This is a genomic window from Actinomadura keratinilytica, assembly GCF_039539665.1.
GTDB classification, from domain to species: domain Bacteria; phylum Actinomycetota; class Actinomycetes; order Streptosporangiales; family Streptosporangiaceae; genus Spirillospora; species Spirillospora keratinilytica.
Genome location: NZ_BAABDO010000029.1, coordinates 1 through 57671 on the forward strand (window position 1 = coordinate 1; position 57671 = coordinate 57671).

The 57671-nt window shown below is 73.3% G+C and carries 48 protein-coding genes and 1 pseudogene (1 of these 49 running past the window's edge); 22 read left to right on the forward strand and 27 right to left on the reverse strand.

Going from position 1 to position 57671, the window contains the following annotated elements:
• Nucleotides 1–1301 (forward strand): thiol reductant ABC exporter subunit CydC (gene cydC / locus ABD879_RS12510; RefSeq protein WP_345020790.1); only part of this gene is annotated, 1301 nt, incomplete at its 5' end.
• On the opposite strand, the gene ABD879_RS12515 is transcribed toward cydC, so the two are convergent.
• The 3 genes from ABD879_RS12515 to ABD879_RS12525 all read right to left on the reverse strand — a co-directional run bounded on the left by ABD879_RS12515 (nt 1277) and on the right by ABD879_RS12525 (nt 5546).
• A complete protein-coding gene (locus tag ABD879_RS12515; RefSeq protein ID WP_345020791.1) occupies nt 1277–2605 on the reverse strand; it encodes a coiled-coil domain-containing protein in 1329 nt (442 codons plus the stop codon). The genes cydC and ABD879_RS12515 overlap by 25 nt on opposite strands.
• A gap of 101 nt (nt 2606–2706) precedes the next feature.
• Nucleotides 2707–3930 carry a formaldehyde dehydrogenase, glutathione-independent gene (gene fdhA, locus ABD879_RS12520; RefSeq protein WP_345020792.1) on the reverse strand — a complete coding sequence of 408 codons (1224 nt, stop codon included), beginning with the start codon at nt 3928–3930 and terminating at the stop codon, nt 2707–2709.
• Nucleotides 3931–4016: 86 nt separating this feature from the next.
• Nucleotides 4017–5546, reverse strand: a complete 1530-nt coding sequence (locus tag ABD879_RS12525) for an MptA/MptB family glycosyltransferase (RefSeq protein ID WP_345020794.1) — start codon at nt 5544–5546, stop codon at nt 4017–4019.
• Between the two features lie 170 nt (nt 5547–5716).
• Between ABD879_RS12525 and ABD879_RS12530 the strand changes: the two genes are divergently transcribed.
• Nucleotides 5717–5935, forward strand: coding sequence for a hypervirulence associated TUDOR domain-containing protein (locus ABD879_RS12530; RefSeq protein WP_345020796.1), 219 nt, complete (start codon nt 5717–5719; stop codon nt 5933–5935).
• A 3-nt stretch (nt 5936–5938) separates the two neighbouring features.
• Nucleotides 5939–6274: a DUF3140 domain-containing protein gene (locus ABD879_RS12535; protein ID WP_345020798.1), complete on the forward strand. Its 336-nt coding sequence runs from the start codon at nt 5939–5941 to the stop codon at nt 6272–6274.
• 36 nt (nt 6275–6310) lie between these two features.
• Here the strand turns inward: ABD879_RS12535 and ABD879_RS12540 are convergent, their stop codons facing one another.
• From ABD879_RS12540 to ABD879_RS12550, 3 genes are all read right to left on the reverse strand, one after another.
• Entirely contained in the window at nt 6311–7450 is a 1140-nt protein-coding gene (locus tag ABD879_RS12540; RefSeq protein ID WP_345020800.1) for an FAD-dependent monooxygenase, read from the reverse strand.
• A 104-nt stretch (nt 7451–7554) separates the two neighbouring features.
• Nucleotides 7555–7746 (reverse strand): ferredoxin, encoded by a 192-nt coding sequence (locus tag ABD879_RS12545; RefSeq protein WP_345020803.1) that lies wholly within the window; start codon nt 7744–7746, stop codon nt 7555–7557.
• Complete coding sequence (locus tag ABD879_RS12550) at nt 7746–8915, reverse strand: cytochrome P450 (protein ID WP_345020805.1); 1170 nt, start codon at nt 8913–8915, stop codon at nt 7746–7748. The genes ABD879_RS12545 and ABD879_RS12550 overlap by 1 nt, the downstream gene beginning before the upstream one ends.
• A 513-nt stretch (nt 8916–9428) precedes the next feature.
• On the opposite strand from ABD879_RS12550, the gene ABD879_RS12555 reads away from it, so the two are divergent.
• From ABD879_RS12555 to ABD879_RS12565, 3 genes are read left to right on the forward strand one after another with little or no spacing between them, the layout of a single operon-like run.
• Nucleotides 9429–10472 carry a cytochrome P450 gene (locus tag ABD879_RS12555; RefSeq protein ID WP_345020808.1) on the forward strand — a complete coding sequence of 348 codons (1044 nt, stop codon included), beginning with the start codon at nt 9429–9431 and terminating at the stop codon, nt 10470–10472.
• A gap of 60 nt (nt 10473–10532) precedes the next feature.
• On the forward strand, nt 10533–11300 hold the full coding sequence (locus ABD879_RS12560; RefSeq protein WP_345020810.1) for a class I SAM-dependent methyltransferase: 768 nt from the start codon (nt 10533–10535) through the stop codon (nt 11298–11300).
• The gene (locus ABD879_RS12565; protein ID WP_345020812.1) at nt 11297–12262 is read left to right on the forward strand and encodes an aspartyl/asparaginyl beta-hydroxylase domain-containing protein; all 966 of its coding nucleotides are present in this window, start codon (nt 11297–11299) and stop codon (nt 12260–12262) included. Before ABD879_RS12560 ends, ABD879_RS12565 begins: the two co-directional genes overlap by 4 nt.
• A gap of 21 nt (nt 12263–12283) precedes the next feature.
• On the opposite strand, the gene ABD879_RS12570 is transcribed toward ABD879_RS12565, so the two are convergent.
• The 7 genes from ABD879_RS12570 to ABD879_RS12600 are packed head-to-tail and all read right to left on the reverse strand — an operon-like array spanning nt 12284 to nt 19263.
• Nucleotides 12284–13588, reverse strand: coding sequence for an MFS transporter (locus ABD879_RS12570; RefSeq protein ID WP_345020814.1), 1305 nt, complete (start codon nt 13586–13588; stop codon nt 12284–12286).
• A gap of 49 nt (nt 13589–13637) precedes the next feature.
• Nucleotides 13638–14705 carry a hypothetical protein gene (locus ABD879_RS12575; protein ID WP_345020816.1) on the reverse strand — a complete coding sequence of 356 codons (1068 nt, stop codon included), beginning with the start codon at nt 14703–14705 and terminating at the stop codon, nt 13638–13640.
• The gene (locus ABD879_RS12580; RefSeq protein ID WP_345020818.1) at nt 14693–15367 is read right to left on the reverse strand and encodes a 4'-phosphopantetheinyl transferase family protein; all 675 of its coding nucleotides are present in this window, start codon (nt 15365–15367) and stop codon (nt 14693–14695) included. The genes ABD879_RS12575 and ABD879_RS12580 overlap by 13 nt, the downstream gene beginning before the upstream one ends.
• On the reverse strand, nt 15364–16395 hold the full coding sequence (locus tag ABD879_RS12585) for an LLM class flavin-dependent oxidoreductase (protein ID WP_345020820.1): 1032 nt from the start codon (nt 16393–16395) through the stop codon (nt 15364–15366). The genes ABD879_RS12580 and ABD879_RS12585 overlap by 4 nt, the downstream gene beginning before the upstream one ends.
• A gap of 5 nt (nt 16396–16400) precedes the next feature.
• Nucleotides 16401–17588 carry an acyl-CoA dehydrogenase family protein gene (locus ABD879_RS12590; protein WP_345020823.1) on the reverse strand — a complete coding sequence of 396 codons (1188 nt, stop codon included), beginning with the start codon at nt 17586–17588 and terminating at the stop codon, nt 16401–16403.
• Nucleotides 17585–17890: an acyl carrier protein gene (locus ABD879_RS12595; RefSeq protein ID WP_345020825.1), complete on the reverse strand. Its 306-nt coding sequence runs from the start codon at nt 17888–17890 to the stop codon at nt 17585–17587. Before ABD879_RS12595 ends, ABD879_RS12590 begins: the two co-directional genes overlap by 4 nt.
• On the reverse strand, nt 17887–19263 hold the full coding sequence (locus ABD879_RS12600; protein WP_345020828.1) for a type III PLP-dependent enzyme domain-containing protein: 1377 nt from the start codon (nt 19261–19263) through the stop codon (nt 17887–17889). Before ABD879_RS12600 ends, ABD879_RS12595 begins: the two co-directional genes overlap by 4 nt.
• Nucleotides 19264–19315: 52 nt before the next feature.
• Here ABD879_RS12600 and ABD879_RS12605 point away from each other — a divergent pair, with 52 nt between their 5' ends.
• Complete coding sequence (locus ABD879_RS12605) at nt 19316–20269, forward strand: LysR family transcriptional regulator (protein WP_345020830.1); 954 nt, start codon at nt 19316–19318, stop codon at nt 20267–20269.
• Nucleotides 20270–20392: 123 nt separating this feature from the next.
• On the opposite strand, the gene ABD879_RS12610 is transcribed toward ABD879_RS12605, so the two are convergent.
• Nucleotides 20393–20587, reverse strand: a complete 195-nt coding sequence (locus tag ABD879_RS12610) for a hypothetical protein (RefSeq protein WP_345020833.1) — start codon at nt 20585–20587, stop codon at nt 20393–20395.
• Between the two features lie 461 nt (nt 20588–21048).
• On the opposite strand from ABD879_RS12610, the gene ABD879_RS12615 reads away from it, so the two are divergent.
• Entirely contained in the window at nt 21049–21489 is a 441-nt protein-coding gene (locus tag ABD879_RS12615) for a Fur family transcriptional regulator (RefSeq protein ID WP_345020835.1), read from the forward strand.
• A gap of 120 nt (nt 21490–21609) precedes the next feature.
• Here ABD879_RS12615 and katG read toward each other — a convergent pair whose 3' ends face one another.
• The 5 genes from katG to ABD879_RS12640 all read right to left on the reverse strand — a co-directional run bounded on the left by katG (nt 21610) and on the right by ABD879_RS12640 (nt 28409).
• Entirely contained in the window at nt 21610–23844 is a 2235-nt protein-coding gene (gene katG, locus ABD879_RS12620) for a catalase/peroxidase HPI (protein ID WP_345020837.1), read from the reverse strand.
• A gap of 34 nt (nt 23845–23878) precedes the next feature.
• A complete protein-coding gene (locus ABD879_RS12625) occupies nt 23879–24283 on the reverse strand; it encodes a Fur family transcriptional regulator (RefSeq protein WP_345020912.1) in 405 nt (134 codons plus the stop codon).
• A gap of 577 nt (nt 24284–24860) precedes the next feature.
• On the reverse strand, nt 24861–26897 hold the full coding sequence (locus tag ABD879_RS12630) for a hypothetical protein (protein ID WP_345020839.1): 2037 nt from the start codon (nt 26895–26897) through the stop codon (nt 24861–24863).
• Between the two features lie 32 nt (nt 26898–26929).
• Nucleotides 26930–27187 carry a hypothetical protein gene (locus ABD879_RS12635; protein ID WP_345020841.1) on the reverse strand — a complete coding sequence of 86 codons (258 nt, stop codon included), beginning with the start codon at nt 27185–27187 and terminating at the stop codon, nt 26930–26932.
• 4 nt (nt 27188–27191) lie between these two features.
• Nucleotides 27192–28409 (reverse strand): serine/threonine-protein kinase, encoded by a 1218-nt coding sequence (locus ABD879_RS12640; RefSeq protein WP_345020844.1) that lies wholly within the window; start codon nt 28407–28409, stop codon nt 27192–27194.
• Nucleotides 28410–29151: 742 nt separating this feature from the next.
• Between ABD879_RS12640 and ABD879_RS12645 the strand changes: the two genes are divergently transcribed.
• The 3 genes from ABD879_RS12645 (at nt 29152) to ABD879_RS12655 (ending at nt 32583) form a co-directional block, all read left to right on the forward strand.
• Nucleotides 29152–30789: a class I adenylate-forming enzyme family protein gene (locus ABD879_RS12645; RefSeq protein ID WP_345020846.1), complete on the forward strand. Its 1638-nt coding sequence runs from the start codon at nt 29152–29154 to the stop codon at nt 30787–30789.
• 80 nt (nt 30790–30869) lie between these two features.
• Nucleotides 30870–31784, forward strand: a complete 915-nt coding sequence (locus tag ABD879_RS12650) for a sulfotransferase domain-containing protein (RefSeq protein ID WP_345020848.1) — start codon at nt 30870–30872, stop codon at nt 31782–31784.
• A gap of 85 nt (nt 31785–31869) precedes the next feature.
• Entirely contained in the window at nt 31870–32583 is a 714-nt protein-coding gene (locus tag ABD879_RS12655; RefSeq protein WP_345020850.1) for a sulfotransferase family protein, read from the forward strand.
• 22 nt (nt 32584–32605) lie between these two features.
• Here the strand turns inward: ABD879_RS12655 and ABD879_RS12660 are convergent, their stop codons facing one another.
• Entirely contained in the window at nt 32606–33427 is an 822-nt protein-coding gene (locus tag ABD879_RS12660) for a hypothetical protein (protein WP_345020852.1), read from the reverse strand.
• Between the two features lie 642 nt (nt 33428–34069).
• Here ABD879_RS12660 and gdhA point away from each other — a divergent pair.
• Entirely contained in the window at nt 34070–35446 is a 1377-nt protein-coding gene (gene gdhA / locus ABD879_RS12665; protein ID WP_345020854.1) for an NADP-specific glutamate dehydrogenase, read from the forward strand.
• Between the two features lie 434 nt (nt 35447–35880).
• Complete coding sequence (locus ABD879_RS12670) at nt 35881–36462, forward strand: TMEM165/GDT1 family protein (RefSeq protein ID WP_345020856.1); 582 nt, start codon at nt 35881–35883, stop codon at nt 36460–36462.
• A 13-nt stretch (nt 36463–36475) separates the two neighbouring features.
• Here ABD879_RS12670 and ABD879_RS12675 read toward each other — a convergent pair whose 3' ends face one another.
• The 3 genes and pseudogenes from ABD879_RS12675 to ABD879_RS12685 form a co-directional block, all read right to left on the reverse strand.
• Nucleotides 36476–37963: an adenylate/guanylate cyclase domain-containing protein gene (locus tag ABD879_RS12675; RefSeq protein WP_345020858.1), complete on the reverse strand. Its 1488-nt coding sequence runs from the start codon at nt 37961–37963 to the stop codon at nt 36476–36478.
• 374 nt (nt 37964–38337) lie between these two features.
• Nucleotides 38338–39018 (reverse strand): annotated as a pseudogene (locus tag ABD879_RS12680) (glycoside hydrolase family 11 protein); the annotation flags it as partial.
• A gap of 1500 nt (nt 39019–40518) precedes the next feature.
• Complete coding sequence (locus ABD879_RS12685; RefSeq protein WP_345020860.1) at nt 40519–41790, reverse strand: cytochrome P450 family protein; 1272 nt, start codon at nt 41788–41790, stop codon at nt 40519–40521.
• A 336-nt stretch (nt 41791–42126) separates the two neighbouring features.
• On the opposite strand from ABD879_RS12685, the gene ABD879_RS12690 reads away from it, so the two are divergent.
• From ABD879_RS12690 to ABD879_RS12710, 5 genes are all read left to right on the forward strand, one after another.
• Complete coding sequence (locus ABD879_RS12690) at nt 42127–42510, forward strand: DurN family substrate-assisted peptide maturase (protein WP_345020862.1); 384 nt, start codon at nt 42127–42129, stop codon at nt 42508–42510.
• A gap of 36 nt (nt 42511–42546) precedes the next feature.
• A complete protein-coding gene (locus ABD879_RS12695; protein ID WP_345020866.1) occupies nt 42547–42786 on the forward strand; it encodes a cinnamycin family lantibiotic in 240 nt (79 codons plus the stop codon).
• Between the two features lie 84 nt (nt 42787–42870).
• Complete coding sequence (locus ABD879_RS12700) at nt 42871–46089, forward strand: type 2 lanthipeptide synthetase LanM family protein (protein ID WP_345020870.1); 3219 nt, start codon at nt 42871–42873, stop codon at nt 46087–46089.
• A gap of 5 nt (nt 46090–46094) precedes the next feature.
• A complete protein-coding gene (locus ABD879_RS12705; protein WP_345020872.1) occupies nt 46095–47015 on the forward strand; it encodes a Nif11-like leader peptide family natural product precursor in 921 nt (306 codons plus the stop codon).
• Entirely contained in the window at nt 47012–48880 is a 1869-nt protein-coding gene (locus tag ABD879_RS12710; protein ID WP_345020877.1) for an ATP-binding cassette domain-containing protein, read from the forward strand. Before ABD879_RS12705 ends, ABD879_RS12710 begins: the two co-directional genes overlap by 4 nt.
• A 138-nt stretch (nt 48881–49018) precedes the next feature.
• On the opposite strand, the gene ABD879_RS12715 is transcribed toward ABD879_RS12710, so the two are convergent.
• From ABD879_RS12715 to ABD879_RS12725, 3 genes are all read right to left on the reverse strand, one after another.
• Nucleotides 49019–49378 carry a hypothetical protein gene (locus ABD879_RS12715; protein ID WP_345020879.1) on the reverse strand — a complete coding sequence of 120 codons (360 nt, stop codon included), beginning with the start codon at nt 49376–49378 and terminating at the stop codon, nt 49019–49021.
• A 583-nt stretch (nt 49379–49961) separates the two neighbouring features.
• Nucleotides 49962–50348, reverse strand: coding sequence for a DUF6210 family protein (locus ABD879_RS12720; protein WP_345020882.1), 387 nt, complete (start codon nt 50346–50348; stop codon nt 49962–49964).
• A 35-nt stretch (nt 50349–50383) separates the two neighbouring features.
• Nucleotides 50384–50872 (reverse strand): hypothetical protein, encoded by a 489-nt coding sequence (locus tag ABD879_RS12725; RefSeq protein ID WP_345020885.1) that lies wholly within the window; start codon nt 50870–50872, stop codon nt 50384–50386.
• A 776-nt stretch (nt 50873–51648) separates the two neighbouring features.
• On the opposite strand from ABD879_RS12725, the gene ABD879_RS12730 reads away from it, so the two are divergent.
• The 4 genes from ABD879_RS12730 to ABD879_RS12745 all read left to right on the forward strand — a co-directional run bounded on the left by ABD879_RS12730 (nt 51649) and on the right by ABD879_RS12745 (nt 56279).
• The gene (locus ABD879_RS12730; RefSeq protein ID WP_345020887.1) at nt 51649–51840 is read left to right on the forward strand and encodes a hypothetical protein; all 192 of its coding nucleotides are present in this window, start codon (nt 51649–51651) and stop codon (nt 51838–51840) included.
• A gap of 1149 nt (nt 51841–52989) precedes the next feature.
• Nucleotides 52990–54438: an arylsulfotransferase family protein gene (locus tag ABD879_RS12735; protein WP_345020889.1), complete on the forward strand. Its 1449-nt coding sequence runs from the start codon at nt 52990–52992 to the stop codon at nt 54436–54438.
• Nucleotides 54439–54448: 10 nt separating this feature from the next.
• Entirely contained in the window at nt 54449–55489 is a 1041-nt protein-coding gene (locus tag ABD879_RS12740) for a type III polyketide synthase (RefSeq protein WP_345020891.1), read from the forward strand.
• Between the two features lie 124 nt (nt 55490–55613).
• Complete coding sequence (locus tag ABD879_RS12745) at nt 55614–56279, forward strand: sulfotransferase family protein (RefSeq protein ID WP_345020893.1); 666 nt, start codon at nt 55614–55616, stop codon at nt 56277–56279.
• A gap of 1003 nt (nt 56280–57282) precedes the next feature.
• On the opposite strand, the gene ABD879_RS12750 is transcribed toward ABD879_RS12745, so the two are convergent.
• A protein-coding gene (locus tag ABD879_RS12750) for a hypothetical protein (RefSeq protein WP_345020895.1) crosses the window boundary here: on the reverse strand, nt 57283–57671 show its 3' portion. Its footprint extends 97 nt past the window's final position; the window shows 389 of its 486 coding nt (coding positions 98–486); its start codon lies beyond the right edge, outside the window; its stop codon occupies nt 57283–57285.

The window sequence follows — 57671 nt, forward strand, 5'->3', positions numbered from 1 at the left end:
GCGCGTTCCTGCTGGCCCCGCCGGCCGCCGCGCTGGTCGCCGGGCTGCTGTCCGCGGGCGTGCTGGTCCCCCTGTGCTCGGTGCTGGTCGCCCGCCGCGCCGCGCACCGCGCCGCCGCCGCCCGGGGGCGCCTCACCACCAGCGTCGTCGACGCCCTGTCCGGAGCCCCCGACCTGATCGCCTTCGGCGCCCGGGACCGCGCGATCGCCTCCCTCGCCGCCGCCGACCGCGACCTCACCCGGCAGACCCGGCGCAACGCGTTCGCGCTGGCGCTGGGCGCCGGGCTCGGGACCGCCGTCACCGGACTGACCGTGTGGGCGGTGCTGCTGCTGGGCGTGGCGGCCGTCGAGGACGGAGACCTGGGCCGGGTCCCGCTGGCCGTGCTCGCCCTCACCGCGCTGGCCGCGTTCGAGGCCGTGGCGCCGCTGCCCGCGGCGGCGGCGCGGCTGGCCGAGACCGGCTCGTCCGCCCGCCGGATCACCCGCGTGCTGGACGCCCCCGACCCCGTGCGCGAGCCGTCCCGCCCGCTGCCGCCGCCCGAACCCCCGGTGACCGTGCGGCTGCGCGGCGTCCGCGTCCGGTACGGGCCGGACGAGCCCTGGGCGCTGGACGGCGTCGACCTCGACCTGGAGCCCGGCCGCCGCGTCGCCCTGGTCGGCCCCAGCGGCGCGGGCAAGAGCACCGTCGCGGCGCTGCTGCTGCGCTTCGTCGACGCCCAGCACGGGCAGGCCACCCTGAACGGCCGCGACCTGGCCGACTACGCCGCCGACGACGTGCGCCGGGTGATCGGCGGCTGCCCGCAGCACCCGCACGTCTTCGACAGCACCCTCCGGGAGAACCTGCGGCTGGCGCGTCCCGGCGCGAGCGACGACGAGCTCGCCGCGGCCGCCGACGCCGCCCGCCTGCTGCCGTGGATCCGCTCCCTGCCCCAGGGCTGGGACACCCCGGTCGGCGTGCACGGCGCCCGCCTGTCCGGCGGCGAACGGCAGCGTCTGGCGCTGGCCCGCGCGCTGCTGGCCGATCCGGCGCTGCTGGTGCTCGACGAACCGACGGCCCACCTGGACCCGGCGGCCCGCGCGGCCCTGACCGCCGACCTGCTGCGCGTCACCCGCGGCCGGACCACCCTGCTGATCACCCACGATCTGACCGGCCTGGACGCCGTGGACGAGATCGTCGTCCTCGACCGGGGGCGGGTCGTGCAGCGCGGCACGCACCGCGAGCTGGTGCGCACCGACGGCCTCTACCGCCGCCTGTGGGCCCGCGGCGGCGCGGAAGGTCAGTCCGCCCCGCCGTCCTCCTGATCGCCGTCGCGGGCGGCGGGCTCGTCGTCCGGGTGCGGGCGCCGGGTGGCCTGGTGGACGCGCACGGCCAACACCGCCCGCGCGAACCGCGCCGCCGTCTCGCCGTCCAGGACGTCGGGCACGCCGTCCAGCCCGATCAGGCCGCCGGGCAGGGCGAGCACCGCGCCCGCCTCGCCGGGCCCGCCGAACCGGACCCCCTGGCCGTCGCCGATGTCCTCCACCGAGGGCAGGTCCAGCGCCGAGCGCAGGGTGTCCTGCAGGGCGCGCAGGGCGGCGGCGTCCCGGTCGGCGCGCTCGACGGCGGCGTCCGCGCGCTGCTCGGCGCGGTCGTCGTGGGCCTGCGCGTCGTCGAGGCGGGCGATGGCGGCGTCGGCGAGCTGCTCGGCGCCGTCGGGGCCGGCGGCCTGCTCGGCGGCGCGGACGGCGGCGGCGTCCAGCTCGACGGTCAGCCGCTGGATGTCGCTCTGCGCGGCGGCCAGCTCGGCCCGCAGGTCCCGCTCGGTCTTGGCGGCCGCCTCGAGCCGGGCGAAGGCGTCGTCGGCCTCGGCGCGCGCGTCCTCCAGCTCGGCGCGCGTCATGGCCAGCGCGCTCTGCTCGGTGGCCAGCTGCGCCAGCAGGTCCTCGCGTTCGCTCTCGAGCTGGGCGCGGGCCTGCCGCTCGGCGTTCCACGCCGCCTCGGCGCGTTTGCGCAGCCCCTCGGCGTGCGCGGCCTCGTTCGCGGCGGCGGCCCGGGCCTGCTGCGCGGCGCCGGCCTCCTTCCACGCGTTGGCCTCGCTGTTCTGGGCGGCGGTGACGCTCGCCTTGGCGGCCGCCATGCCCTGGCGCAGCTCCTCGATCGCGTCGGCGGCCTCCTGCCGGGCCGCCTCGGCGCGCGCCGCGGCCAGCTCGGCGCGGTCGTCGGCCTCGGCGGCCGCCCGCCGGGCGCTGCCCGCCTCGGCCAGCGCCTCCTCCACGCTGCCGATGACACCGCGCACCTCGTCGTCCAGCCGCTCGCCCAGCACGGCGGCGGTGTCGGCGAGCTGGGTCACCAGCGCCGCCAGCCGGTCGACGTCCTGGGCCAGCGCGCGGACCGGCGCGGCCTCGTCGCCGCGGGCCGCCGCCTCCCCGGTGTAGGCGACGCGGTGGGCGTCGCCGCAGAACAGGGCGTCCGGGCCCGCTTCGGCCGGCACCGGCCGTCCGCAGTACACGCAGTGCCGGCCTGCGCGCTCCTCGGGGATCACGCCCGCCGGGGCCGCCTCCGCCGCCAGGTCGGCCTCGTCGACCAGTGCCGCGGCCGGCGGCCTGATGGGCGCCGTGGGTTCCACGTCGCTGGAAGGATGCCCATCCCGGCCGTCTTGATCTCCGTTCACGGGAAGCATCCTAGTAAGACCCGCGGTGTCCGTGTTGCCCGAAGAGCAGGTCGCCGTCAGGCCGCGGCGGCGAGCAGCCCGTGCGGGTCGAGGACGTACTTGCGCGCGGCGCCCCGGTCGAACTCCCGGTACCCCTCGGGCGCCCGGTCCAGCGGTATCACCGTGGCGTTGACGTTCTCGGCGATCGACACGCGGTCGTGCAGGATCGCCGCCATCAGCCGGCGGTGGTAGCGCATCACCGGGCACTGGCCGGTGGCGAACGACAGCGACTTGGCCCAGCCCAGCCCCAGCCGGACCGACAGCGACCCGACCTTGGCGGCCTCGTCGGACGCCCCCGGATCGCCGGTGACGTACAGGCCGGGGACACCCACGGCGCCGCCCGCGCGGACGATCTCCATCAGCGTGTTCAGCACGGCCGCCGGGTGCTCCGCCTGCGCCTCGGCGCCGTGCCCGCGCGCCTCGAACCCGACCGCGTCGACACCGCAGTCCACCTCCGGCGTCCCCAGGATCTGCTCGATCTGGTCCCGCGGATCGCCCCGCGAGACGTCCACCGTCTCGCAGCCGAAGCGGCGCGCCTGGGCGAGCCGCTCCTCGTTCAGATCGCCGACGATGACCGCGGCGGCGCCCAGCAGCAGGGCGGACGTGGCCGCGGCCAGCCCGACCGGCCCGGCGCCGGCGATGTAGACCGTCGAACCGGTGGTGACGCCGGCGGTGACGCAGCCGTGGTAGCCGGTCGGGAAGATGTCCGCCAGCATCGCCAGGTCCAGGATCTTCTCCATGGCCTGGTCCCGGTCGGGGAACCTCAGCAGGTTCCAGTCGGCGTAGGGGACCAGCACGTACTCGGCCTGGCCGCCGACCCACCCGCCCATGTCGACGTACCCGTACGCCGACCCGGGCTGGTCGGGGTTGACGTTGAGGCAGATCCCCGTCTTGCCCTCCTTGCAGTTGCGGCACCTGCCGCAGGAGATGTTGAAGGGCACCGAGCACAGGTCACCGACCTTGATGAACTCCACGTCCGGCCCGGTCTCGACGACCTCGCCGGTGATCTCGTGGCCGAGCACCAGCCCCGCCGGCGCGGTGGTGCGGCCGCGCACCATGTGCTGGTCGCTGCCGCAGATGTTGGTCGCGACGCACTTGACGATCGCCCCGTGCGGCGTCCTGCGGCCCACGTTGGCCGGGTTGACGCCGGGCCCGTCCTTCAGCTCCAACGTCGGGTACTCGGTGGCGTGCACTTCCACCTGACCCGGCTTGGCGTACACGACGCCCTTGTTGCCTGGCATGGCCGTACCCCGATTCTCTCCGCCGCCGGAGGCTCCCGGCATCCGGCGGCGGAAGCCCGGCGGCTCTCATGCCGTCGCCAGGACCCCTACCCCCTGTGCGCCTGCCAACCGCGCGCCCCCGTCCCGGGCACCCGGTCCGCGGGGGCAGGGGTGCGCGGCCTGACGGTGAACAGGCACAAGACCGCCAGGGCGGCCGAGAAGAGCAGGACGGCGACGCGCGCCGCCTCGTACTGGGAGGGCGGGGTGCCGATGCCCGGCAGGAGCACGGCGCTGAGCACCGCGCCGCGCACCACCAGCGCCTCGTCGAAGCGCGTGAGCGGCAGCAGGACCAGCAGCGGCAGGAAGGCCGCGTCGTACCAGGGGTACTGGACGGGCGACATCACCACGCAGGCGATGGCGAACGCGATCAGCGGCCGCGCGTCCAGCGGCAGGTCCCGCCCGGCGGCCGGCGGGGTGTCGCGGTGCAGCCGCCACCAGAGCACGGCGGCGGTCGCCAGGGTGCTCAGCAGGATCGTCGCGCTGTAGACGGTGGGGCGGTCCCGCAGCAGCCCGGGGATCGGCAGGAACAGGTCGCTGTCGTGGGCCATCCGCTGGGTCAGCGACGCGATCGCCGTGCGTCCGGCGGCGAGGTAGCCGATCGCGACGGTGGCGGCGGCGCCGAGCGCCCCGGCCGCCACCGCCCGGGGCCGCCGCAGGCACGCCAGCGCCAGCCCGAGCACCGGGAACAGGAACGTCACCTTGGCGGCGACCGCGGCTCCGGCCAGGGCGCCCGCGGCCAGCCCGCGGCCGAGCTCGGCCCCGCCGGCGCGCACCCGCCCGGCCAGCAGGAGGACGGCGCCGGTCAGCAGCGCCGCCGCCAGCACGTCGACGTGGCCGCTGGCGACCATCCAGAACAGCGCCAGCGGATTGGCCGTCCACAGCACCGCCGCCCGGACGCGGGCGGCGGGCTCGGGGCCGCTGAGCCGGTCGATCATCACCGCGGTCGCCAGGAACGCCACGAGGTGGCCGATCTTCAGCCAGAAGACGATCCAGCCCATGGACGCGCCGCCGAGATGGGCGGCCAGCGCGTGCGCGGCGGTGGCGACCGGCCCGTACACCGTCGGCTGCTTCGCCCATGCCCGGGGCCGCAGCAGCCCCACGGGGTCGCCGGTGCTGCGCAGCTCGTTCGGCGTCGTCACATACGGGTCGAGCCCGAGGTCGGTGATGCGGCCGTAGATGGCGTAGTTGAGGATGTCGATGGAGCCGGACGGCGGCAGCAGGGCGAACAGGACCGCGGTGAGCGCGCCCGCCAGCAGCAGCACCCGGGGGCGGACGCCGCTCCATCCCCGTCTCAGCGCCCACAGCACCAGCACGACACCGAGCCCGGCGCAGAGGGCGGCGCCGCGGCCCATCAAGGTGACCGTGCTCCGGGACGGCTCGGCCGCCCAGTGCAGGAACGGGCCGTCGGGCCCCCAGTGCGCCACCAGCCCGGACGGCCCCGCCGCCATGCCCGCGGCGAACACCGCCGCGCCGATCCCGAGGAGGCCGAGCCCCAGCAACCCGGTGACCCGGCCGCGGCGACCGCCCGCGGCCGCCGCCGCACCGCGGTCGCCGAACCGTCCAGTCAAGATCAACACCTGCGGAACCTTATGAGAACTTCGGGGCTGTTGTAGGGAGTTCACGAAGATATAAGGCCGCCGTCGGCGACCGCTGGCGGCCGCGGCCGCCTGCCCGCCGCCCGGTGCGTTCGCCGCCGACCTGAGGGTATGGGACCCCGGCAGGCGAAACAGGACCGGGGGAGGGCACCATGGCCGAGGACGACCGGCTGCGCAAGGGCGACCGGGTCTCCTGGCGCAGCCACGGCGGCGAGGCCCATGGCGAGGTCGAGCGCGAGATCACCGAACGGACCGAGGCGGCCGGCCGGACGGTCGCGGCGTCGCCGGACGAGCCGCAGTACGAGGTCCGCAGCGACAAGTCCGGCGGCAGGGCCGTGCACAAGCCCGGCGCGCTGGACAAGGAGGACTGAAGCGTGCCGGGCGAGGACGACGAGCAGATCGCCGAGCGGTTCCGCGACCTGGTCAACCTCACCCCCGCCGAGCTGGAGCGCTGGCTGGAGACCGAGGAGTCCAAGGCGGCCGGGCAGCATTCCGGCGGCGGCGAGTCCACGGGCCACGAGTCGGGCCGCCGGATCGTCGCGCTGCTGCGGACGAACACCCGCCGCCTGTCCGCCGACGACCGCGCGCACATGCGCAAGGTCGTCGGCTACATCCGGCGGCACCTGGCGCAGCGCCCCGACGGCGACGTCCGCGACACCCGCTGGCGGCACTCTCTGATGAACTGGGGACACGACCCGCTCAAGACCTGACCGGACGCTCAAGACCTGACCCGACGGCCGCCGCCGTCACGGCCGCCGGCCGAGGACGGGCGCCATGGCGCGCACGGCCGCCGTGCCGGGCGCCAGCCGCACGCCCAGGTTCCGCGCCGCCGCGGCCGGCGGCCACTTCGCCAGGCTCAGCGCCGCCATCCGCGCGGAGCGGCGCGCCACGCGCTGGGTGCGGGGCCTGCGCCGCCGGTCGTAGTCGGCCAGCGCCGAGCCGACGTCGCCGGCCTGGTCGAGGCAGTCGGCCAGCACGACGGCGTCCTCCAGGGCCTGGCAGGCGCCCTGCCCCAGGTTCGGCGTCATCGCGTGGGCCGCGTCGCCGAGCAGGGCGACCCGGCCCTTGGCGTAGCAGGGCAGCGGCGGCAGCGCGTAGATGTCGTGCCGCAGCACGCCGTCCTCCGGCGCGGCGGCGAGCAGCCGCGGAATCGGGTCGGGCCACTGCGCGAACCGGCGCCGCAGCTCCGCGGCCTCCCCGTCCGGGGCGGCCCCGCCCGGCGGCACCGCCGCGGCGGCGAAGCAGTAGGTCCTGCCGCCGGTCATCGCGGCGAAGCCGAACAGTTCGCCGCGTCCCCACGTCTCCCCGCCGCCGGCGACCGGCTCGGGCAGCGGCGGCACGATCATCCGCCAGGCGGTGAACCCCGCGTACCGGGGCGCCCGCGCCTCCGGCCAGTGCAGGCGGCGCACGGAGCTGCGCAGGCCGTCGGCGCCGACCACCAGGTCGGCCCGCAGCTCGCCGGCGCCGTGCTCGACCACCACCGCGTCGCCGTCGGCGCGTATCCCGGTCACGGTGGTGGACGGCAGCAGCGCCTCCCGCGGCAGCGCGTCGGCCAGGACGTCCACCAGGTCGGCGCGGTGCACCATCAGCACCGGGAACCCGTACCGGCGTTCCAGCTCGGCGTTGTCGACCTGCGACAGCCGGCGCCCCGAGCGGTCGCGCAGGCTCCCGGCGCTCTCGACCGCCCCGATGCCGCGGACCCGGTCCGCCAGGTCGAGCGCCGCGAGGGCCCGCAGCGCGTTCGGCCACAGGCTGATCCCGGCGCCGACCTCGGTGAACTGCGCCGCCCGCTCGCAGACCCGCACCCGCCAGCCGCGGCGGCACAGGGCCACCGCCGCCGCCAGCCCGCCGATCCCGCCCCCGACGACCACCGCGCTGCGCGCCATCGCTCCCCTCACCGGAGCCGGCACCGCCGTGCTCCATAGCGCAGACCCCCACGGACGGTCCCATTCTCACCGGGCCCCCGTGCGGGCCGGCCGCGGGGCCCGCGTCAGCCCTCCGCGGCGACCGTGATGGCGCCGACCGGGCACAGCACGGCGGCCTCCCGCACGGCCCGGTCGCCGGTGCGGTCGGGGTCCACCACGACGACGAGGCCGTCGTCGTCGGAGTCGAAGACGTGCGGGGCGGACAGCACGCACTGGCCGGAGCCGATGCACCGGTCGCGGTCGGCGGAGATCGACATCACCACATCACCGGGAGACGGTAGAGGCCGAAGGTGCGGTTGGCGTACTTGAACGGCAGCTCGTCCGCACCGACGGCCAGACGGATGGAGGGGATGCGCTCGAACAGCGTGCGCAGGCCGATCTCCAGTTCGGCCCGGGCCAGGTGCTGCCCGAGGCACTGGTGGAAGCCGTACCCGAACGCCAGATGGTGCCGGGTGCCGCGGCGCACGTCGAACTCGTCGGGCCGCTCGTAGACGCGTTCGTCGCGGTTGGCGGACGCGCCGAGGACGAAGATCGCCTCGCCCGCGCGGACCACCTCGCCGCCGAGCTCGACGTCCTCGGTGGCGACCCGGTCGAAGGCGGCCCAGTCCACGACCGAGTGGAAGCGCAGCAGCTCCTCCACGGCCCCGGGCCACAGCCCGGGGTCGGCGGTGAGCTCGGCGAGCTGCTCGGGATGGCTCAGCAGCGTGAACACGCCGAGCGGAAGCATGTTGGCGGTGGTCTGGTGGCCCGCCACCAGCAGCAGGAACGCGATGCCGACCACCTCGTCGCGCGACAGCTCGCCGGTCGCCAGCCGGGTGGCGACCAGGCGGCCGACGATGCCGTCGCCGCCGCGGCGCGCCGCGCGGTCGACCAGTGCGCCGAGGTAGGTGATCAGCTCGGTGCGGGCGGCGCCCGCCTCCTGTTCGGCGCCCTCGCCGGACGCCTCGGCGATCCGGCGGGTGCACTGGTGGAAGTAGTCGCGGTCCTCGTACGGCACCCCGAGGATCTGGCAGATCATCTGGGCGGCCAGCGGCAGCCCGAACGCGCTGACCAGGTCGGCCCCGTCGGCGCGGAGCATGTCGTCGATCAGCTCGTCGACCACCTGCCGGATCCGCGGCCGCAGCCGCCGGACGCCCTTGACGCTGAAATCGGGGATCACCATCCGGCGGTAGCGGCCGTGCTCGGGCGGATCCATGTCCAGGAACTGGCCGGCCTGCTCGTCGGCCGAGCCGGCGAAACCGGCCAGCGGATGCCCGGGCGTGGTCGGGTCGGTGCTGAAGCGCGGGTCGGTCAGCAGCCGCCGCGCCTCCGCCTGCCGTGTCACCACCCACACCGGGCGGCCCAGGAAGGACACCCGCGCCAGCGGCCCCGCCGCGCGCAGCCGCCGGTATTCCGGCGGCGGCGAAAAAGGGCAGCGCCGCGGCATCGGAAAAACGGGCAGCGAAGAAGAAGGGTCGTTCAAAGCGCGGCTCCCCGAAGAAGTTGTTCCGGATAAGTGCCGGCGGGCCCCGCGTCACTGTAACTCCGGATCCGGAGGGTGTCCACAGCGGTGCGGTGCCGCGGTGCGGGCGCGCCGGGTCCGAGAAAAGGGGGGCGGCCTTGGCAGGTATCGACAATTGACGCTGGATGGCCGCGGATCTTACTCTTGACAAGATCAAATGATCTTGCCAATTGTGAGAGGAGCCTGGTCATGAAGTACCTGTGGTGATGGAAGCGGCCGGGCCCGGATGGTCTCCGGGCCGTCCGGGCCCGGCATTCACCCGTCATTCCGCCGGCGCCGCTTTTTCGGTGCCGGATCGTCTTCTGGTGGTCGCCGATGCCGAGCAAGCCGCTATTCGATCCACGCTCATCCGATTTTCTGGAAGATCCTTATTCGGCCTACGCGGTGCTCAGGGAACGTGACCCGGTGCATTGGTTCGCGCCATTGCGGGCGTGGATGGTGACCCGGTACGCAGACTGCCGGTTCGTACTGCGCGACAGCGGCCTGTTCGCCGCCGACCCGTCCCGGGTGCGGCCGGACGAGCCCGCCCCGCCCGGCGTGCAGGGCATGGACCCGCCGCGCAGCCAGGCGTTCCGCGGCGCGATCGGCCAGGCCCTGCGCGGTGTCGAGAGCGCCGAGGCCGAGACCGCGCTCACCGACCGGGCCGCCGAGCTGCTCGCCGCGCGCGGCGGCGAGCCGTTCGACGCGATCGAGGACTTCATCCGCCCGCTGGTCCTGCGGGCCGTGCATCTGGCGCTGGGCGTGCCCGAACCCGATCCGGCGACCTTCGCGCCCCACCTGGTCGCGCTGGAGCGGCTCATGGACGCCGGGCTGCGGCCGGAGGCGGTGGCGGACACCGCGCCGTCCCGCGAGTACGTCGGGCGGCTCGTCGCCGACTGGTGCGCCGCGCCCGCCGAGGGGTCGCCGCTGCAGTCCTTCGCGCGGTGGTGCGGCGAGGCGGGCGTGTCCGAGGCCGACTTCCAGAGCACGGTGCGGTTCATGGCCCTGTCGACCTCCGGCTCGGTGGCCGCCGCGGTGGGCAACGCGCTGCTGGCCCTGCTGCGCGGCCCGGACGGGCCGGCCGTGCTGGCGCCGCTCGACCGCGCCGGGCTCGACCGCGCCGCCGACGAACTGCTCAGGTACGACGGCCCGGTGCAGGCCGTCACGCGGATCGCCGCGGCGGACCTGACCCTCGGCGGCCGGCAGGTGGCCAGGGGGCAGGAGGTCATCGCCCTCGTCGCCGCGGCCAACCGGGACCCCGAGGCGTTCGAACGGCCGGACGAGATCGTGCTCGACCGCGCCCCCAACCCGCATCTCGCGCTCGGCCGCGGCGCCCACGTCTGCCTCGGCGCCGCCCTGACGCGGCTGGTGTTCCGGGCGGCGTTCACCGCCCTGCTCGCCGTCCGCCCGAAGCTGATGCTGGCCGGCGAACCCGAGCGCGTCCCGGTGGCGACGCTGCGCTCGCTCCGCCGGCTTCCCGTGGCGGACGGCCCCCGGGCATGACCGCCGCGACACTCCACGCCCCCGCTGACCGCGCCGACCCGACCCCCGATGGGAGCATCGATGTCCGCTGAGCCGTACGCGTTCTCCGCCGGCTACTACGAGCTGCTGCGCACCGCCGCCGGGCCCGACGGGTGGCCGCCGGTGGGCTTCTTCGCCGACCTGGTCCCCGAGGGCGCCAACGTGCTGGAGCTGGGACCCGGCACGGGCCGGATCACCCTGGCCGTGGCGGAGCGGGCGGCGAGCGTCTACTGCCTGGAACGGTCCGCGACGATGCGGGCGGTGCTGCTGTCCAAGCTCGCGCAGCGGCCGGACCTGCTGGACAAGGTGACCGTCCTGGACGGCGCCGCCCCGGACTTCAAGCTGAACCGGCGCTTCGACATGGTCTGCTTCGGCGGCGTGCTGGAGCACATCCCCGTCGACGCCCGGCTGCGCCTGTTCACCACGATCCGCGAGCACCTGGTCGACGGCGGCCTGCTCGCCATGGACATGGTCCTGGACGAGCCCGTGCCCGAGTGGGACGAGCACGTGCGCGGCGAGGTGCGCGCGGGCGACTGCCGGTACGAGCTGTCGACCGCCGTCCGCAAACTCGGCCCCGACCTCGGGCGGCTGCGCTACGTCTACCGCACCTACCTCGGCGACGAGCTGATCGCCACCGAGTCGGTGGAGCGCGACCACAACCTGCACCGCAGGGAACCCGTGCTCAAGGACCTGGAGGCGGCCGGGTTCGAGGCGGTGGGCGGCTCGGTGCTGCACGCGCCGACCTACCGTCCCGAAGAGGACGGCAACCCCGGCACGCTGGTGGCCCGCGCCGTTGCGGGGCGGCCGTGACCGGCACGGCGACGGCGGCGCCGGCCGTGACGGCGCTGGACCTGCGCTTCGACGTGGCACCGCTGGCGGCGGAGGTCCGCCGGCTGCGCGAGCGCGCCTGGCGGGCGCAGCGGCCCTACGGCCAGAACGGGCTGATGCCCACGACGGTCGCGGACTGGACGATCCTGCCCCTGCGCAGTCCCGGCGGCGATCCGGCCCGCACCGACCCGGGCGGCGCCGGGCTGCTGCCGTTCGCCGACACCCCGCACGCGGCGGACTGCCCCGCGCTCGGCGCGGTGATGGCGGCCGTCCCGGCGCCCCTGCGGGCGGTGCGGCTGATGGCGCTGGGACCGGGCGCGCAGTCCCCCGAGCACCGCGACTCCAAGATCGGCCTGCCCTACGGGACGCTCCGCCTGCACGTGCCCATCACCACCAACCCCGGCGCGGTGGTGGTCATCGAGGGGGCGGCGCACCACTGGGAGCCGGGGCGGCTCTGGTACGGCGACTTCAACCGCCCCCACCTGGTGCGCAACACCGGCGACGACGCCAGGATCCACCTCGTCCTGGACACGCTCGTCACGCCGGAGCTGCTGCGCCTGTTCCCGGCCGACGTCCGCGACCGGCTGCCGATCGGCGAGGTGCTGTTCGCCCGTCCGCCCGTGCCGCTGCCGGAGCGGGAGCTGGCCGGGCTGCGCCGCCGCTTCATGCTGCCCGCCGCGTTCCGCGACTGGTCCGAGGACGAGGTCTCCTCCGGACCGGACCTGCCCGCGCAGATCGTGATCGTGGACGGCGAACCGGTGCTGGAGGTCGCCGGCGAGCCGGCCTTCGGGCTCGTCCACCTGGGCGCGGGGGAGTTCCGGCTGCGCGGCTGGAGCGAGGAGCGCACGCTGCACATCGCCTCCGACGGCCGCATCCGCATGTGGGTGCGGGCCGGGCGGCGGCTCACCTGCTGGGAGCGGCCCTCCGACCCCTGCGCGCCCTGAACCCGCGGGCCCCGCCCGCCGCTACCGCCGATCACCCTGCCGGCCCTTCCGCCGGTCACCCCGCCGGTCACCCCGCCGGTCGTCCTGCCGGTCGTCCTGCCGGTCGTCGAGGCGGCGCGCGCGGGCGAGCCCGCCGCGCAGCAGCAGCGCGGTCAGCACGATCGCCGCGCCGCACAGCGCGATGGTCCAGCCGACCGGCAGGAATTCCGCGACGGCGCCGGACAGCACCGGCCCCAGGCCCTGGAACGTCATCATCCCGGTCGAGGCCAGCCCGAACGCGTGCCCCCGCGCGCCGTCGGGCACCGCGTCGACGAACCGCCGCTGGATGCCCAGCTCGTAGGCGTACCCGGCCCCGGCGGCGAACTGCAGCACGACCAGGACCGCCAGCGGGACGGGCAGCGCCGGCCCCAGCAGCGGCAGGCCGAGCAGGACCAGCAGCGGCACGACCATGCGCTCGCGCGCCCGCGGCCCCAACCCCCGCCCGGCGGCCAGGTTGCCCACCAGCATCCCCGCGGGCGAGCACGCCAGCAGCAGCGCCCCCGCGCCCTCGGGGAACCCGCGCACCGCCGCGTACGGCACGAGCAGCCCCTCGGCGCCCGAGGCGAACACCAGGGGCAGCCACTGCGCCAGCAGCAGGGCCCGCACGACCGGGTCGGCGAGCAGGTCGCGGCTGCCGGACCAGCTCTCCCGCAGCACGGACCCGGGCATCCCCTCGGCGCGCGGCGCGGCGGGCAGGTCGGGCAGCCGGGCCCGGGTGAGCGCCGCGGCCAGCACGAAGGCGGCCGTCGCGACGAGCAGCGCGGAGCGGGCGCCGAGCGCGGCGATGACGATCCCCCCGAACGCCAGCCCCAGCACCTGCGCGGCCGAGGCCGCGATCAGGGTCAGGGAGCGGCCCAGCACGTAGGCGTCGCCGCTGAGCACCTCGCTGATCAGCCGGTTGAACGCGCCCGACACCACCGGGGTGACCACGGAGACCGCCGCCACCAGCAGCAGGGACACCGCGACCGGTGTGCCCGGCAGCGCCGGAACCGCCGTCGCCGCCGCACCGGCCGCGTACGCGCCGACGACCAGCGGCCGGGGCCGCAGCCGGTCGGCCAGCGCGCCGAGCAGCAGCCCGCCGGCGACCTGCGGCAGCCAGCCGGCCCCGAACGCCAGCCCGGCCAGCAGCGGTGAGCCGGTCCGCCCGTACACCAGCACCGACAGCCCGACCGTCCGCAGCACGCTGCCCGCGATCCACAGGCAGCGCGCCCCGAACAGCACGCGGAAGCGGGGCTCGGCCAGCACGTCCCGGTACGTCGCGCGCGGCGCGTCCTCCAACGACGTCATGCGTCAACTGTGCGGGACTTCGATCATCAGGACCAGACCCCGCGGGCGGCTAGAGGACGTCGCCGAGGCGGGTGCGGAAGTCGTCTTCCAGGTCGGCGACGGCGTTCAGCGCGGTCAGCGCGTCCGGGCGGGGGCGGCCCCCGGTGGCGACGCGCCGCGCGTTGTAGTGCAGCGCGCGCACCAGCAGGGTCCACGCGGGGACGAGCGTGGCGCCCACCCAGTCGCTCAGCTCCTCCAGCGCGCCGACGCCCCGCCCGGGGAGGCGGGCGTGGCGAAGCGACGCCGCGACCATCTTCCGGTTGCGGGCGGCGACCCAGAAGTCGTTGTTGTGCCGGTAGGTCGCCGGGTCGGCCAGGCCCCTGCCCAGCCACTCCCGCAGCACGTCGAAGGCCGCCCGCCCGCACGCCCAGCCGTGCGCCGCCACCTCGGGGTCGGCGATCCGCGCGGTCGCGCTGCGGGCGAGCATGACGGCGGCGAACCCGGCGGCCTCGGGGACCCGGCGTCCGGTGAGCTCCAGCCACTGCCACGGCCGCCGCGGCGACCACGGCGGCCGGTCCCGGCGGTCGCCGAGCGCCCAGCGTTCACGGCTGGCCTGCTCGGGGCTCGGCGGCGGGGGAGACCACGCGTACGCGCCGATCTCGGCGGCGGGCACGCTGCCGACGAACCCCGGGTGCAGCCCGGCGTCGTCGGTCCACAGGAACCGGTCGTCGACCTCCACCATGCCCGGCGCCCCCGGCCTGACCAGGAACCAGTGCGGCGCGGGCTCGGCGCCGCCGGTCTCGATCCAGGGCAGGTGCGTGGTGCGGCCGGTGACGATCGCCGCGCCCGTCTCGCACGCGTGGCGGACGATCCCCTCCGCCGCCTCCTCGGGCGCGGCGGCGCCCCGGCGCCGCAGGTCCACGCGGTACAGCTCGCCGTCGCCGGTGAGCGGCGTGTGGTAGTGGAGGAACTCCATCAGCGTTCCCGAGCGCCGGACGCCGAGGAACAGCTGCGTCCCGAACACCAGGACGTCGGGCACGCCGATCGCGCGCAGCAGGCCCGCCGTCGCGGTGCTGTAGCACGACAGCAGGTCGCCGCGCACCTCCCCGGTGCCGGCGGGCCGCGTCATCTCGTGCATCGGACCTCCTGGACCGGCATGCCGGAATCGGCGTGGACGATGACGACCGGGCGGACCAGCCAGTCCCGCCCGCGCCCGCCCGCGAAGGCCAGCGCCGCCGCGTAGCCGTCCGGGACGGGCAGCTCCCGCCAGGCCACCCCGTCCAGGTGCCCGCAGGCCGCATCCGCCACCGCGCCGGGCGACCGGAAGCCCGCCAGGCCCCGCCCGGTGGCCTTGCAGCGCGCCTCCCGCACCGCCCACACCCGCGTGAACTCGCGGCACGCCCCGGCGGGCGGCAGCGCGTCGATCCGCCGCCGCTCCCGGGGATGCAGCCAGCGCCGGGCGATGCGCTCCCAGCCGGGCCCGGGCGCCTCCTGGACGTCCAGCCCGAGCCGGCCGCCGACGCCGACCGCGACGCCGACGAGCCCGCCGCTGTGGGAGATGTTGAAGTCCACCTCCCAGCGGCGCCCGTCCGGATGGGCCAGGTACGGGCGGCCGGAAGGTTCGCGCCGCACCAGGCGGGGAGCGCGCAGCCCGAGCCGTTCCACCGCCGCCCGCAGGACCGGCGGCAGCGGCCCGTCCCCGCCGTCGGCGCCGGACGGGCGCAGCAGCACCACCGCCGCCACGTCGGGCAGCGGCACCGCCCGCGGCCGCGGGCGCCCGGGACCGGCCGTCGCCGTCACGTCTCCAGCACCCTCGCGACGTGCTCGTACTCGGCCGGTTCGTACGGCAGGTCGAGCACGACGGTGCGCACGCCCAGCTCCCGGTAGGCGTCCAGCGCCGCCGCCACCGTCTTGTAGGACCCGACGAGCTTCGGGCAGTCGATGCCGATGCGGCCCGCCCCGTACCACAGGCACTCGTCGTGCAGGTCGCCGGCCTCGGCGAGGTCGATGGTGGCGCGGTGCTGGGAGGAGGTGACCTGCCGGGTGAACAGGCGGCGGGTCAGCGCGTCGCGGCGGGTGGCGGCGTAGCGCCGGTGCGCGACGTCCCACGCCCGCTCGTCGGTGTCGCGGGCGACCACGCCGACGATCATGGCGAGCCCGCCCGCCAGGCCCTCCGCCGCCAGCCGCTCGTGCTCGGCGGCGATGTCCGCGCGGGGCTTGGCCATCACCAGGGCCCGGTCCAGCCGCGGCAGCACGGCCGCGATCTCGGGAGAGCGCGACCCGGGCGCCAGCACGCGCGGCGCCAGCGCGGGGTCGGGCGGCGGCTCGGGCGGCGCCGACCGCAGGGCGTAGCACGGGCCGGAGTGCGGCTCGCCGCGCAGCACGGCCCGCAGCGCGTCGATGAAGTCGGCCATCCGCTCGTACTTGCCGCCCGGGGCCGGGTCCAGGCCGAGGGCTTGCAGCTCCGCCGCCTTCGCGCCCGCGACGACGTTCAGGTTGACGCGCCGCCCGTACAGATGGCAGAGCCCCGCGACGGCCCGCGCCGCGGTCGCGGGGTGCGTCAGCGCGGGGTTGACCGCCACGACCGGCTCCAGCGTCGTGCTCGCGGCCAGCACGAGCTGCCCCGCCAGCCACGGGTCCAGCGACTGCCAGAAGTCGTAGATGAGCATGGCCGACGCGCCGAGCCGCTCGGCCGCCGCGCAGTGCTCGGCCACCGTCTCCCGGTACGCCGCGCCGGAGCCGCCGCCCGCCGCGGAGCCGCGCGCCCCCGCGCCGAACACGTCGGCGTGGCCGGGGCAGACCGTGAACGTCTCCATCCTGGCGTCCACCGCCCTCACCACTCGTCCCGGGCGAGCGGGCCCGACGCGGCGAACGAGGAGGCGGCGGTGTCCAGCAGGCCGAGCCTGCCGTTGGCGCGCAGCAGCCGCCGGTTGCCGTACATCAGGCTCGCCGACCGCAGGTCCCGGAAGATCCGTTCGAGCACCAGGCCGTCGCCCTGCCGGTAGCCGAGGCCGAGCCCGGCGACCTCCAGCAGCCCGTCGACCGCCGCGAAGCAGTGTTCGGACGCCACGACCTTCACGTTGTTGACCATGATCTGGAAGGCGGGGCGGTCGCGTCCGGCGCCGGTGCGCGCCTCGTACTCGCGCAGCCCCGCGGCCACCATCGCCTCGGCGACGTCCAGGTCGCGGCGGGCCCGCGCGATGCGGTCGAGCGTGTCGTCGTCGCGGCGGATCGCCGGGCCGCCGCCCGCGGGACGGCGCACGTGGCCGACGACGTGCCGCAGCGCGGCGCGGGCCGCGCCCGTCCACGCCGCCGCCCAGCCCAGATGCCCGAGCGGCGCCATCGTCCGCGCCGCCACCCGGGCGAAGCCGCCGGGCGGCTCGATGACGTGGTCGCGGGGCACCTCGACGTCCACGGTCATCGACACGTTGCAGGTGCCGCGCATCCCCAGCATCCGCAGCGGCGCGATCACCTTGGGGTCGGACAGCTCGCGCGGGCAGTGCACCAGCACCACGTCGTCGGCCGGGCCGTCCTCGGCGCGGCGCATCGTCACCAGGAACGCGCCCGCCTGCGCCCCGCCCGACACCACCGGGGCGTCGCGGTGGAACCGGACGACGCCGTCCCGGTCGTCGATCGCGGCCAGCGCGGTCAGCATGTGGCCGCCCTTGCCCGCCTCGGTGGTGATGGACGCCAGCAGCGTCTGCTCGGCGGCGACGGACCGCAGCACCCGCGACCGCAGCGGCTCGGGCGCGTACTCGTCCAGCACCGCCACCTGCTGGCAGTGCATGACCCACAGCACCGCCACGCCCAGGCACCGCCCGCCCAGCTCCGCCGCGGCGTGCAGGAAGGCGGCGGTGTCCGCGCCCGCGCCGCCGCAGTCGGCGGGCACCGTGTAGCCGAGCAGCCCGTGGTCGCGCAGCACCCCGATGCCGCGGCCGTCGGGATCGCCGGTGGCGTCGATGACCTCGGCCAGATCGGCGAGCCGCGCGGTCGCCCCGGCCAGGTCGGGGCGGGCGGTCACGGCTCGGCCCGCTCGGGCAGGTGCCCGGGCGCCTGCCCGGGCACTCCGGACGCCTGCCGGGAGATCTGCTCGGACACGACCGCCCAGATGCTGTCGGCGGTCGCGAACACCTCGTCGGTGAACGCCGAGTCGGGGAAGACGAACCCGAACGCGTCCTCCAGGTCCATCACCAGGTCGACGGCCCGCATCGAGTTGAGCCCGAGCGACCGCAGGTTCGCGGTCGGGCTGATCTGCGCGGTGTCCTGGACCGCGCCCAGGTGGCCGAGCAGTACGCGCAGGAATTCCTCGCGCCGGTCTGTCATCGCGTTTCCGCCCTTTCACCAGTGGCCCTCTCGCCGGCGGCCTGTTCGCCCGTGACCTGTTCGCCCGCGGCCTGTTCGCCCGCGGCCTGTTCGCCCGTGAAATCGCCGTTCACGCCGTGCGGCGCCGCCGGCAGCGGCCGGTACGCCGTCTCCAGCCGCAGCGCCGCCCGGACCCCGTCGGCGTCGACGGCCACCTCGGCGGGCGCGTCCCGGCCGAGGAAGGCCACCAGCGCCGCCGTCAGCCCGTACGCGCCCACGTTCGGGACGGCCAGCAGCCCGCCGGGGGCGGCGCCGGGGAGCCGGGCACGCTGGTTGAGCAGGTCCAGCGCCGTGCACAGCGGTCCGGCCAGCACCGCCTCGCCGCCGCGGTCCAGGCCGCCTGGGGCCGGCACGGCCGACGGCAGCGGCAGCGGTTCGGCCATGATCGGCGGGACGCGGCGCAGCCCCTGCATGCCGCCCAGCACGTTGACACCGCCGTCGGCGATCACGAAGCGGGTGTCCCTGCTGCGTTTGACGTCCTGCACGCCCAGCACGAGCGTGCCGCATCCACCGGCCAGGTAGCGGCCGGACTCGAACGCCGCGACCGGCCCGCCCGAACCCGCCCCGGGAAGCCGCGCCAGCAGCCCGGCGAGCCGCCCGGCCAGGCCCGGCCACGCCGGACGGGTGCCGGGCCGCGCGTACGGGTGGCCGAAGCCGCCGCCCAAGTCGACGATCTCCACGCGCAGCCGCAGCGCCTCCTGCGCCTGCCGGACCGCGTCCACCGCCAGCTCGAACCAGTCCATGAGCCGGTCGGTGTCGTCGACGTTCGTCCCGACGTAGACGTGGTAGCCGACCAGCTCGACCCCGTCCGCCCCGAACAGCTCGGGCCGGTCGCACACCCACGCGACGTCCGCCCCGAACTGCGACGGCGCGCCGCCCATCGCCAGGCCCGCGCCCCGCGGGTACGCCGACGGGTTCAGCCGGAGGATCGCCTTGGCCCGCGCCCCCGCCCGCCGCGCGCACAGCCCCAGGCGGGCCAGGTCGGTGGGGGAGTCGACGGAGAACAGCCGCACCCCGCGCGCCAGGGCGTGCGCGAGTTCCGCTTCGGTCTTGGCCGGGCCGGTGTACAGGCACGAACGGGCGTCCGCTCCCGCCGCCAGCGCCGTGTCCAGTTCGCCGCGGGAGCAGACCTCGGCCCGCGCCCCGGCGTCGAGCAGCGCGCCCACCAGCGGCGGGAACGGGTTGGCCTTGAGCGAGTAGAACAGGCGGCTGCCCGAGGGGAGCGAACCGGCCAGCTCGGCGTGCGCCGCCCGCGCCACGTCGAGGTCGTAGACGTACAGCGGGGTGCCGTACGCGGCGGCCAGCCTCCGCAGTGTCCGCGCCGGGACGTTCACGCCGGCCTCCCCGCGGTCCGACAGCGAAGGCTTGTCAGGCCAGGTGAGAGACATGGATCTGGATCTAGCCCACGTTCGGGCCTTCGTCACCGCCGCCGATCGCCTGCATTTCGGCCGGGCCGCAAAGGAGCTTTCTCTTTCGCAGCAGGCGCTGTCCGCGCGGATCTCGCGGCTGGAGGGCGGTCTCGGCGTGAAACTGTTCGTCCGCGATCCCCGCGGGGTCCGTCTCACCACCGCCGGACGGCATTTCCTGGACCCGGCGCGGCGGCTGCTGCTCGCCGGCGACCAGGCGGTCGCCTTCGCCCGGTCCAGCGTTGGGGCGCTGCGCATGAGCGTCTGGGGCAGCCTGCTGTTCCCCTCGCCGACCATCCGCGCCCTCGCCGGGGGCGAGGCGGGGCCGCGGCTGGAGGTCGGCGTCTGCCGCGACCTGCCGGACGCGGTCGCCGCCCTGCGCGACCACACGATCGACGTCGCGCTGGGCCGGGTGTCGCGCGGGGCCGACACCTCGTCCCTGGCGCGCCGCCTCATCCGGCTCGACGCCATGGCGGTGATCGTCAACACCGAGCATCCGCTGGCCGGGCACGCCCGGCTGACCCCGCGGGACCTGCGCGGCACCCCGCTGTGGCTCCCGGCCCCCCTCGAATCGCTCGACTTCCTGCGCCAGTTCGTCGAGAGCTTCGGGTTGGAGGGACGGTTCGGGGGCGTCGACCTCGGCCCGTACCACATCCCCTGGCTGCTGCGGGAGGAGCCGCACCAGGCCGCGGTCGTCCCGGCGCACCTGGAGTCGTTCGGCGAACCGCACCTGCGGCTGATCCCGCTCGTCGACCCGACGCCGCTGTACGGGTCGTCCCTGCTGTGGAGCCCGGCGCAGCGCCGTCCCGAGCTCGACGGCCTGCTCCGCAGGGTCGACGCCGCGATCCGCCAGCGCGCCTGGCTCCACTACGACAAGCGGCGGCACTGGCTCCCGCAGACCGAGCAGGCCGACGTCGAGGCCCTCTCCCTCTGAGTCCGCGCTGGGGCGCGGCCACCCCGCCCGCCCTGCCCTCGGTCCGGTCGCAAGCCGCGCCGGTGCTCCCCGGTCGGAGGCGCGGGGGACGCTTTCGGCGGGTTCGTCCCCCGCGCCGTCCGGTCAGCAGATGTCCGGCGAGCCCGGGCTCAGGATCGGAAGGTTCACCGAGATCAGATCGCTGAGCACCTTGTTGCACCTGATGCCGCCGTCCCCGCCGTGCCCCGAGGCGACCGCCGCCGTGGCCGTGCCCACCGGCCCGGCCACGGTCATCGCCGTCATCGCCGCCGTCAGGACGATCCGAGCGCACCGTGTCATGTTCGGTCCTTTCCCTTCGTGTATCTCATCAACTTCGATGAGTAGTCACTTGATAACACAGAGTATTCGATCATGGTCGGGGTGGTCGGCTGCCGATCGGCTTGGGGGATACGCGCCCAAGCGTCAGCTCGGGAAGGTGCCGCAGATGCCGGTGTGCCTATGGGGACCGGTGTGCCGCGCTGAAGGGCGGTGGGGGAGTCGTGCTCGGCCGCGGGGGCAGGTGCGGTGCGCTTGGTGCCGCAGGGATGGAGTTGGCTACCTGTCGGGCTATAAGACTGTCTCGCTCGCGCCACAGGCGAAGACTGCGCCCCGTCACCGAGGGTGAAGGCCGGAGGGGGCTACCCTCCGTGTTCGCGCACATAGGTAGGCGTGTAGCTTACTGCAAGCACACCGTCTCTTGACTAGACTTGCATCATTCGTTGTCTCGAATCGTTCGTGTTCATGAAGGCAGGTTCGGTGCCATGACCGCATCCCAGACCCCGACCACCGCCGAGGAGCTGCGCGGTGCCGGTCTGCGGGTGACGGCCGCCCGCGTCGCGCTGCTGGAGACCGTCCGGGACGGCGACCACCTCGGCGTCGAGGCGATCGCCTCCGGGGTCCGCGAGCGCGTAGGCCACATCTCCCTTCAAGCCGTGTACGAGGCCCTGCACGCGCTCACCGCGGCGGGGCTCGTGCGCCGCATCGAACCGGCCGGCAGCCCCGCCCGCTTCGAGGGCCGGGTGGGCGACAACCACCACCACCTGGTGTGCCGCAAGTGCGGAGCGGTCAAGGACGTCGACTGCGCCGTGGGGCATCCGCCCTGCCTGGACCCGGTGGACGACGCCGGATACCTGGTCGACGAGGCCGACGTCACCTTCTGGGGGCTGTGCCCGCAGTGCCGTTCCGAGGCCGGCGACGGCTGACCCCGCGGGCGCGCCCGCACCCCGTCCTCACATCCCCGACACCGCTCGGCGTTCGCGCGAAAAGGCGAACGTCCAGGCCGGTCCGCGCGGACCGGCCTGGACGTCAGGGGCCGATGACGGCTAGCGGTGCAGGTCGAAGCGGTCCAGGTTCATCACCTTGTCCCACGCCTTGACGAAGTCGCGCACGAACTTCTCCTTGGCGTCGTCGCCGGCGTAGACCTCCGCCACCGCGCGCAGCTCCGAGTTGGAGCCGAAGACCAGGTCGACGCGGCTGCCGGTCCACTTGACCTCGCCGGTGGAGGCGTCCACGCCCTCGAACGTGTCGGAGTCCTCCGACGCCGGCCGCCACGTCGTGCCCAGGTCGAGCAGGTTCACGAAGAAGTCGTTGGTCAGCTTCCCGGGGGTGTCGGTGAAGACGCCGAGCTGCGAGCGCTTGTAGTTCGCGCCCAGCACCCGCAGGCCGCCGACCAGCACGGTCATCTCCGGCGCGCTCAGGTTCAGCAGGTTCGCCTTGTCGATCAGCAGGTACTCGGCCGGCAGCCGGTGGCCCTTGCCGAGGTAGTTGCGGAAGCCGTCCGCGGTCGGCTCCAGCGCGGCGAACGACTCCACGTCCGTCTGCTCCTGCGAGGCGTCCATCCGGCCCGGGGTGAACGGCACCTCGATGTCGAAGCCGGCGTCCTTGGCGGCCTTCTCGACCGCGGCGCACCCGCCCAGCACGACCAGGTCGGCCAGCGAGATCCTCTTGCCGCCGGTCTGGGCCGAGTTGAAGGACTCCTGGACGTCCTCCAGGGTGCCCAGCACCTTGGCCAGCTCGTCGGGCTCGTTGACCTCCCAGCTCCGCTGCGGCTCCAGGCGGATGCGGCCGCCGTTGGCGCCGCCCCGCTTGTCGCTGCCGCGGAACGACGCGGCCGCCGCCCACGCGGTGGTGACCAGCTGGGACACCGACAGGCCCGAGGCGAGGATCCGCTCCTTGAGCGCGGCGATGTCCTGCGCGTCGACCAGCTCGTGGTCCACCTCCGGGATGGGGTCCTGCCACAGCAGCGTCTCGGACGGCACCTCCGGGCCGAGGTAGCGCGTGACGGGGCCCATGTCGCGGTGGGTCAGCTTGAACCACGCCCGGGCGAAGGCGTCGGCGAACTCGTCGGGGTTCTCCTTGAAGCGCCGCGAGATCGGCTCGTAGATCGGGTCGTAGCGCAGCGCGAGGTCGGTCGTCAGCATCGTGGGGGCGTGCTTCTTCGCCGGGTCGTGGGGGTCGGGGACGGTCCCGGCGCCGCCGCCGTCCTTCGGCCGCCACTGGTAGGCCCCGGCGGGGCTCTTGAACAGCTCCCACTCGTACTTGAACAGGGTCTCGAAGAAGGTGTTGTCCCACTTTGTCGGGGTGGGCGTCCAGATGCCCTCGAGCCCGCTGGTGATCGTGTCGTTGCCCTTGCCGGTGCCGTAGCTGTTCTTCCAGCCCAGGCCCTGCTCCTCCAGCGGCGCGGCCTCGGGCTCGGGGCCGACGTGCCGGTCGGCGGGCGCCGCGCCGTGCGTCTTGCCGAAGGTGTGCCCGCCGGCGATCAGGGCGACCGTCTCCTCGTCGTTCATCGCCATGCGGCGGAACGTCTCGCGGATGTCCCGGGCCGCGGCGAGCGGGTCCGGGGTGCCGTTCGGGCCCTCCGGGTTGACGTAGATGAGGCCCATCTGCACCGCGCCCAGGGGCTTCTCCAGCTCGCGGTCACCGGAGTAGCGCTCGTCGCCGAGCCAGGTGGTCTCGGGCCCCCAGTAGACGTCGTCGTCCGGCTCCCAGGCGTCCACGCGGCCGCCGGCGAAGCCGAACGTCTTCAGACCCATCGACTCCAGCGCGACGTTGCCGGCCAGGATCAGCAGGTCGGCCCACGACAGGTTCTTGCCGTACTTCTTCTTCACCGGCCACAGCAGCCGGCGCGCCTTGTCCAGGTTGGCGTTGTCCGGCCAGCTGTTGAGGGGCGCGAAGCGCTGCTGCCCGGACCCGGCGCCGCCGCGGCCGTCGTGGATGCGGTAGGTGCCCGCGCTGTGCCACGCCATCCGGATGATGAACGGGCCGTAGTGGCCGAAGTCCGCCGGCCACCAGTCCTGCGAGGTCGTCAGCACCTCCGCGATGTCCCGCTTGACCGCGGCCAGGTCGAGGCTCTCGAACGCCTCGGCGTAGTCGAAGTCCTCGCCGAGGGGGTTGGTCGCAGGGGGGTTCTTGGCCAGGATCTTCAGGTTGAGCCGGTTGGGCCACCAGTTGCGGTTGCCGCCGCCCTGCGTGGGGTGGGGGAGGCGGTCGTGCGCTACCGGGCACCCGCCTTCGCTCTCGTTCACCTCGGAGAGGGCGGCGTCGTTGTTCTCGGCCATTCGATTCCTTCCAAAAGCTCAGCGGGGGGTGGGTTCAGGGACTCCGGTCGGCGGAGCAGTCGGGGCACAGGCCCCAGTAGATGACCTCGGCCTCGTCGATCGAGAAGCCGCGGTCGTCGGACGCCGTCAGGCACGGCGCCTCGCCGACGGCGCAGTCGACGTCGGCGATCGCCCCGCATGACCGGCACACGAGGTGGTGGTGGTTGTCGCCGGTCCGCGACTCGTACCGCGCCACGGAACCGGACGGCTGGATGCGCCGCACCAGACCCGCCGCCGTCAACGCGTGCAGCGAGTCGTAGACGGCCTGGTGGGACACCTTCGGGAGATCCCTGCGCACGGCGGCGATGATCGTGTCGGTGTCGGCGTGCGGATGCGCGTGCACCGCGCTCAGCACCGCCAACCGCGGGCGGGTCACGCGCAACGCGGCCCCGCGCAGCATCTCCCGGAAGTCGAGGGGTGCGACCACGTCCCAGAGACTGGCTCATTTTCTGGAATCAGTCAAGAACTTGTCTCAACCAAGATCGCGCTCTAGAGTGCCGCACGACAGGATCGTGCTTGCCCGGCGCGACCCCCTCCCCTGTCACCCGGCTGACCTGCCGAAACGGCGGCTCGGCCGCGCCTGCGGGCCGCCGCCCGGATTCCGGGCCCGCGGCCGGGAGTCCGGGCCGGTGTCCGCTGCGGGTGCTCCGGCAGGCGAGGGGCGGCCGCCGGGATCCGGCATCACGGTCACTGGAAGGGGACGGGTTGCCGGACTTCACCGCGCGCGCATGCCGCACGGCGGATGACACCGGGGGTCCGGCGGTGTCAGGCACCGCCGGGCGGTTCAACGCGCGTGCGGTGGAGACGGCCCGGTGACACCGCCCCGCCTCCGCGCAGCGGTGTCACCGTTCGGACGCCGCAGGCCCGGCCCGCGACGCGCCGTCCCGTCAGCAGCCGGAATGACACGAGCCGATCGCGGCCGAACCGCCGCACGCGGCGGCGTGCCGACAAGCCGGCCGGCCCCGCCGCCTTCCAGCTCAACACGCCGCCCTGCGCGGCCGGCACCACCCACGCGACGGCGCCCGACCTCGGCGCGGTGTCAGGGACGGGCGGCCGCCCCGGAGGACCGGGCGTCGCCGAACACGCGGTCGTACAGGGCCCGGGCGTGGGCGGTGGGGGAGGGCGTACCGGGGACGATCCGGAACGTGGGCGCGCCCGCGGCGTCCCGCTCGGTGGTGAGGAACACCCGGTCGGCCTCGGCGTCCGCGTGCATGCGGCGGGCCAGATCGTACAAGTGCGTCACGAACACGACGCCTACCCCCGAGTCGGTCAGCGCCCGGAGGACCCCGGCCGCCGGCTCGGACCCGCGCCGAGCGGTTCAGCAGGCTGGTGGCGCCGCCGCGGAAGGCCTTCCGGTCGTCGGCGACCGCCTCGGCGGCCGGCCGGTGCAGGGACCGGACGGCGGAGGGGTTGCGCAGGCAGTCGCCGAGCACCCGCTGCCGGTGGACGATGTCCGCCGGGTCGGTGAGCGGTGCGAGCGTGACCGCCCGTGCCGCGTGGTACCGGGTCTCGTCGCCCCGTGCCATGGCCGCCCACAGGCCGTCGAGCCGCAGGTCGGCCAGCAACTCCTCGGCGTCCACGGCCGCCCGCGTCCCCGCGCCGCCGTCGGCGGACAGCAGCCCGGGCCTCATCGGCGCACCCGTTCGACGATCCGGTCGTAGGTCAGGCAGTGCCGCTCGGCGAGGACGAGCGCGTGGGCGCGTCCGCCGGCGGGCCGCCGGACCACCTTGTACGTGCGGGTCGAGCCGCCGTCGTCGGCCACGGTCGCGACCATGCTCACCGCCGCGGGGCTCAGCCGGGACAGCTCGTCGACGAAGGTCACCCACAGGCACGGCGCGTCCAGCCGGACGATCGAGGCCAGCAGCGCCTCGCTGAGCCCGCGCGCGTCGCTCGGAGTCGTCGAACTGAAGATCTCGTTGAGGACGATGACGCTTCGCCCTGGTCGGGCCCGGAGACGTCGAAGACGCGTCTGGCGCCGTCAGCCGCAGGTCGTCGGTCACCACCCGGCCGCCCTCGGCCGCCGGCGCGAGATCGTAGACGTCCCGGGCGAGCAGCCGCTTGTCGGTGGCCGACACCGCCGGGTAGCACACCGGCAGCCCCGCCTCGCGCACCGGCTCCAGGTACGCCAGGTAGCCGAGGTAGAAGCGCAGCTCGCGGTCCAGGCGGGTGATCTCCGCGGAGACGAAGTCCCGACGGGACGCGCAGAACGCCGCCAGGTCGCCGAACAGGTCCGGGAACAGCTCGCCGACGAGGTCCAGCACGCCCGCCTCGACGGCGTCCAGGGCCGGCACGGGGGCCTCCTCCACGCGCCGTTCGGGCGGCGGCCCCTGCCGGAACCGCTCGAACACCGCCCGCACCCGTTCGGCGAAGTCGAACCGCCCGTCCGCGTCGTGCGGCGCCATGCTGATCCGGTCCTCGCGTATCAGCAGGTCGTAGCGGACCTCGGCGAGCCGGTCGCGCAGCCGCAGCGCGTCCTCGCGCAGCCCGCGCCAGGACGCGGCGTCCACGTACGCGGCGTCCACGTACGCGGTGACGTCGTCGCGCAGCGCCCGCAGACCGGACGAGGCCGCGTCGGCCGCGCCCAGGTCGTCGGCCAGGGCGTCGACCGCCGCGATGCGGTCGAGCACGATCTCCAAGAACAGGCGGTGCACCTGCGGGGGGTGCTTCCGGCGCGCCAGCGCCTCCAGCCGGGTGCGCGTCTTGGTCATCGACGCGGTGAAACGCTCGGCGACCCGGCGCACCGCCGGATCCTCCAGGTCGCGGAACACCTCCTGCCGGAAGGCGACCAGGTCCGCGTCGCGCAGCGGACGGTGGAAGTACGCGGCGACCTCCGGCAGGCCGGCCGCCTGCGCGACCGCGCTGACGACCTGGTCGAGGTTGAGGTCCCGGAAGTGGTCCGGCTCCGCGGCGCCCGGTTCGCCGGCGCGCTCGGCCGTCCCGGCCAGGATGCTGCGAATGCCCATCGCCTCCCGTTCCCGGCCCTGCACGCCGCGCAGGTCCCCCTTACCCGGCACTGCCGCGATCCGGTTCGGCCGCTTCCCGGCCCTCAACCGCGCCGCAGCAGTTCCGCCAGGATGGCGAAGATCATGACGACGAGGGCGTACGTCAGAAGGGTTATGCCGAATTCCGCCGTCATGCCGAGCGCGAGGTAGGTGGCGCCGAGCGGCAGGCACACCAGCCCGGGCAGCACCGCGCCCACGAGTGCGGGGAAGCGTGTCCGCAGGCGGACCCCGCCGGGCGTGTTCAGGATCGCGATGTAGATCATCACGATCAGGAGCAGGATCGGCAGCAGAAAGACGCCCAAGGCTCTACCCGTTCCTGTTCCTGTGTGTTCTGCGCCGCAAGGACACGAGGGCGATCACGCTGGCCGCCAGGAGGATCCCCTCGACGTTGAGCAGGCTGTCATAGTAGGACGCGTTCACCGCGTAGACAGCGACGATCACGCCGATGAGCACCTGGAGCAGCGTCCCGGCGAGGAACACGCCCATGGGCAGCGGTCGGGGCGAGCCCGGCGGCACGGTGTTCGTGCGGTCCGCGAGCCGTGCGGTGGCGGGAACGGGAGTGGCGGGCGGTTGCGCCGTTTGGGGAGGCGTCCCGAAGGGAGGCGTGGGCGGATGCGCCCCTTGGGGAGCCGTCCCGAAGGGAGGCGTGGGCGGCCCGCCCGTGGCGGCGGGCGGGCGGTCGGAGGCGGGAGGAGGCACGTGCGGCCGCGGCGCTTGCGCCTCGCCCAGCAGTTCGGCCAGCACCTGCGCCATCGTCGGCCGCCGCTCGGGCGCCTTGTCCAGGCAGGCCGCCAGCAGGTCGCGCCGGTGCGGCGGTATCGCCGACAGGTCCGGGTCGGCGTTCAGGATGCGGTTCAGCACGGCCGGGATGGCGTCGGAGCCGAACACGGGGGCGCCGGTCGCGGCGAAGGTCAGCGTGACCGCCCACGAGAACACGTCCGACGGCGGCCCCACCTCCCGCCCCGCCACCTGCTCGGGCGACATGTACGCGGGGGTGCCGACGATCCCGCTGGACAGGGTGGTGGTGGAGGCCGCCGCACGGGCGATCCCGAAGTCGATGACCCGCGGCCCGTCGGTGGCCAGCAGGACATTGGACGGTTTGAAGTCGCGGTGCACGATGCCCGCCCGGTGGATGCCGTTCAGCGCGGCGGCCGTGCCGATGGCCAGCCGCTCCAGGCTGCCGTGGTCGCGCGGCCCGGCGCGGCGGACCAGGTCGCTGAGCGACTCTCCCTCGACGTACTCGCTGACGATGTAGGGGCGGTCGTCCTCTACACCGGCCGCGAGGACCCGGGCCGTGCAGTACGGCTCGACCCGGCGCGCGATGTCGCTCTCCCGCAGGAACAGATGGCGGGCGCGGTCGTCTCCGGCCAGCCGGGCGTGCAGCATCTTGACCGCCACCCGCGTCCCCGCGGCGTCCTGCCCCAGGTAGACCGCGCCCTGTCCGCCCTCACCGAGCAGCGCGAGCAGCCGGTACGGGCCGACCGCCCGTGGATCACCCGCCCGCAACTCCACAGGTTTGACCACCCGCCGATCATAAGTAGCGCCGGGGACGGCGTCCCACCCCCTCCGCGGTAACGATTCGACCGCTCGAATCGGCCGTCCGAGCCGCGCCCATTCCGACCGGCCGAAGAAATCTTCCCACCGGCCGCGAACCGCAGTGAGACGACGCGAGATGCCCAGCCCGAGAGGGCCGCGAATTCGAGTCGTCCGCGATCGTCTCGGCGGTTTCCGGCCGCCGCGAACCGCTCTCCCCGGCGCGCTGCACTCCTGTGGTCGGAGAAGAAATCGTCTGCGGCCGCCCGAACGCGGACCGAGCGAAATCAGCCCGGCCGTCCGGCGAGCACCGAGACCTGGGCACCGGCTTCCTGTAATCGGTGCACCCCGGCATGCGCCTTGGCGGGCGACGAGCGTTCGGTGTGTGACAGTCGCCGGCGCCGACACCGCGCCCCTGATGCCGATCGGGCCACCGGGCCGCGGGCTGTCGTTCGCGCACCGGGACGTCGTCTACTCTCGCCCCGGACGGAGCGCCGCTGCGTTCACACCCGTGAACGCGAGCACCGGAGGCGGCGCACTTCGACCGCACCGCCCGCTGAGCTGATCAGCGTCCTCCCAGGCTGCGGCGCGAACGGTGCGTGCGGCCGCCGCCGGTCGTGATCTCGGCGGCAGGGGTTGACGACCACGCCCATTGTTCCTCAGAGTCATTGTTCGTGTACTGTTGGTGAGCGAACGGTGGCCGTCCGGTCGCCTGGCTCATCGGGGGGACGCTATGAGCCGTGTGACCGGGTTGCCGTCCGCCATGCCACCTGCGGCGGGCCGCTTCTACCGCCAGGGGTGGTGGCGGCGCGAGAGCTTCACCGACGATCTGCACGCCCGCGCCCGTCAGACGCCCGCCGCGGTCGCCTACGTGAACGTGCGGGTGCAGCGGGGCGCCACCGAGACGGCGGCGGTCACCTTCGCTGAGCTGGCCGACCAGGTGGAGCGGCTGGCGGCGGTGCTGTGGCGCCTGGGCGTGCGGCCCGGCGACCCGGTGGCCCTCCGGACGCCCAACCAGTGGGAGGCCGCGGCGCTGTGGCTGGCGTGCGGCCGCGTCGGGGCGGTGACCATGTCGCTGTCGCCCTGGGCGGGCGCCCGCGAGGCGGAGATCGCCTTCACCGGCGTTCCGGCCCGCCTGCTGGTCGCCGGGGACGCGTACGCGCCGGACGCCGTTGCGCCACCCGCGGGCCTCGCACCCCGCACGGTCCATCTGCGGGAGCTGCTGGACAGCGCGCGATCCGCCGAGCCGCTGCCCGCCGCGCAGCGGCCGCAGGCGCCGCCCGACGGCCCGCGGCACGTGGCGCTCACGTCGGGCACGACCGGGCGCCCCAAGGCGGTGGTGCACTCCGGCAACACCCTGTACGCATCGCTGCGGGCGGCCGCCGGCTTCCTGCCGCCCCGACCGGTCCTGACGAGCACCGCGGGGATGACCCACGCGTCGGGACTGAAATACCTGGCGTTGATGCCGCTGGTCACCGGGGGACGCGCGGTGCTGCTCGCCGCCGACGACCTCCACGGCCCCGACCGGTGGCTCGACCTCGTGGCCCGCCACGGGGTGAGCTGCCTGGTGGGTCTTCCCGCCCTCCTGGGGCGGATGGTCGCCGCCCAGCGCCGACGTGAACGCGACCTGTCCGGCCTGCGCCGCGTCGTCAGCCTCGGCGCGCCCCTCCCCGCCCCGACGGCGGCCGGCATACGCGCCCACCTGTGCACCGGCCTGGTCAACGTGTTCGGGATGACCGAAGGCGGCCCCCTCTGCGCGACCGCGCCGGACGACCCGTCCGAACCCGCCGATCCGGGCTTGGGCCGGCCCGTCGCCGGCACACAGGTCGAGATTCGCCGCGCGGACGCCTCCGGGGCGGGCGGCCTGAACGTCCGCGGCCCGAGCATGTGCCTGGGCGTCCTCGATGTGCGGTCCGGCAGCGCGACGTGGACCCCGGACCGCGACGACGGCTGGTACGACACCGGCGACCTGGTGCGCAGCGACGAGCACGGGCGGCTGCACTACCTGTCGCGCGCCTGCGACCGGGTCGGCTGGGGCCCCATGGTCCCGACGGCCGAGATCGAGAGCGTGCTGCTCGGCCACCCCGCCGTCGCCGACGTCGCCGTGATCGGGGTGCCCGACCGGCAGGGGCACGAGGCCGCCTGCGCCGTCGTCGTCCCGCGCAGCGCCCGGCCCACCCTCGACGAGCTGTGCGCGTTCCTGCGCCGGCGGCGCATGGGCGACAAGGACCTGCCCGCCCGGCTGGCCGTCGTGCCGGCGCTGCCCCGCACCGCGCTGGGAAAGATCAGCAAGGCGGAGCTCCGCCGCCAGGTCATCGACGGCGCCCTGCCGACCGAAGGCTACGACGCGCTCCGGCGCCGCCTGGAATGACCCGGCGCGCGCGGCACGACCCCCCGGATCGATCACACCCGGCCGTCCACCGGGACGGCGAGCGGCACTGTGGGGGACAGGTGGACACGACGCTCCAGAACCGGACACGACCGGCGCACCGGCTGCGGCTCCTCGACGACGTGCCGCCACCGGCGCCACCGCCGCCGATACCGCCCGGATGGCGGACGGGACCGCCGGACTTCGTCGGGGTCGGGACGATGAAGTCCGGCACGACGTGGTGGTGGTCGGTGCTGACCAGCCATCCCGCGATCGCCTCACCGCGCGCCGCCGGGGCGGCCGCCGACCCGTCCGATGCCGACCCGCGGGCGCTGCACGGGGCGAAGGAGGTGCACTTCTTCGACCACTACGGCCGCGTCGCAGAGGTGGACCCGGCGGAATACCACCGCTACTTCCCCCGCCCGCCCGGCGCGATCGCCGGGGAGTGGACGCCCCGGTACATGTACGACTTCTGGACGCCGCCGATGCTGCGCGCGGCCGCCCCGCAGGCCCGGCTGCTGGTGCTGCTGCGCGATCCGCTGGCCCGCCTGGTGTCGGCCCTGGGATTCCACCGGGCCCTGGAGGCCGGGCACTCACCCGCGGCCGTCATGGAACACCAGTTCCACAGGGCCCTGTACTGGCAGCAGCTGCGGATGCTGATGAACAGCTTCGACCGCGACCGGATCCTGGTCCTGCAGTACGAACGGTGCGTCGCCGAACCGGAACGCCAGGCCCGGCGCACCTTCGAGTTCATCGGCGTCGACCCGGACCTGTGGCGTCCGGTCCGCCCCTTCGACCGGCAGGTGGGGCGGTCGTCCCCGAAACCCGTCGTCGACGAGGCCACCCGCGCGGCCTTCTGCCGGGCCATCGCACCGGACATCGGCCGCCTGCTGCGCGATTTCCCCGACATCGACCCCGCGCTGTGGCCGAGCGTCGACCTGTCGTCGCTCGGATCCGACACGGAGGCCGGCGACGTCCCGGCCGTACCGGACGGCTGAAGCCGCCGCCCCGCAACCGCACGTCATCGCCGCGATTCGCCACGCCACGCCCACCGGCGGCCCGGCGTCGTCACAGGAGTTGGAAATGCTGGAGATCATCGGGGCCGGTTTCGGCCGGACCGGCAGCTATTCGCTGAAAGAGGCGCTGACGCGCCTGGGATACGGTCCCTGCCACCATATGACGTCACTGGGGGAGGACGCGGAACTGCTGCGCCGGTGGGAGGCGGTCGTGGACGGCGAGCCGATCCCCTGGGACGTGGTGCTCGCCGGATACCGTGCCGCACTGGACTGGCCCGTATGCGCGTACTGGCGGGAACTCGTCGCGGCCTATCCGCACGCGAAGGTCATCCTGACCGTGCGCCCGCCGGACCGCTGGTATGCCAGCATGTCCCGGACCCTTTACAGGTCATCCCGTCCGGCGCCGCCGACCCCCGAGGGACTGCTGATGCGGCTGGAGGATCTCCTGGACTCCGGCCTGCGGCGGCGCCGGCGGATATCGCGCGAGGTGATCTGGAAAGGGACGTTCGGCGGCCGGTTCGCCGACCGCGAGCACGCGATCGAGGTGTTCGACCGCCACAACGCCGAAGTGCGGGCCCAGGTGCCCGCCGACCGGCTCCTGGTCTTCGACACGGCGCAAGGCTGGGAGCCGCTCTGCGCATTCCTGGGCGTTCCGGTGCCCGACGAGGACTTCCCCCACCTCAACCGGGCCGCGGCCTTCCAGGACGGCCTGGCCAGGCGCCGCCGGCGGATTCTGACCGGCCGCGCCATGGTCGGTGCCCACGGAGACGCCGTTCGCTGACCGCAGCATTTTCCGCGGGCGCTCAGATTCCCCTGCGGTGCCTGCGCAGAATCCGCGGATGGTGGCCTTCGACGAGGATCTCAAGGCGCCTGGGCCAGTGGTAGGGGGCCGGCATGCGTCCGGCCCCCCGGAAATACAGGACGGTGCAGCCCGACCTCCCCTGGTGAGGGTTGAAACCGCCCCCGTCCGCGGCCAGCCCGGCGCATTCGGCGACGGTGTCCCAGACCAGGCCGAGGACGCCTTCGCCGGGGTCGGTGACGCGGAAACCCAGGTGCGTCTGATGGTGGCGGGAACGCTCGTCCGCGACGATGCGGACACCGGCCGCAGCGGATTGCGGCGGCAGCAGGAACAGTTCCACAGACCGATCCGCCGACGTCCTCACCTGCGTTATCACGACCGGCAACTGCTTTCGCGGAACCCCGTAACGCTTCGCCAGATGACCGCGGACGACCGTGCTGGGAACGGCCGGCGCCGCCGTCAGCCCGCGCTGCTCCAGTTCCGCCAGTGCCGTGTCGACGCGTCCGGGAAAGACGAGCAGGGCCCCGTGATCGAACCGAGTGTGCCGGGCGAGTGATTCCGCGTGGCCGTGCGCGTCCGGTGGCAGAACGGCCCGCAGCGCGCTTTCCGTCGTGTGGGCCGCGATGAACTTCTCCATCGTCTCCAAGCGCCCCCAGTCGGCGGGGGCCAGGCCGGGAATCTCCGGCCGGGACGGCGCCGGAGGCGGGACGTCGTCCACCGCGACGGCGCCCGGCCGCGGACCGGCGGCCGCCTCTCGTCCGTACCGGTCTGCGGGTTCACTGCGGAAATCGCCCGATATGCACATGGCGTCGGCGCGTTCGGTCACCTTCGACAAGGTACTCGAAAGATTTCGCCGCGTAGTTAATCGCTTTCTCATTATGCGGACACCCAAAAACGCCGCGCCCCTGGGATTCCCGTTACCTTGACTTCCTCTCCCGGCCTCAAGGCGGGGATTCCAGTCCTCGCGGGCCGGGCTTCCTGCTTCACTGCCGGCCGCACCCTGGAGGACCCGGAATGTTCGGCGCCGGGCGGTGTGCAGCGGCGGATGCGGCATGATCGGTGTCCGCCGGCAGGGCGGATCCGGGGTGAAGACGGAGATGGCCCGGCTGGGGAACGCGGCGTCCTGGCAGGCGGCGACGATGTCGTCGTACCGGGTCAGCACCCGGAACCCGTGCCCGGCCCCGCTCCGGAACGCCGGACACCGTTCGCAGAGCCGTCCAGCATCGCGTGCGCGGTGCCCGCAGGGCGGGGTGCGCCGAACGGGCGAAGGTGAGCCTGGGACGGCTCATCGGCGCTCTCCTGCCCGCCGTTCGGCAGCGCCCGGCGGGCGAGGGGCTCGGCGGCGCGGCCGAAGATCACCCGGGGGACCTGCACTGGAACGCTTCTGACGCCCGTATCCTCCCTAACGGTGCGTGATTAGACACGATCGTCCGACAGTTCGCCCTGAATCTGCTTGAAGGAGCCATGCATGCCTGTGCCTTCCGGGAGGTCCGCCTCGTCCGCCACCGAGACCGTGCTGAGCGAGGCGTACGACCGGATCCTGCGCCGCAACCCCGGCGAGCCGGAGTTCCACCAGGCGGTGAAGGAGGTCCTGGAGACCCTCGCGCCGGTGCTGGACCGCCGCCCGGAGCTGCTCGACGCCAAGATCATCGAGCGGGTCACCGAGCCGGAACGCCAGATCATCTTCCGGGTGCCGTGGCAGGACGACAAGGGTGAGATCCATGTCAACCGCGGCTTCCGGGTCGAGTTCAACAGCGCGCTGGGCCCCTACAAGGGCGGGCTGCGGTTCCACCCGACGGTCAACCTCGGCGTCATCAAGTTCCTCGGCTTCGAGCAGATCTTCAAGAACGCGCTCACCGGGCTGAACATCGGCGGCGGCAAGGGCGGCAGCGACTTCGACCCGCGCGGCCGCTCGGACGGCGAGGTGATGCGGTTCTGCCAGTCGTTCATGACCGAGCTGCACCGCCACCTCGGCGAGCACACCGACGTCCCGGCCGGTGACATCGGCGTCGGCGCCCGCGAGATCGGCTACCTGTTCGGGCAGTACCGGCGGCTGGTCAACCGCTGGGAGGCCGGCGTCCTCACCGGCAAGGGCATCGGCTGGGGCGGCTCGGCGGGCCGTCCCGAGGCCACCGGGTACGGCAGCGTGCTGTTCACCGCCGAGATGCTCAGGCTGCGCGGCGAGGACCTGGAAGGGCAGCAGGTCGTGGTGTCGGGCTCCGGCAACGTCTCGATCTACACGGTGGAGAAGGCGCAGGCGATGGGCGCCAACGTCGTCACCGTCTCCGACTCCGACGGCTACGTCGTCGACGAGAAGGGCATCGACCTCGCCCTGCTCAAGGAGGTCAAGCTGGTCCGGCGGGGCCGGGTCGGCGACTACGCCGCGCTGCGCGGCCCGTCCGCCCGCTACGTGCCGGGCGGCAAGGTCTGGGAGGTGCCCGCCGACATCGCCTTCCCGTCGGCCACCGAGAACGAGCTGGACGCCGACGACGCGGCCACGCTCATCCGCAACGGCGTCAAGGCCGTCTCGGAGGGCGCGAACATGCCGTCCACGCCGGAGGCGGTGCGCCTGTTCCAGGAGGCGGGCGTGGCGTTCGGCCCCGGCAAGGCCGCCAACGCGGGCGGCGTCGCGGTCAGCGGGCTGGAGATGGCGCAGAACGCCGGCCGCGAGAGCTGGACGTTCGAGAAGGTCGAGGCCGAGCTGACCCGCATCATGAAGGCCGTCCACGACAAGTGCCACGAGACCGCCGAGCGGTACGGCTCCCCGGGCGACTACGTCAAGGGCGCCAACATCGCGGGCTTCGAACGCGTCTGCGACGCCATCCTCGCCCAGGGGCTCATCTGATCGCCGGGGCGTCCCGATCGGGCGGACGACCACCCGCCCGCTGATCGCCCCGGCACGGCGGCTCGCCGGGCACCGCGGACCCGGCCCTACCGGCACCGGTATCGGGCCTCGTCAACGGCGACGCGGTGGTGCTCGGCGAGATCCGCCCGGCCGCCCCGGACGGGGGCACGGCCGATCGTCCTGTAGACTCCCCTGTCGGCGAAGGGGAGTAGTCCTGCGACATCGCTGGTCGACACACTGGACATCCCAGGATGTCCCGGCCAGCGGGCCACCGCGCTGACGCGCGGGGCGGACGAGACCTTCGGCAAGGCATGACCTGCCCGCACCACCGTGCGGGCCGTACCGTCGTGCCGGGCCGAGTGGTTCGTCCGTCGCCTCTCCCAGGGGCGTCGCCGAGGTGCGCGGCCCGGCCCCAAGGGAAGGCGCCCCCGGGCATGACATTCGATCCTCTGGCGTTCATCACCGCCTTCGGACTGATCTTTCTCGCCGAACTCCCCGACAAGACGATGTTCGCGTCGCTGGCCATGGGCACCCGCATGCGCCCGCTGCACGTGTGGTTCGGCACCTCCACCGCGTTCATCGCGCACGTCGCCATCGCGGTGGGCGCCGGAAGCCTCCTCGGCCTGCTGCCGGCCATGGCCGTCAAGCTCGTCTCCGCGGCGCTCTTCGCGTTCGGCGCCGTCGTCCTGCTCCGCTCCGATGACGACGACGAGGACGACGGCCGCGCGGGCGGGAGGATCACCCGCTTCTGGCCCGCCTACGCCACCGCCTTCACCGCCGTCTTCGTCAGCGAATGGGGCGATCTGACGCAGATCACCACCGCCAACCTCGCCTCCACCAACCCGTGGCTGCCCACCGCGGTCGGCTCGGCCGCCGCCCTGATGTCGGTGTCGGCCCTGGCGCTGCTGGCGGGCCGGTTCATCGCCGCGAAGGTCCCGCTGAAGACCGTCCAGCGCATCGGCGGCCTGTGCATGGCGGGCCTGGCGGTCTGGACCCTCATCGAGGCGTTCGGCTGATCCCCGTGCCCCCTCATCCCTGCGCCTGCGGCTCGGCGCCGGGCACGCCGCGAGCCGGACGGGGCGCGGCCAGGCGGGTCGGCAGCAGGCGTCCCCGGACGACGACCTCGCCCGCCCCCTCCCAGTGGGCGGCCTCGTCCGGCCCGGCGGCGTCCAGCGCGGTCCCGGACGCCAGCACCCGGCCCGGGGTCTTCTTGGCCAGCTCGGTGAGCCGCGCGGCCTCGTTCACCGGATCGCCGATGACGGTGTACTCGAACCGCTTCTCCGCGCCGATGTGCCCGGCCACGGCGGGCCCGGCCGACACGCCGACGGCCGCCGTGACCTGCGGCACCTCGGCGGCCAGCCGGTCCGCCAGCTCGCGCGCGGCGGCCAGGGCGCGCCCGGTCGCGTCCGGCAGGTCCAGCGGCGCACCGAAGATGGCCAGCGCGGCGTCCCCCTCGAACTTGTTGATCCAGCCGCCGTGCCGGTTGACGACCTCGACGACCACCGCGAAGAACTCGTTGAGCAGCGCGACGACCTCCCCGGGCGGGCGGGTCGCCGCCAGCCGGGTGGACCCGACCAGGTCCACGAAGAGCACCGCCACGTCGCGGACCTCCCCGCCCAGCGTCACGCCGCGCTCCAGGGCCAGCCGCGCGACGTCCTCGCCGACCTGCCAGCCGAACAGGTCCCGCAGCCGCCGACGCTCGCGCAGCCCGGCGACCATCTGGTTGAAGCCGGCCTGCAGCCGCCCGATCTCGCTGCCGTCGTAGACGGGCACCTCCGTCAGCAGGTCCTCCCGCTCCACCTTGGCCATGGCCAGCCGGACCGAGCCGATCGGGTCGGCCATCGCGCGGGCCGCCAGGTAGGTGACGGCCAGGCCCACGGCCAGCGCGGTGCCGCCCAGCGCGAGCATCGTCCAGCCGAGCTGGCGGCTCGACACGTCCGCGACGGTCAGCGACGCCACGCTCATGAGCACGATCCCCAGCACCGGCACCGCCGTGCCCAGCCCCCAGGCGAGCACCGACCGGGTGACGACCCCCGGCACGCGCGACCCGGCCGGGACGCGGGTGGTCAGCGCGAGCGCCGCCGCCGGCCGGAACAGCCGCTCGGACACCAGATAGACGATCATGCAGGTGGCCAGCCCGCCGAGCAGCACGGTCAGCCCGAGCTTGAGCGCCATGAGCGGCGAGAACACCAGGTTGACCCCCGCCCACCCGACGGCCGCGACGCCCCACAGCACCCCGTGCACCTTCATGAGCAGCAGCGGCGCCCGCAGCACCAGTCGCTGCTCGGCCTCGGTGAGCGGCCGGTCGGTGCGGAACAGCCGCCGCATCGGCCGGAACACCCGCAGCCCCACCACCACGCCCACGGCGATCGCGGTGGTCGTGTAACCGAAGAACAGGGCGATGTTGGCCCGCTGGAGCGCCTGGTGGCCGCGGACCTCCACGGGATCCGGCAGCACGACCGTCGCCAGCACGAGCACCACCAGCGAACCCACCGCGTTCGCCAGGACCGCGCTCACGCTCACCAACCGCCGGATCCGGCGCTCGACGGCCGCACGCGGAGCCTGAGGCGGTCCGTCGATGAACCGCGCCAGCCTTTGCCCTATCTGCTTCATACGCCGGGACTGTACGCATGTACCCCCGGCCACACCCCTCCGGTACCGCCGAACGCGGGGACGACACATCCGCCGCACGGCCACAACGACCACGACTCGAGACCGCCGGCCGACCACATGACCGGCCGGAACGGACGACCGCCGCTCGCTCGGCCAGGCCCGATCGCTGCACCGCGGTGGCGCGGCGGCCGTGGGCCGCCGCGCCACCGCGCGGTTTCGCGCGTGCCGAGGTCGGCCCGCGCCGCGGAAGGCCGCCGGGACAGGAACGGCCGTCACCACACCGTCACGTTGGAGTACCCGCTGCTCTGGTATCCCTCGGTCGCCATGATCATGTAGTCGTGGCTGCCCAGGTTCATCCCGTAGCGCGCCCAGGCGTCGAAGTGGTTGCCCGAGGTGATGGTCCCGCTCGTCCGCTTCGACTGCCGGACGCTCCAGTACTGCGGGAAGGTGCGGATGCCCTCGATGGAGGGGGCGTTGTAGCGCATCGTCTGGTAGATGTCGTACGTGCCGCCGTCGCTGGTGATCGTGCCCTTGTACGTCCCGGTGGGCCGCCAACTGCCCCAGCTGTCGACGATGTAGTACTCCACCAGCGGGTTGCGCGTCCACCCGTAGAGGGTCAGATACGAGTTGCCGGACGGGCTGTAGCTCGCCGAGTAGTTCACCGTCCTGCGTCCGCCGGGGTTCCAGCCCTTGCCGGCGACGAAGTTCCCCGTGTTGTACCACGAGGTGCTGTAGTTGCCGCCGGACCCCAGCTCCATGGACACCGTTCCCTGGCTGTCGGTCCAGAACGAGTAGAAGTAGCCGTTGTGCCAGCCGGTCTGGTTGGTGGTGATGGCGGCGTGGGCGGTGCCGGGCAGGACCGTCGTGGCCGCGACCATCGCCACGGCGCTGACACCGCTGGCGAGCAGCCTGGCGCGGACGCGTCTGCGGCTCTTCGGCCGCGCGGGGGCTTGGATCATGTGCGCGCTTCCTCCTCGTGGTACCTGACGGCGCGGTGCGACCCCGCGAGGCGGCCGGTGGCCCGAGTGACGGCCGCGCGTCGGCGTCGCCCGACGCGGCGGGGTTGGCCGTCGCCGTGCGCTCGACGGCCGGAGGGGAGGACCAGAGGATGGCGGGTGACCCGGATCGACAGTGCTCGACACCTGTCGACGGCGACAGTGTTCATCCGGCTCCACCGCATGTCAACGATCCCCCGTACGCATGCGCGCACTTTCTCGGCCGGGAATCGCCGCGCCGACCATCGTCCCTGGTCACCGCCCTAACCGGCAGCAGGAGAAACCGCCACGCGATGAAAGCTTGCATAACCCGACCCCGCAGAAGACGCGATCGCCCCGCCTCAGATTCGCATCGTGACCCCGCGCCATCATGACGCCCGCACGTCCGACGGCCCGGCACCGATGCGACGACGCCGCGCCCGCCAAGGCCAGATGACGCTGCCACCGCCGACAGAGGATTCGTCCGCTGAGGACACCCGGCACGCCTGGCGTGGCAGTCGATCATCAATCGGCGGCTAGGGCGTGTTTCAAAGGTCGGTTGAGCGATTCGTTGACTGCGGTGATGTCAAGCGGATGGCCTGGTGGGCGGGTGGGGAGCGTGTCGTGGCGGGTGGCCACGCCCCGGTGGCGCTCGCACTGGTCGACGCCGCACTGCGCGGCATGGCGGGCCTTGCAGCTGACCGGCCGAAGGTGGGTGGACGACCGTTGCAGGCGCCCCGCCGTCGATGCCGGGTCTGGGCGCCCCGGGACCGAGGCAGGCGGGGATGCCCGGCCGGTGATGGACGCCGGCGAGCCCTGACGGCTGTGCATCCGCGGCTATCGCGACGTCGGCGCCTTCGAGCGTCCGCGCCGATGCGACGACGCCGGCGCGAACCCGCCCCATGGTCAGGTGAACGCTGCTTCAGCCGACAGGAGAACCGTCTGCTGAGGACACCCCGGTGGCACCCTGGCGGGCGCCGATCAAGGCTCCTGGAGGGGATGTGTGCGCGCCGAAGAACATGCGCCTCACACCTCCGCGGCCGGTGCGCGGAGAAGCTCTGCCGTTGACGCGGGCGAGCTGCACGCTTGTTGGCCTCGCTGCTATCACGACGTTCGTGCTTGCGAGTGCCTGACGTCGATGCGGCGACGCTGAGCGGGAGCGCGTCCGTACGGTCTGATGACGCTGCTTCTGGCGACAGGGGAACCGTCCGTCGGGGACACATGCGGTGCGATCGGCGTGGTGGCTGATCACTGATGCCGGCCTGGCAGTGCGTGTGTCGCAGAAGGCGTGCCCCGGCACGAGGAGGCATGACGCCCGCGGCTCTGCGTGCCTGGTGCTGATGCGGTCATGCCGGGCGGGAGCATATCCGCATGGTCAGATGGCGCTGACCTCGCCGAGGGGAGAAAGAGACCCCGGCGCGCCCTGGCCGGGGCCGGCCCGGGCGTGGAGGCGCGGGCGGAGAACGGCCGTGCCGTGCGCGGGTCTCAGGGCGCGGGGGAGAGGCGGACGGGGAGGGCGGACAGCCGCCAGGCGCCGGGCATCGGAATGCGCTCCAACTCCTCCGGAGGGACCGCCAGGCACAGGTCCGGGTAGCGGTCGAAGAGCGCCCCGAAGGCGACCTCGGCCTCCTGGCGGGCGAGGGCGGCCCCGAGACAGTAGTGCAGGCCGTGGCCGAAACCGAGGTGGGTCTCGCGGCGGCCGTCGGGCTGCCGGGTGATGTCGAGCCGGTGCGGGTCGTCGAAGCGGCGCGGGTCGAAGTTGGCCGAGACGAGGCTGGCCATCACCGGCGACCCCTTCCGCAGCTTCCGGCCGCCGATCTCGACGTCCTCGGCGGCGTACCGGAACCGGGCGCTCTGGACCGGCCCGCACCAGCGCATCAGCTCGTGCACGGCGCGCGGCAGCAGCGCGGCCGGGTCGCTGCGCAGCAGTTCCAGCTGGTCGGGATGGGTGAGCAGCGCCACCGTGCCGTTGCCGATCAGGTGGGCGGTGGTCTCGTGCCCGGCCAGCACGATGGTCAGCACCATGGTGATCAGCTCGAACTCGCCGAGCACGGCGCCGTCCTCGTCGTGCACGCCGATCAGCGCGGTCAGCAGGTCGTCGGCGGGCTCCTCCCGGCGGCGTGCGACGAGCTCCTCGACATGGTCGACGATGCCGCGGATCGCCGCGGTGAAGTGCTGGGTCTCGTGCGATCTCATCAGCGCGCGGCTCCACCCGAGCCACCGCCCGCGGTCCTCCTCGGGGATGCCGACCAGCTCGCAGATCACCGTGATCGGCAGCGGATAGGCGAAGTGCTCGAGGAGGTCGACCGTCCCGTCCTGCGGGGACACCGCCGCGGGGAGCCGGTCGAGCAGCTCCCCGGTGATCTCCCTGACGCGGGGCAGCAGCGCGGCGACGCGGCGCGCGGTGAACGCGCGCGAGACGAGCCGGCGGAGCCTGAGGTGCTCGTCGCCGTCGGCGTCCAGCACGCTCCGCAGCAGGTACGGCGCGTACTCGTCGTCGATGCCCATCTTCCGGAAGATCTCCGTGCGCTGGTCCTGGATCCGCATGCCGGGCACGTTGGCCGGGTTGTTGACGAACCTGCGGTCGCTCAGCACCAGCCGGACGTCGTCGTAGCGCGTGACGATCCACAGGGACGACCCCCGGTCGCCGTAGACGACCTGCGCCATCGGAGACCGCTCGCGCAGCCGCGAGTAGCCGTGGAACGGATCGCGCAGCAGTTCGGGATCCATCAGGTCGACGGTGACAGGGCCAGTCATCCCGATCCCTCCGAAAATGCCGGAATATGTGGGGACATCTCTTGCCCGCGGTACGGGGAAGTCCCAGCAGATTGCAGCACCGATCGATCCGGTCGGCAAGCCGGTGTCGATTGTCCGCTTTTTTCTATATCGCTGGGTATGGAGTGTTTCTGTGCAGCGATCTACGAAGTTTTGACCTTTCATTTGATGCGCCGCGAGCAACTTCTTGCTTAACTCGTGTGCGGCGGAAAGATTGCCAGGCTTTGTCTTTTCCTGTTGCAGGACAGTGCGCATGAAGTCCGCGGTGCCCGGCTCCGGAAGCCGCGGAGTCGGAGCCGCCCGACGAGGGGAATCTGAATGGGACGACTCAAGGGCACCGGGCCGAAACCGCCGAGCGACCTGACCACGCACCGGGCCATCGAAACGGTCCGCCAGATCCAGCATCTGATGCTGCTGTGCTCGCTGCTGCCGCCGGACGGCAAAATGCAGGAGGTGCTCCGGCTCGCCCTCTCGCTCCACGAGGAACCGCTGCTGGCGCGGGTCACGCCGGTGACGGACCTGCACCCCCAGGCCACCAAGGAATGGCTCGAGTCCTTCTGGATTCGGGACGGAATCTCCGCCGAGGAAGAGGAGCTGATCGCCTGGCAGAACGACAAGAGCAACATGGACGCCGCCATAGCCGAGATCAAGAACGCCGAGCGGCAGCTCGGCATCCGGCTGGCGACTGAACTGGTCGAGTAGCCCGGCAGGGTTCATCACAGCAAAGGAGAAAGGCTGATGTCACCGAGCACCGTACTGCGCCACGCCGCCGCGGACGCCGAGGTCCGTGCCGAGGTCCTGGCGGCCCCCGAGGCGTTCGGGGTGTCCGCCGGCACCGTCCCCGTGTCCGTGGAGCCGCTGGACGAGGAGACCCTCGGCTTCTGGACCGAGGGCGTGGCCGCCGTCGAGGTCTACGCCTGCGCCACGAGCTGTAGCGCGGGTCCGTTCACGATCGTCTGCGACGGCGGCACCAAGTAGCCCCGCCGACGTGACGACCAGCCGGTGGGCCGACATCGGTCGGCCCACCGGCCCGTACGGACCGACAGAGCGAGGAACCCCGGAGTGACCCCACTCTTCCCCCTGGACATCGCGGCCCGCGCCGCGAACCTCTCCGAGCAGGCCCGGGTCGTCTCCGAACTCGGCCCGGCCGACGGCGCTCCGCCGCTGACCGAGTTCGACCGGTGGCGGATCGGCCGGCTGGCGGACCGGCTGGCCGCGCGCTTCCACAAGGAGAGCACGCGGCGGCCGCAGGCGGCGCGGTACACCCGAGACTCGCTGGCCGAGCTCCTGACCGAGTACCGGCGGCACGAGCTGGCGCTCGCCGGCCGCGACGACGGCCTCGGCCGCATCCTCCCCGAGCTGCAGAGTGAATGGCTGCCGACGTACGAGGCGGCGCTGCGCGGGCTGGAGCGGGCCGGCGACCGGGCGGCGGAGGAGAGCTGGCGCGGGTTCGACACCTACTACGGGCGGCTCGCCATCGCCTGCGAGCCGTTCCTGACCGAGCTGGGCCGGCGGCTGGGCGGGGCGCTGGCGGAGGAACCCGGCCGCCCGGCCCTCGTCATCGAGCCCCAGATCGTCGACGACTTCCAGGCCCACCTGCTCGGCCGCTTCGAACTGGCGCTGGCCTGGGCGGTGGAGGCCGACGCCAAGGCCTACTGCGCCGTGCACGGCATCGACCCGGAGCAGGCGCCCCAAGAGGACTACCTGGCCTACCTCGACAAGACGTTCGCCGACACGGCCTCCTACCACCGCTTCTTCCTGGAGTTCCCGGTCCTCGGACGGTGGCTGGCGCACGTCACCGAACTGCTCGCCGCACACGGCCGGGAGATGATCGCCCGGTTGCGCGCCGACGCCGGAGCCGTGGCCGAGGCGTTCTTCGGGCAGCCGATCACCAGGGTGCGCACCGTGCGCCTGGGCCGCTCCGACATGCACGCCGGCGCCCGCAGCGTCGCCATCGTGGACGTCACCCTGGCGGACGGCGCCGAGGAGTCGTTCGTCTACAAGCCGCGCTGCGTCCGGGGCGAGGCCGCCCTGCAGAAACTGCTGGCCCGGCTGCGCGACGAGGACGTCCTCGGCTACGCGCCCCGCGCGGTGCTGCCCAGGGACGGGTACGGCTACGAGGCGCTGATCCCGTCCGGGCGCAACCGGGTCGAGACACGCGAGCAGGCCGAGCACGTGTACGCCGAGCTCGGCGGCTACCTGGCGATCTTCTACATCCTCGGCGGGGGCGATCTGCACTTCGAGAACGTCCTGGTCGCCGACGGCCACGCGTTCATCTGCGACTGCGAGACCGTGCTCGGCGCCCTGCCCAAGGGGCAGCCCCGGCCGTCCGGCACGCTGATGGACTCGGTGTTCAAGACCGGCCTGATCGAATGGCCCACGGCGGCGTCCGAGGACGACACGGGCATCCGGCTCAGCGGCTACTCCGGCGGCGCCTCCTACCAGCTGCCGATGCCGGTGCCGCAGGTCAACGACCGCCGCATCTCCTTCGCGGCGGCCGTGACGCACCGCACCGGCGTGCGGGTCGAGCCCGGAGCGCCCAACCGCGTCTTCCTCGGCGACGAGCTGACCCGCGCCGAGGACTTCACCGACGCGATCAGAGCCGGATTCGACCGCGTGTACCGCTGGTTCCAGGACGACCCCGAGCGCGCCATCGAGTGCGTGACCGGCCTGTTCACCGGAACACGCGTGCGCTTCATCAACTGGAGCACCCAGGTCTACGCGCAACTGCTGGTGGCCTCGCGGCACCCCAAGTGCCTGATGGAGCCGCTGGAGGTCGATCTGCTCGTCAACACGGTGCGCACCTTCCCGCGCAACTGGGACGCCGACGGCGTGCTGCCGCCCTGGGAGCTGGCGTCGATGTGGCGGCTGGACGTGCCGATGTTCACCGTGGACGCGGGCGGCGACCGGCTCGTCCACGACCACCGCGACGAGATCGCGGCCACGCTGGAGACGACCCCGCTCGACCACGCCGCCGCGCGGATCCGGCGGCTGTCGGAACGCAACCGGGCCCAGCAGGACCAGTACATCGCCGCGGGCCTGTCCGGCGGCGACGTCACGAGCCCCGACTTCGCGGCCACCTGCGTCGAGCAGGCGAGCGCCCTCGGGCAGCGGCTGTGCCGGATGCTGCGCGAGCCGGGCCGCGCGCCCTGGACCTCCTACATCATCACCGGCGACGGCAAGACCGAGATCGACATCGAGGGCGACCTGTACACCGGGTCGGCCGGGATCGCGTTCTTCCTGGCCCACCTCAACGAGGCGGACCCGCGGCCGGAGTTCCGCCGGGCCGCCGAGCGCGCCCTCGCGCACGCCCTCGAGACCGGCGACCGCAGCCGCATCGGCGCCTTCGCCGGGCTCGGCGGGCTGGTCTACGTCCTTACGCACCTGCACCGCCTGTGGAACGACCGGGCGCTGCTCGACCGTGCCGTCCGGATCGCCGACGAGACCGCCGAACTGATCGAGCAGGACCGCCACTTCGACGTCTTCCACGGTGTGGCCGGGCTCATCCCGGTGCTGCTCGGGCTGGCCGACGCCACCGGAGGCCACGGCCTGGACCACGCGCACCGATGCGCCGCGCACCTGCTGCGCCATGCGCAGGCCGACGGCGACACCCTGTCCTGGCCCAGCCCCGAGCCGGACACCGTGGCCGCCAACCTGACCGGCCTGTCCCACGGCGCCGGCGGCATCGGCTGGGCGCTGATCATGCTGGGCTGCCGGGACGACCGCGCCGGCTACATCGACGCCGGCCGGCGCGCCTTCGCCTACGAGGCCCGCCATTTCGACCATGACGAACAGGACTGGTACGACCTGCGGCGCATCGCGGGCGGCCGGTTCCGCAACGGGCGCCACTACGCCAACGCCTGGTGCAACGGCGCCGCCGGCATCGGCATGACCCGCATCCACAGCTGGGCCCTGCTCGGCAAGGACGACGACACCATGCTCCACGAGGCCCGCCAGGCGCTCACCGCCACGATGCGCGGCTTCCCGCGCCTGATGAACGACTCGCTCTGCCACGGCCGATCGGGCAACGCCGAGCTGTTCCTGCGTTTCGCCGAGCTGAACGACGAGCCCGCCTTCCGGATGGAGGCCAACGTCCAGGCGCAGGCGCAGTGGCGGAACCTGGAGGACGCGCGACCGGGCCCGGAGTCGGGATTCTTCCCCGGTCTGATGCTGGGCCTGGCGGGCTTCGGCATGCACTTCCTGCGCCTGGCCCGGCCCGAAAGCACCCCGTCGGTCCTGCTGCTCGACCCGCCGAACCGGCCCAGCCCAGCCAAGGAGTGAACACGATGTCCGTTGAGTCCTGCACCCGGTTCCTGCGCCTCGCCGTGGAGGACCCGCAGGTCCGGCAGCAGATGAAGGCGTTGACCGGGGCCGCGGAGGTGATCCGGCTCGCCCGTGCCGGCGGCTACGACTTCACCGTCCGCGACCTCATGGTGGCGTCCACCCAGGCCGCCCAAGCGGAGGCGGGCAAGGCCGCGGAGGCGGCGAAGGCCGCGGAGGCCGCCCCGGCCGCGGAACGTGCGAAACCGGCGGCGGGCGAGGTCTTCCACCACGAGTACGACCTGAGCGAGCTGCCCGGGTTCGGGCCGGTCATCGACGAACTCCCGCGGCTGAAGATCATGCCGCCTACGGTCGACCTGACCCGTTTCCACGAGTCGTTCCGTGAGGAGGACCTGCACTCGACCTCGCTCGCGCCGTCCAGCCCCGAGTACCGGGCCTGGCGCGACCGGGCCGCCGCCGACACCGCCGGGGACGTCAGGCGCGACTTCCACCTGATCAACCTTGACGACCATGTCGCCCACCCCGGCTACGACGACTACCTGGCGGCCAAGACCCGCGTCGTGGCCGCGCTGGAGAAGGTCTTCGGCGACGAAGTCCGGTTCTCGGGCAGCATGTGGTACCCGCCGTCCTCCTACCGGCTCTGGCACACCAACGAGGACCAGCCGGGCTGGCGCATGTACCTCATCGACTTCGACGGCGACTTCGCCGACCCCGAGCACACGTCCTTCTTCCGCTACCAGAACCCCGCCACCGGCGAGCTGGTCACCCTTCGGGAACGCCCCCGGATGGCGCGATTCTTCAAGATCGAACAGGAGCCGGACCGGTTGCTGTGGCACTGCATCGTCAACCCGACCGAGCGGCACCGGTGGAGCTTCGGGTTCGTCGTGCCGGAGCACTGGGCCGAGCGTCTGGCGGACCACTCGTGAGCCTGCGGCCGGGCCCGGCGCCGGCGTCCCGGCGAACCGGGCCCGCCGTCCCGGCGATCAGGGCGGTCGGCCTGCGCAAACAGTACGCGGACGTCACCGCGGTCGACGGGATCGACCTGACCGTGGCCCCGGGCGAGAGCTTCGGGTTCCTCGGCCCCAACGGCGCGGGCAAGACGACGACGATCGCGATGCTGTGCACGCTGTCGGCGCCCACATCGGGCCTGGTCGAGATCGCCGGCCACGACACCCGGACCGACCCCGCCGGCGCCCGGCGCAGTCTCGGCCTGGTCTTCCAGGAGACCACCCTGGACGGCGACCTCACCGCCGCCGAGAACCTGCGCTTCCACGCCGACCTGTACGACGTCCCCGTCGCCGAGGTGCCCACCCGCATCGAGGAGACCCTGGCCCTGGTCGGGCTGACCGACCACCGCGACCGGCTGGTGCGCACCTACTCCGGCGGCATGCGGCGGCGGCTGGAGATCGCCCGCGCTCTGCTGCACCGCCCCCAGGTCCTCTTCCTGGACGAGCCCACCATCGGCCTCGACCCGCAGGCGCGCGCCCAGGTCTGGCGGTATCTGCGGCAGGTCTGCCGCAGCGAGCGGGTCACGCTGTTCCTGACCACGCATTACCTGGACGAGGCCGACCAGTGCGACCGCATCGCCATCATCGACGGCGGCCGCATCGTCGCCGAGGGCAGTCCGGGTGAACTGAAGTCGATCCTCGGCGCCGACCGGATCGACCTGCGCACCGCCGACGACGCGGCGGCGGCGCGGCTGCTGCGCGACCGTCTCGGCCTGGCCGCGACCACCGGGCCGCGCGGGCTGTCGCTGCGCACCACCGACAGCACCCGGGTCCTGCGGCAGATCTTCACCGAACTGGACATCTGCGTCTCTGAGGCGAAGGTCGTCCCGCCGAGCCTCGATGACGTGTTCCTCCACCACACCGGGCACCGCATCCGCGACGACGCCCCGACCGAGCCCGACGGCCCACCCCCCGACCCCGGGCATCCGGCCGGGGAGCCGCCGTCCGCCCCGCCGCCACCGGCCGCGCCCGCTTCCCGGGGCCTGCGCGCCGAACTGCGCGCCCTGCGCATGATCTGGCGGCGCGAGCTGCTGCACTTCGCCCGCGACCGCACCGGAACCGCCGTCTCGCTGCTGCAGCCGCTGCTGTTCCTGTTCGTCTTCGGCGCCGGTGTGGCCGGTCTCCTGCCGTCATCCGGAGGACCCGCCTACCAGCTCTTCCTCTTCTCCGGCATCCTGGTCATGGCGGCCCAGGGCCCGGCCGTCGCCGTCGGCTCCTCGGTGCTGTGGGAACGCCAGAACGGCTTCCTCCGCGAAATGCTCGTCAGCCCGGTCCGGCGCGGCACGCTGCTGATGGGCAAATGCCTGGGCGGGACCACCGTCGCCACCTGCCAGGCGGCGATCCTCCTCACCGCCGCCACCCCGATCGGCATTCCCCTCGACGTCGGCCTGTACGCGCTGCTCCTGGTCGAGCTCGCACTGACCACACTCGCCATGACGGCCTTCGGAGTGCTGGCGGCCACCCTGGTCGGCCGGCCGCAGACCTTCGGGACCGCACTCACCGTGCTCATGGCGCCGCTGATCTTCCTGTCCGGCGCGATGTTCCCGCTCGCCGCCATGCCGACGTGGATGGCGACGCTGGCACTGGTCAACCCGCTCAGCTATGCGGTCGACGGCATGCGCCGCACCGTCGCGGCCTATCTGCCCGACCCTCCGGCTCCGCTGTTCCAGCAGCTGGCCTGGGGCCACTGGCACCCCCCGGTCCTCGCCGAATGGGGCCTCATCACCGTCGGCGCCCTCCTCGGCCTGCTCCTGGCCGCCCGCCGCTTCTCCCGCCCCACCTGATCTCGATGAGCGTTCTGTCGTCGAAGGGGAGGCTGGACGCCCGGTGGCGGCATCACGCGATGGGGAGCTCATGAGGTGGGGCGAGGGGAACGCCCCTGTCGGTCACCCGCGGGGGCGCGGGGCTCTGGGAGCGCTGTGCTAGTTGCCCTTGAGGAAGGCGTAGCACTCCACCTCGGCGCGGTTGTAGGTCAGGCCGCGCCGGACGAAGTCGCGCACGCAGGCCCGCTGGTGGTCGCTGAGGTTGAGCTTGCCGCACACGGTCACGCTCGAATACGTACGGCAGTTGAGTGCGGAGTTCCAGGTGCCGATCTTGTAGGTCTTCCGGACCTCCGCGCGGCAGTTCCGCCGAGCGGCCTCGGTCCCGGCGTACCGGCACTGGTTGATGAGCGTCCGGTACTGCTCCCGGCTGACGGGCTCCTTGCCGACGTTCGCGAGGGCGGCACCGCCGCCGGCGAAGGCCATCGCGGCGAGCACGACAGCAGAGATGATCCACTTCACGGCGTCTCCTTCAAGTTGCCAGGTCACGCCGGTATGCACTGCCCGCTCTCCACCAGGCCAAATCCTGATAATCCGGATTTTATGGATGAGAATGATGCATACCGGATCTCTTGTCTCCCTGGACCACCCCGCCCTCAGCACCCCGCTGAGCACCACATGCCCCGGACGCCGGCACCAACCCCACGTCGCTGAGCTGCGCGTCCACCTATTTGATCACCTTCCGCCGCTCCAGGAAGCGGCTGGAGCATGTGCGCGGCGCCCAACGACGCGGAAGTACGCCGCAGGGGCGGACCACCGATGTGGACCTCGACGGGAACGCACACCGGCATCCTCGTCGCCGAGATCGGCAACGCCTCCCGCACCCGGAGCACGGTAAGGTCCGATCGCGCCGCGGCGCGGGTCGTCGCCGGCGAGCAGGAAGCGGTGCGGGACGATCAACGCCGGCGGCGACCCGAGCCCCCGTCCCGGCGTTCACCCGCGCTTCACCGCCTGCGCCCAACCCCTCGCGCCGCCATCCATGCCCGGACAGCCGCTCAACCGGCTGTCCGGGTATCGCGGGGCCTTCCATCGGGGCTGCCGGTGCTCAGTCGGAGTTGCACCACAGCAGCACGCCTGGACCGTCCGGGGTCAGCACCGGGATCCAAGCCTCATCCGCGTCCGCCATGCGGTTCTCGTCCAGCTTCAGGGTGTGGGGTTCCTCGGTCTGACCGTCACATGCCCAGAAGGTGATGCCTTCCACAGCGTCCCGAAGGCGGTCGCGTTCCTGCGCAGTCCATGAATGGTGCCAGGTTCCGGCGCTCCGAAAGTGCTGCTCGAACAGCGTCCGCAGCGCATCCAGGGCGTCGGGACCGAACACGGGCACCAGATAGCCCTCGACCTGACCCTGCCGACAGGCCGTACCGCCGTACTGCTGTTGGTAGAAGACGCCGGTCGGCGCTTCCACGACCACGTACAGCCAGCCGCCGGCCATGCCGTCCGGGTCCAGGAAGACGTACCTGCGCGTACTCAAGGCACGCCGTCTTGCGCAGATGGGACCGCCTTGGTGGGCGTCACCCATTCCCGCAGGTGCTTGCGCACTTGCCGCACCGCGAGGTAGACGGCGCCCCAGGAGTGGTCTTCGTCCATGTTGCGGTGCTTGATACCGGTGAGGATGACCCGGACGGGCGAGATTCCAAGCCGGAAGCGGAAATCCCTGTCTACGGCATCCACGTATGCCTGCTCCGCGTCGACCCGGCTTGCGAACTCGTAGTTCTCCGCCGGTTCGAAGTCGACGGTTATTTCAGAGAAGTAGGAGTCGCCGTGGTAGTTCGTGCCGGAATCCCGGGCGTGCACGCCGCGCACCGGCTCGGTCAGTTCGAACTGCACTCTTCGGTGCAGTTCATGCACCATATGATGGGCGGCTGCGGCGAAGCCATTCTCGCTGCTGTCGAGCGTGTGGTAGACGAAGCGGGTGAGGACCACCCGAATCGCGGTCTCTCCCAGGGCCTCCCGCATGGCGTCGGCAAAGGCGTCCTTGAAGCGGCGGGCGTCCTCGGCGTGCGAGTTCAGGGGGTCCGCCTCGGGGGTCTGCAGGCGCGTTGTCGACGAACTCGTAGGTCTCGGCGGGTTCGAAATCCGCGTTGACGATGGCGAAAACAGTGGAGCTGCAAGCTCCGTGCACAACCCTTCTGCAACTCACGTCGCCGACCGGTCGTCTCAGCACGGGGTCGAGCCTGGCAAAGCGTGAACCACGTTGTCAAAACATTTTCCGCTGTGTGTGGAGGGGCGGCGATCCATCGGTGTGCTGAGGAGCCGCAGATGTATGTGGCGTGCTCCGGCGAGTGCCCGAGGGGCGCGGAGCCGGTGAACGGTGGTGAGGTTCGGCGCCGCGACCTCGCCATGAGTCGCAGGCGGCGACGGGCCGTGGTCTTTGGGGGTACCGCGGTACGGATCGTCGTTGTCCCGGTTCAGTTTGAGTCGACGCCATGGCGGTGCTTTCGCAGGAGAGTTCGGGACTCGGTGGACGCATGGAACTGTCGCGTTAGGTGGAATTTGATGGATGCGAGCGGCTCGGTCTCAGCGGGGAGGGGTGCTTTTGTGTAGCCGTCGGCGCGGGGATTGTCACGCTGCATTCGTCCCATGGGTGTCGCTGGAATCGGTGGATCGCCAAGTGGGGTGGGACGTACGAATGCCGGCGTGATGCGCTGGTTGGAGCAGAGTCGAAGCCGAGATGGCGTTGGTCGAAGAGGGACTTCTTCTGGCCGGACGGCGGGGCGAATGAGCAGCGGCTGATGGGTGAACGGTTCGAAGCTGCCGCCGACTGCGGTCGCCCCGAGTCCTGGCCGTCGAACGCCGCCAGGGCCATCGGGATGCTGCACCTGCGGGGGCGCGGTGCTCGTCGCGGCGCCGACGAGGTGTTCGACCTGGTTGTCGGCCGTCAGCCCGCGGCCGTGGGGTGGGCGGAGGGCGCCCCGGGCCTGTGATCACGGCGATGCCGACAAGGATGTTCTGGACGAGCGCACCCGCTGGGGGCGTCGACGAGAACGGTATGAGGTCTGTCGAAATGCCGCTGAGGGGACGTCCGCTTGTGAGGCGGCACAAGACGTGTGTGGGCGGGCGTGTCCGGTCGCCGTGGCGGGCGGCAGGTTCCGGTTCGATGGTCGGACGCCTTCTCGGCCCGTCTGACGACGGGACCGGCACCGCGCCGAAGGGGGCGGCGGCTCCGCAACCCCGATCATGGTGGTGACCGTACAGAATATATGTCATTCAGTCCGTTGCCGGCCCTCCGGCCGATGCGGCCCAACTCGGTTGTGTGCGGTGTGCAAGCCGGTAAACCCCGATTGGTCGGTTATGTGGATTGCGGGGCCGGGATGATGATGTTGTGCCGGTTTCACCATGGTTACATGACCGCATCCGGTCCGGCCATAGGACGGATTGCCGAGATTGATTAGCATCAACTCCAATCAGAGGGTGGCGGCGAAAACCGCCGGTTCGCTGCAATCCAGACCGCGGCGAAGGAGGTGTCTCGTCCTCGGGTGAGCGATGGCGCGGTCACGTGGCCGGAATTCCGCTGCGCAGTAGCCTGCCCTCGGCGGGACGCTCTCTTCTGTGCTGACCGCTGATCAGCGCCGATCGGCGGAATCATGTGGACGGCTGCACAGGTTTTCGCTGCGCCCGCCCGCCGGCAATGGAACGTGCAAGTAAGCCGATCTCGGAGCGCCCGGCTTTCGTTCCGTTGCCGCCAGGGTGGTTTCAGATTCTGAGGAGTGCCACTTGGAATCCGTATCCCGTCTTCATCCGGCAGAGCAGAGGTGGAACGGTTCGCCGCCGGTCGGGGGACTCGCCGCGGATCGCGGCGCGGCGCCCCCGGCGGGCGGCGATGGCGTTTGCGCTGCGAGCCGGGCTCCCGCAGATCACCGTGCACCGGCCCGAGAACGCCGAGGAGGGGGCTTCCGACCAGGCCGTAAGGGCCGCCGCCTATCCGTCCCCGGCGGGCGGCGAGGACGCCGCCGGACGCATCGGCTCCTCCGCTCCGCACAGATCCGGCCGGGTGACGCCCCCGTGGCGGGCCATCGACGCCCGGACCGTCGGATCCAGGCTCCCGGGTCGGCTCGCAGCACGGAGGTGCGGCCTTGCTTCCCTTGTTAATCCGGCGCCGGACCGCCCTGCTCGGAGGCCTGGCCGTAGCGGCCGCGCCGCTGCTGGCGGCCGGTTCGGGAGTGTTCCTGCCCGTCGGTGCGGCGTCGGCCTCGGCTGCCGCGCCCGACGCCCCGCCCGAGGTCACGGTGGGCGTCCATCGGCCCGGCACTGCGCCCGGCCTGCTGTTCTTGGGACCGCAGAACCCCATGACGTCCGCGGCGCGCGGACCCCAGATCGTCGACGACCGCGGGCGGCCGGTGTGGTTCCGCCCGATTCCCGACGACCACTTCAGCAGCGACGTGCGCGTGCAGACCTACCGGGGCCGGCAGGTGCTGACCTGGTGGGAGGGCATCCAGACCGTTCCCGGGGCCGGCATCACCGTCGGAACCGGCTACATCGCCGACTCGCACTACCGCATCATCGCGAAGCTGCCGAACCTCGACATGCACGAGTTCCTCCTGACCCCGCGCGGAACGGCGCTGGTCACCGTGTACCGCGAGGTGCCGTACGACCTGTCGCCGGTCGGCGGCGCCGAGGACGGCGTGGTGCTCGACAGCATCGTCCAGGAGATCGACGTGCAAACCGGTGAGGTGCTGCTGCGCTGGAGCAGCCTCGACCATGTCCCGCTGACCGAAAGCCAGCTGGAGCCGCCGCCGGGATCCAATCCCTACGACTACTTCCACGTCAACTCGATCGACCTCGACCCCGATGGCGACCTGCTGGTCTCCGCCCTGAACACCAGCGCCGTCTACAAGATCGACCGCAGCACCGGCCGGATCGTCTGGCGGCTCGGCGGCCGCTCCAGCACCTTCGCACTGGCGGACGGCGTGCGTTTCCAACGGCAGCACGACGCCCGGGCGGTGGGCCGCGACACGATCCGCATCTTCGACAACGAGGGGGACAACGGCCTGTCCCGCGTGGTGTGGATCAAGCTGGACCGGGAACGGCGCCGGGCCACCCTGGTACGGCAGATCGCCCACCCGCAGGACAAGAAGGCCGCGACGATGGGCGGCGCCGCCGGACTCCCCAACGGCAACACCGTCGTCTCCTGGGGCAGCGCCGGCGGCTTCTCCGAGTTCTCCAGAACCGGCGAGCTGCTGCTGGACGCCACGTTCGCCGAGGGCTTCAGCACCTACCGGGCGTACCGGGCCCCGTGGCACGGACGTCCCCTGACACCGCCCACCGTGTCGCTGAGCGGCTCGACCGCCCGCATCGTCTGGAACGGCGCCACCGGCGTCGCCCGCTGGCGGATCCTGGCCGGGCCTTCGCGGGCCGCTCTGCGGCCGGTCGCCCAGACGGCCTGGAACGGCTTCGACACCGCCACGGCACTGCCGTCCGTGGCCGTGGCCGGTGCGCGGTTCGTCAAGGCCGAGGCCCTCGACGCGCGCGGCCGCGTGATCGGCGCGTCGGCCGTGACACCGGTCCGGGCCGCCGGGCTGTAGGGAGGACGCCGTGCCATCGACAAGGATCGTCGAGATCTCCTTCTGCGCGCCGCCGTTGGTGAGGACCGAGGAGTTCGCCAAGCTGTTCGCCGCCGACGTCGGCGGCGACGACGTCGCCCGGGTGGTGCGCAACTCGGCCATCGACACCAAGGGCATGGCGGTGAACCCCTTCGCGGAGGATCCGCGATGGTGGCCGACCAGCGTACGGATGGACCGCGGCCTGCTGGAGGCCCGCGCCCTCGCCACGGAGGCGATCACGTTGGCGCTCGGCCGCGCCGGTCTGCGGCCGGACGAGATCGGGTTCCTGGCCACGGTGACCACGACCACCCACTCCGCGCCGGGGCTGGACGCCCTCGCACCCGCCCTGGGGATGCGCGACGACACCGCGACGCTGTCGCTGGGGCCCATGGGGTGCTATGCGGCGCTGCCCGCCCTGTCGGCGTGCCGCGACTGGGTCGAGACCCACCGCAGGCCCGCGGTGCTGCTGGCCGTCGACCTGTTCTCCCCGCACCTGCAGCCACCCCCCTACGACAAGGAGAAGGCCGTCTGCCTCACCCTGTTCGGCGACGGCGCGGCCGCCGTGGTGCTGACCCCCGGCGGCGACGGCGCGCACGGCATGGAGATCGTCGACACTCGGCAGCTCACGGTGCCGGCCCATGCCGACGACCTCCAGGTGCACGTCGCAGACCTGGGGATGTACATCCGGCTCGCGCCGACCATGCCGGAGGTCGTCGCCGCGGCGGTGCGCGGGCCCGTCGACGCGCTGCTCGCGCGGCATCGCCTCGACGGCTCCGACATCACCTGGTGGGCGGTGCATCCGGGCGGCCGCCGCATCATCGACCGGGTCGGTGAGGTGTGCGAGCTGCCCGAGACGTCCTTGGCGGCGTCCCGCGCGGTCATGCGGGACTACGGCAACACCGCCGCCCCCGCAGTCCTCGGAGTCTTGGAGAGCCTGCAGAAGGGCCGGCCACTGAAGCGCGGGGAACACGGCGTCGCCATGGCCTTCGGCCCCGGGGCCACGATCTGCGTCATGCTGCTCCGCGGCGCCTGAGACCACCGGGCGCGAGGCCCGGCGGCACCCATCGCGGCGTGTCCCGTACCCGGGCCGGGGCGCGCTGGCCGGACGGCGCCGGCCCGGGCGCCGCATCTGCGAATACGGACTTCATGGAGTCACCATGCTCGAAGTGATCGGCGTCGGATTCGGACGCACCGGAACACTGTCCCTCAAGGTCGCACTGGAACGGCTCGGGTTCGGCCCCTGCCACCACATGCTGGCCCTGTTCGACGATCCCGGCCAGATCGCGCTGTGGAAGCGGGCCGCCCGGGGAGAGGCGGTGGACTGGACGGAGGTCTACCGGAACTACCGGTCGACCGTCGACTGGCCGGGTGCGCGGTTCTGGCGGCAGATCGCCGACGCGTTCCCCGCCGCGAAGGTCGTCCTGACCGTCCGCGACCCCGAAAGCTGGTACGACAGCGCGCACCGGAGCATCTACGAGACCGCCATGGCGCCGCTCCCGGAGTCCGGGGTGGACCCCGTGTACGCCGCGTTGCGGGAGATGTCCCACGAGGTGGTGTGGGACGGGGTGTTCGGCGGCCGGTTCGCCGACAGGGACCACGCCATCCGCACGTTCACCGAGCACAACGAGGCGGTGCGGCGCGCGCTGCCCGCCGAGCGGCTGCTGGTCTTCCGGGCGAGCCAGGGGTGGGAGCCGCTGTGCGGCTTCCTGGGCGTCGAGGTCCCCGACGAGCCGTTTCCGCGTCGCAACGACCGGGAGGCGTTCGCCGAGTTCATCGAAGCGCGCCGGGCGGGAGGCGTGGACGTCGCCCAGCGGTCTTCGTGACACCGCATGACCCGTCGGCCCGACGCGGTCGGCGCGCCGGGCGGCAGGTCTGCAGTCGGCCCTGAGCGAGATCGTGCGGACCGAGGCCATGGTGCGACGCCTGCGCACCCGCCGTCGTCAGGTGACGGACGGCGCCGTCGGGACGGCAACGCGTGCGGCCGCGTCCGGCGCGCGGGCCGCACGAGGCGTCGGGTAGGCGGTCGCAGCCTGGGTGACGGCATGCCGTAGAGAACTGGACGGCCCGCGTCCCGGACGCGGGCCGTCTCCTGCCACGGCCGCGCGTTCGAGCATGCCCTCACCGAGAGTGGGCTGCGGCTGGCGCGCGTGGCCCGCAACAGTGCCACGGCACCACGTTCCGGCACGCTCCCGGTCCCCGCGGATCCCTGGTGACCTCATCCCCTCAGGACCTGTGCGCGCAGACCTCAGCCGTCACAGGGGGGCGGCAGGTCGGCTTCGGTGATGGGCGGGTTCGCTCCGGGAGATCGTGGCCGGGGGAGTTCCGGACGGCCGGGTCTAAGCGCCGGGCCCGGTGCCCGCACGCCGCGGAGTGCAGTCCACTGGGGCGCTGCGACACCGATGACGGCCGCGAACCTGGATCGAGCCTGCAGATGCACTCAGGGGCCGACGCCGTTCCAGGAGATCGCCGCGATCGTCACCCATACCGACGGCAGGTCGCCCGGTGAGGCCCACCGACGGCTCGGCGCGAACGGGCGGCGGCACACGGGCCGCCGTGCGTCTGCTGGAGTCGGCGGGGGCCTGCTTGGACGCGGCGCCCCGCTGGTCGCCCGGCCGCCGGTCGGGGCACGGAGCGTGCCCCGGAGGCTGTCGAACCAGGCCGCCGTCGCGAGGGGCGTGCCCGGCGGATCGGCCGCGTGCGGGCCGCCGCCGCACCGCGCGGCCATGTGGGGAGACAGCCGAAAGGCGGTGACCCCGGCGGCCGGGGCCGCAGGGGTCACCGTGCGAGGGGCGGTCTCACCGATGCCGGATCAGCCGGATCCGGCGGTCAGGGCTGGGTGAAGACGTACGTGACGCTGACGGTCACGTTGCTCACGCAGAACAGACCCGATCCCGTGACGGGCTGGTCGGTGAACGTGACGATGGCCGGGGGAGCGGGTTCGGTGTAGGAGCCGCTCAGGTTGCCGGTGTAGGTGCAGCCGAGAGCGGACATCTTGAAGCCGTTGATCTGGGTGGTGCCGCTGGTGAAGCTTCCGCTCCAGGGGAAGCCGGTGGGCGTGACCGTGACACCGCATCCGGTGGCGGTGGCCCCCGTGACGGAGAACGCGCCGGTGTCGGTCATGTTGCCGGTCAGGGTGGAGCCGCTGCAGGTGGCGACGGTGGTGCCGCCCACCTTGACCACCAGGCTGCTGCTGTTGGCCGTGGCCGTGAAGGGAC

What these genes read in the sequence shown, in the direction of transcription:
- ABD879_RS12690 (WP_345020862.1), top strand. Translation starts at nt 42,127, where the DNA reads ATGGGACGACTCAAGGGCACCGGGCCGAAACCGCCGAGCGACCTGACC.
- ABD879_RS12540 (WP_345020800.1), bottom strand. Translation starts at nt 7,450, where the DNA reads ATGGCGCGCAGCGCGGTGGTCGTCGGGGGCGGGATCGGCGGGCTGGCG.
- ABD879_RS12605 (WP_345020830.1), top strand. Translation starts at nt 19,316, where the DNA reads ATGGATCTGGATCTAGCCCACGTTCGGGCCTTCGTCACCGCCGCCGAT.
- ABD879_RS12550 (WP_345020805.1), bottom strand. Translation starts at nt 8,915, where the DNA reads ATGCCGCGGCGCTGCCCTTTTTCGCCGCCGCCGGAATACCGGCGGCTG.
- ABD879_RS12575 (WP_345020816.1), bottom strand. Translation starts at nt 14,705, where the DNA reads ATGCACGAGATGACGCGGCCCGCCGGCACCGGGGAGGTGCGCGGCGAC.
- ABD879_RS12655 (WP_345020850.1), top strand. Translation starts at nt 31,870, where the DNA reads ATGCTGGAGATCATCGGGGCCGGTTTCGGCCGGACCGGCAGCTATTCG.
- ABD879_RS12610 (WP_345020833.1), bottom strand. Translation starts at nt 20,587, where the DNA reads ATGACACGGTGCGCTCGGATCGTCCTGACGGCGGCGATGACGGCGATG.
- ABD879_RS12530 (WP_345020796.1), top strand. Translation starts at nt 5,717, where the DNA reads ATGGCCGAGGACGACCGGCTGCGCAAGGGCGACCGGGTCTCCTGGCGC.
- ABD879_RS12730 (WP_345020887.1), top strand. Translation starts at nt 51,649, where the DNA reads ATGGGTGAACGGTTCGAAGCTGCCGCCGACTGCGGTCGCCCCGAGTCC.
- katG (WP_345020837.1), bottom strand. Translation starts at nt 23,844, where the DNA reads ATGGCCGAGAACAACGACGCCGCCCTCTCCGAGGTGAACGAGAGCGAA.
- ABD879_RS12725 (WP_345020885.1), bottom strand. Translation starts at nt 50,872, where the DNA reads ATGCGGGAGGCCCTGGGAGAGACCGCGATTCGGGTGGTCCTCACCCGC.
- ABD879_RS12670 (WP_345020856.1), top strand. Translation starts at nt 35,881, where the DNA reads ATGACATTCGATCCTCTGGCGTTCATCACCGCCTTCGGACTGATCTTT.
- ABD879_RS12705 (WP_345020872.1), top strand. Translation starts at nt 46,095, where the DNA reads ATGTCCGTTGAGTCCTGCACCCGGTTCCTGCGCCTCGCCGTGGAGGAC.
- ABD879_RS12695 (WP_345020866.1), top strand. Translation starts at nt 42,547, where the DNA reads ATGTCACCGAGCACCGTACTGCGCCACGCCGCCGCGGACGCCGAGGTC.
- gdhA (WP_345020854.1), top strand. Translation starts at nt 34,070, where the DNA reads ATGCCTGTGCCTTCCGGGAGGTCCGCCTCGTCCGCCACCGAGACCGTG.
- ABD879_RS12625 (WP_345020912.1), bottom strand. Translation starts at nt 24,283, where the DNA reads ATGCTGCGCGGGGCCGCGTTGCGCGTGACCCGCCCGCGGTTGGCGGTG.
- ABD879_RS12560 (WP_345020810.1), top strand. Translation starts at nt 10,533, where the DNA reads ATGTCCGCTGAGCCGTACGCGTTCTCCGCCGGCTACTACGAGCTGCTG.
- ABD879_RS12570 (WP_345020814.1), bottom strand. Translation starts at nt 13,588, where the DNA reads ATGACGTCGTTGGAGGACGCGCCGCGCGCGACGTACCGGGACGTGCTG.
- ABD879_RS12685 (WP_345020860.1), bottom strand. Translation starts at nt 41,790, where the DNA reads ATGACTGGCCCTGTCACCGTCGACCTGATGGATCCCGAACTGCTGCGC.
- ABD879_RS12720 (WP_345020882.1), bottom strand. Translation starts at nt 50,348, where the DNA reads ATGGCCGGCGGCTGGCTGTACGTGGTCGTGGAAGCGCCGACCGGCGTC.
- ABD879_RS12615 (WP_345020835.1), top strand. Translation starts at nt 21,049, where the DNA reads ATGACCGCATCCCAGACCCCGACCACCGCCGAGGAGCTGCGCGGTGCC.
- ABD879_RS12745 (WP_345020893.1), top strand. Translation starts at nt 55,614, where the DNA reads ATGCTCGAAGTGATCGGCGTCGGATTCGGACGCACCGGAACACTGTCC.
- fdhA (WP_345020792.1), bottom strand. Translation starts at nt 3,930, where the DNA reads ATGCCAGGCAACAAGGGCGTCGTGTACGCCAAGCCGGGTCAGGTGGAA.
- ABD879_RS12645 (WP_345020846.1), top strand. Translation starts at nt 29,152, where the DNA reads ATGAGCCGTGTGACCGGGTTGCCGTCCGCCATGCCACCTGCGGCGGGC.
- ABD879_RS12545 (WP_345020803.1), bottom strand. Translation starts at nt 7,746, where the DNA reads ATGTCGATCTCCGCCGACCGCGACCGGTGCATCGGCTCCGGCCAGTGC.
- ABD879_RS12595 (WP_345020825.1), bottom strand. Translation starts at nt 17,890, where the DNA reads ATGACAGACCGGCGCGAGGAATTCCTGCGCGTACTGCTCGGCCACCTG.